General features: G+C 59.0%; 49 protein-coding genes and 1 pseudogene (2 of these 50 only partly in view). 35 read left to right on the top strand and 15 right to left on the bottom strand.

Features of this window, described 5'->3' with window-relative positions; translation table 11 throughout:
• From ACM6IR_RS21760 to ACM6IR_RS21790, 7 genes are all read right to left on the bottom strand, one after another.
• Nucleotides 1-423 carry the 5' portion of a molybdopterin-dependent oxidoreductase gene (locus ACM6IR_RS21760; protein ID WP_414909592.1) on the bottom strand. Its footprint begins 2295 nt before the window's first position, so 423 of the gene's 2718 nt are visible here — the first part of the coding sequence; it begins with the start codon at nucleotides 421-423; its stop codon lies beyond the left edge, outside the window.
• The gene (nirD, locus tag ACM6IR_RS21765; protein WP_414909593.1) at nucleotides 423-740 is read right to left on the bottom strand and encodes a nitrite reductase small subunit NirD; all 318 of its coding nucleotides are present in this window, start codon (nucleotides 738-740) and stop codon (nucleotides 423-425) included. The genes ACM6IR_RS21760 and nirD overlap by 1 nt, the downstream gene beginning before the upstream one ends.
• Nucleotides 737-3190, bottom strand: a complete 2454-nt coding sequence (nirB, locus tag ACM6IR_RS21770; RefSeq protein WP_414909594.1) for a nitrite reductase large subunit NirB — start codon at nucleotides 3188-3190, stop codon at nucleotides 737-739. Before nirB ends, nirD begins: the two co-directional genes overlap by 4 nt.
• 339 nt (nucleotides 3191-3529) lie before the next feature.
• Nucleotides 3530-5200, bottom strand: a complete 1671-nt coding sequence (locus ACM6IR_RS21775; RefSeq protein WP_414909595.1) for a protein kinase domain-containing protein — start codon at nucleotides 5198-5200, stop codon at nucleotides 3530-3532.
• Between the two features lie 7 nt (nucleotides 5201-5207).
• Nucleotides 5208-6419 carry a nitrate/nitrite transporter gene (locus tag ACM6IR_RS21780; protein ID WP_414909596.1) on the bottom strand — a complete coding sequence of 404 codons (1212 nt, stop codon included), beginning with the start codon at nucleotides 6417-6419 and terminating at the stop codon, nucleotides 5208-5210.
• Nucleotides 6420-6738: 319 nt separating this feature from the next.
• Nucleotides 6739-7314 carry an ANTAR domain-containing response regulator gene (locus ACM6IR_RS21785; protein ID WP_201113396.1) on the bottom strand — a complete coding sequence of 192 codons (576 nt, stop codon included), beginning with the start codon at nucleotides 7312-7314 and terminating at the stop codon, nucleotides 6739-6741.
• Between the two features lie 15 nt (nucleotides 7315-7329).
• Nucleotides 7330-8541, bottom strand: a complete 1212-nt coding sequence (locus ACM6IR_RS21790) for a CmpA/NrtA family ABC transporter substrate-binding protein (RefSeq protein ID WP_414909597.1) — start codon at nucleotides 8539-8541, stop codon at nucleotides 7330-7332.
• A gap of 98 nt (nucleotides 8542-8639) precedes the next feature.
• Between ACM6IR_RS21790 and ACM6IR_RS21795 the strand changes: the two genes are divergently transcribed.
• From ACM6IR_RS21795 to ACM6IR_RS21880, 18 genes and pseudogenes are all read left to right on the top strand, one after another.
• On the top strand, nucleotides 8640-9509 hold the full coding sequence (locus ACM6IR_RS21795) for a helix-turn-helix domain-containing protein (RefSeq protein ID WP_414909598.1): 870 nt from the start codon (nucleotides 8640-8642) through the stop codon (nucleotides 9507-9509).
• A gap of 40 nt (nucleotides 9510-9549) precedes the next feature.
• Nucleotides 9550-11169, top strand: a complete 1620-nt coding sequence (sctC, locus tag ACM6IR_RS21800) for a type III secretion system outer membrane ring subunit SctC (protein ID WP_414909646.1) — start codon at nucleotides 9550-9552, stop codon at nucleotides 11167-11169.
• Nucleotides 11166-12266, top strand: a complete 1101-nt coding sequence (gene sctW / locus ACM6IR_RS21805) for a type III secretion system gatekeeper subunit SctW (protein ID WP_414909599.1) — start codon at nucleotides 11166-11168, stop codon at nucleotides 12264-12266. Before sctC ends, sctW begins: the two co-directional genes overlap by 4 nt.
• A complete protein-coding gene (locus tag ACM6IR_RS21810) occupies nucleotides 12259-14313 on the top strand; it encodes an EscV/YscV/HrcV family type III secretion system export apparatus protein (RefSeq protein WP_414909600.1) in 2055 nt (684 codons plus the stop codon). Before sctW ends, ACM6IR_RS21810 begins: the two co-directional genes overlap by 8 nt.
• Before the next feature lie 12 nt (nucleotides 14314-14325).
• A complete protein-coding gene (locus ACM6IR_RS21815) occupies nucleotides 14326-14733 on the top strand; it encodes an Invasion protein B family (protein ID WP_414909601.1) in 408 nt (135 codons plus the stop codon).
• Entirely contained in the window at nucleotides 14730-16016 is a 1287-nt protein-coding gene (sctN, locus tag ACM6IR_RS21820; RefSeq protein ID WP_414909602.1) for a type III secretion system ATPase SctN, read from the top strand. The genes ACM6IR_RS21815 and sctN overlap by 4 nt, the downstream gene beginning before the upstream one ends.
• A complete protein-coding gene (locus tag ACM6IR_RS21825; RefSeq protein WP_414909603.1) occupies nucleotides 16000-16455 on the top strand; it encodes a type III secretion protein in 456 nt (151 codons plus the stop codon). Before sctN ends, ACM6IR_RS21825 begins: the two co-directional genes overlap by 17 nt.
• Nucleotides 16452-17327, top strand: a complete 876-nt coding sequence (locus ACM6IR_RS21830; protein ID WP_414909604.1) for an invasion protein — start codon at nucleotides 16452-16454, stop codon at nucleotides 17325-17327. The genes ACM6IR_RS21825 and ACM6IR_RS21830 overlap by 4 nt, the downstream gene beginning before the upstream one ends.
• A gap of 119 nt (nucleotides 17328-17446) precedes the next feature.
• Nucleotides 17447-18223: a FliM/FliN family flagellar motor switch protein gene (locus ACM6IR_RS21835; protein ID WP_414909605.1), complete on the top strand. Its 777-nt coding sequence runs from the start codon at nucleotides 17447-17449 to the stop codon at nucleotides 18221-18223.
• Nucleotides 18216-18875, top strand: coding sequence for an EscR/YscR/HrcR family type III secretion system export apparatus protein (locus ACM6IR_RS21840; RefSeq protein ID WP_414909606.1), 660 nt, complete (start codon nucleotides 18216-18218; stop codon nucleotides 18873-18875). The genes ACM6IR_RS21835 and ACM6IR_RS21840 overlap by 8 nt, the downstream gene beginning before the upstream one ends.
• A gap of 8 nt (nucleotides 18876-18883) precedes the next feature.
• Nucleotides 18884-19138 (top strand): EscS/YscS/HrcS family type III secretion system export apparatus protein, encoded by a 255-nt coding sequence (locus ACM6IR_RS21845; RefSeq protein ID WP_019689496.1) that lies wholly within the window; start codon nucleotides 18884-18886, stop codon nucleotides 19136-19138.
• A 4-nt stretch (nucleotides 19139-19142) separates the two neighbouring features.
• Nucleotides 19143-19940: a type III secretion system export apparatus subunit SctT gene (gene sctT, locus ACM6IR_RS21850; RefSeq protein ID WP_414909607.1), complete on the top strand. Its 798-nt coding sequence runs from the start codon at nucleotides 19143-19145 to the stop codon at nucleotides 19938-19940.
• A pseudogene (locus ACM6IR_RS21855) lies at nucleotides 19915-20949 on the top strand (EscU/YscU/HrcU family type III secretion system export apparatus switch protein). Before sctT ends, ACM6IR_RS21855 begins: the two are co-directional and overlap by 26 nt.
• A 158-nt stretch (nucleotides 20950-21107) precedes the next feature.
• Nucleotides 21108-21599: a type III secretion system translocator chaperone SicA gene (sicA, locus tag ACM6IR_RS21860; protein WP_414909608.1), complete on the top strand. Its 492-nt coding sequence runs from the start codon at nucleotides 21108-21110 to the stop codon at nucleotides 21597-21599.
• Nucleotides 21592-23352 carry a type III secretion system translocon subunit SctE gene (gene sctE, locus ACM6IR_RS21865; RefSeq protein WP_414909609.1) on the top strand — a complete coding sequence of 587 codons (1761 nt, stop codon included), beginning with the start codon at nucleotides 21592-21594 and terminating at the stop codon, nucleotides 23350-23352. The genes sicA and sctE overlap by 8 nt, the downstream gene beginning before the upstream one ends.
• Before the next feature lie 24 nt (nucleotides 23353-23376).
• Nucleotides 23377-24486, top strand: coding sequence for a cell invasion protein (locus ACM6IR_RS21870; protein WP_414909610.1), 1110 nt, complete (start codon nucleotides 23377-23379; stop codon nucleotides 24484-24486).
• Between the two features lie 12 nt (nucleotides 24487-24498).
• Entirely contained in the window at nucleotides 24499-25503 is a 1005-nt protein-coding gene (locus tag ACM6IR_RS21875; protein ID WP_414909611.1) for an IpaD/SipD/SspD family type III secretion system needle tip protein, read from the top strand.
• Nucleotides 25504-25754: 251 nt separating this feature from the next.
• A complete protein-coding gene (locus ACM6IR_RS21880; protein ID WP_414909612.1) occupies nucleotides 25755-26015 on the top strand; it encodes an acyl carrier protein in 261 nt (86 codons plus the stop codon).
• 149 nt (nucleotides 26016-26164) lie between these two features.
• Here ACM6IR_RS21880 and ACM6IR_RS21885 read toward each other — a convergent pair whose 3' ends face one another.
• Complete coding sequence (locus ACM6IR_RS21885; protein ID WP_414909613.1) at nucleotides 26165-27256, bottom strand: hypothetical protein; 1092 nt, start codon at nucleotides 27254-27256, stop codon at nucleotides 26165-26167.
• Nucleotides 27257-27767: 511 nt separating this feature from the next.
• Between ACM6IR_RS21885 and ACM6IR_RS21890 the strand changes: the two genes are divergently transcribed.
• From ACM6IR_RS21890 to ACM6IR_RS21940, 11 genes are all read left to right on the top strand, one after another.
• Nucleotides 27768-29333 (top strand): winged helix-turn-helix domain-containing protein, encoded by a 1566-nt coding sequence (locus tag ACM6IR_RS21890; RefSeq protein ID WP_414909614.1) that lies wholly within the window; start codon nucleotides 27768-27770, stop codon nucleotides 29331-29333.
• A complete protein-coding gene (locus tag ACM6IR_RS21895) occupies nucleotides 29330-29860 on the top strand; it encodes a transglycosylase SLT domain-containing protein (protein ID WP_414909615.1) in 531 nt (176 codons plus the stop codon). Before ACM6IR_RS21890 ends, ACM6IR_RS21895 begins: the two co-directional genes overlap by 4 nt.
• 43 nt (nucleotides 29861-29903) lie before the next feature.
• Nucleotides 29904-31076 (top strand): PrgH/EprH family type III secretion apparatus protein, encoded by a 1173-nt coding sequence (locus ACM6IR_RS21900; RefSeq protein ID WP_414909616.1) that lies wholly within the window; start codon nucleotides 29904-29906, stop codon nucleotides 31074-31076.
• Between the two features lie 10 nt (nucleotides 31077-31086).
• The gene (gene sctF, locus ACM6IR_RS21905; RefSeq protein ID WP_414909617.1) at nucleotides 31087-31356 is read left to right on the top strand and encodes a type III secretion system needle filament subunit SctF; all 270 of its coding nucleotides are present in this window, start codon (nucleotides 31087-31089) and stop codon (nucleotides 31354-31356) included.
• Between the two features lie 60 nt (nucleotides 31357-31416).
• Entirely contained in the window at nucleotides 31417-31725 is a 309-nt protein-coding gene (sctI, locus tag ACM6IR_RS21910) for a type III secretion system inner rod subunit SctI (RefSeq protein ID WP_414909618.1), read from the top strand.
• On the top strand, nucleotides 31722-32444 hold the full coding sequence (locus tag ACM6IR_RS21915) for an EscJ/YscJ/HrcJ family type III secretion inner membrane ring protein (RefSeq protein ID WP_414909619.1): 723 nt from the start codon (nucleotides 31722-31724) through the stop codon (nucleotides 32442-32444). Before sctI ends, ACM6IR_RS21915 begins: the two co-directional genes overlap by 4 nt.
• Nucleotides 32428-32997, top strand: a complete 570-nt coding sequence (locus ACM6IR_RS21920) for a secretion system protein (protein WP_414909620.1) — start codon at nucleotides 32428-32430, stop codon at nucleotides 32995-32997. The genes ACM6IR_RS21915 and ACM6IR_RS21920 overlap by 17 nt, the downstream gene beginning before the upstream one ends.
• Nucleotides 32969-33652 carry an oxygen-regulated invasion protein OrgB gene (locus tag ACM6IR_RS21925; protein WP_414909621.1) on the top strand — a complete coding sequence of 228 codons (684 nt, stop codon included), beginning with the start codon at nucleotides 32969-32971 and terminating at the stop codon, nucleotides 33650-33652. The genes ACM6IR_RS21920 and ACM6IR_RS21925 overlap by 29 nt, the downstream gene beginning before the upstream one ends.
• Nucleotides 33642-34073, top strand: a complete 432-nt coding sequence (locus ACM6IR_RS21930; RefSeq protein WP_414909622.1) for a hypothetical protein — start codon at nucleotides 33642-33644, stop codon at nucleotides 34071-34073. The genes ACM6IR_RS21925 and ACM6IR_RS21930 overlap by 11 nt, the downstream gene beginning before the upstream one ends.
• Nucleotides 34074-34125: 52 nt before the next feature.
• Nucleotides 34126-35514 (top strand): hypothetical protein, encoded by a 1389-nt coding sequence (locus ACM6IR_RS21935; protein ID WP_414909623.1) that lies wholly within the window; start codon nucleotides 34126-34128, stop codon nucleotides 35512-35514.
• Nucleotides 35515-35596: 82 nt separating this feature from the next.
• Nucleotides 35597-36616, top strand: coding sequence for a quinone-dependent dihydroorotate dehydrogenase (locus tag ACM6IR_RS21940; protein ID WP_414909624.1), 1020 nt, complete (start codon nucleotides 35597-35599; stop codon nucleotides 36614-36616).
• A 317-nt stretch (nucleotides 36617-36933) separates the two neighbouring features.
• Here ACM6IR_RS21940 and rmf read toward each other — a convergent pair whose 3' ends face one another.
• Entirely contained in the window at nucleotides 36934-37149 is a 216-nt protein-coding gene (rmf, locus tag ACM6IR_RS21945) for a ribosome modulation factor (protein WP_003223300.1), read from the bottom strand.
• A 531-nt stretch (nucleotides 37150-37680) separates the two neighbouring features.
• Between rmf and rlmKL the strand changes: the two genes are divergently transcribed.
• Together rlmKL and ACM6IR_RS21955 are read left to right on the top strand one after the other, a co-directional pair.
• A complete protein-coding gene (gene rlmKL, locus ACM6IR_RS21950) occupies nucleotides 37681-39957 on the top strand; it encodes a bifunctional 23S rRNA (guanine(2069)-N(7))-methyltransferase RlmK/23S rRNA (guanine(2445)-N(2))-methyltransferase RlmL (RefSeq protein WP_414909625.1) in 2277 nt (758 codons plus the stop codon).
• A 208-nt stretch (nucleotides 39958-40165) separates the two neighbouring features.
• Nucleotides 40166-42565, top strand: a complete 2400-nt coding sequence (locus ACM6IR_RS21955) for a diguanylate cyclase (protein WP_414909626.1) — start codon at nucleotides 40166-40168, stop codon at nucleotides 42563-42565.
• Between the two features lie 125 nt (nucleotides 42566-42690).
• On the opposite strand, the gene dacB is transcribed toward ACM6IR_RS21955, so the two are convergent.
• A complete protein-coding gene (gene dacB, locus ACM6IR_RS21960; protein ID WP_414909627.1) occupies nucleotides 42691-44151 on the bottom strand; it encodes a D-alanyl-D-alanine carboxypeptidase/D-alanyl-D-alanine-endopeptidase in 1461 nt (486 codons plus the stop codon).
• A gap of 232 nt (nucleotides 44152-44383) precedes the next feature.
• On the opposite strand from dacB, the gene ACM6IR_RS21965 reads away from it, so the two are divergent.
• A complete protein-coding gene (locus ACM6IR_RS21965) occupies nucleotides 44384-44728 on the top strand; it encodes a YggL family protein (protein ID WP_046047888.1) in 345 nt (114 codons plus the stop codon).
• Nucleotides 44729-44787: 59 nt separating this feature from the next.
• Here the strand turns inward: ACM6IR_RS21965 and ACM6IR_RS21970 are convergent, their stop codons facing one another.
• Nucleotides 44788-45978, bottom strand: coding sequence for a benzoate/H(+) symporter BenE family transporter (locus ACM6IR_RS21970; protein WP_414909628.1), 1191 nt, complete (start codon nucleotides 45976-45978; stop codon nucleotides 44788-44790).
• Nucleotides 45979-46322: 344 nt separating this feature from the next.
• Between ACM6IR_RS21970 and ACM6IR_RS21975 the strand changes: the two genes are divergently transcribed.
• A complete protein-coding gene (locus ACM6IR_RS21975) occupies nucleotides 46323-47087 on the top strand; it encodes a GntR family transcriptional regulator (protein ID WP_090182016.1) in 765 nt (254 codons plus the stop codon).
• Between the two features lie 183 nt (nucleotides 47088-47270).
• Here the strand turns inward: ACM6IR_RS21975 and guaD are convergent, their stop codons facing one another.
• The 4 genes from guaD to xdhA form a co-directional block, all read right to left on the bottom strand.
• Complete coding sequence (guaD, locus tag ACM6IR_RS21980; protein ID WP_414909629.1) at nucleotides 47271-48575, bottom strand: guanine deaminase; 1305 nt, start codon at nucleotides 48573-48575, stop codon at nucleotides 47271-47273.
• A 24-nt stretch (nucleotides 48576-48599) separates the two neighbouring features.
• Nucleotides 48600-49442: a xanthine dehydrogenase accessory protein XdhC gene (gene xdhC, locus ACM6IR_RS21985; protein WP_414909630.1), complete on the bottom strand. Its 843-nt coding sequence runs from the start codon at nucleotides 49440-49442 to the stop codon at nucleotides 48600-48602.
• A 116-nt stretch (nucleotides 49443-49558) separates the two neighbouring features.
• Nucleotides 49559-51958 carry a xanthine dehydrogenase molybdopterin binding subunit gene (gene xdhB, locus ACM6IR_RS21990; protein ID WP_414909631.1) on the bottom strand — a complete coding sequence of 800 codons (2400 nt, stop codon included), beginning with the start codon at nucleotides 51956-51958 and terminating at the stop codon, nucleotides 49559-49561.
• On the bottom strand, nucleotides 51951-53405 hold the full coding sequence (gene xdhA, locus ACM6IR_RS21995; RefSeq protein ID WP_414909632.1) for a xanthine dehydrogenase small subunit: 1455 nt from the start codon (nucleotides 53403-53405) through the stop codon (nucleotides 51951-51953). The genes xdhB and xdhA overlap by 8 nt, the downstream gene beginning before the upstream one ends.
• 267 nt (nucleotides 53406-53672) lie before the next feature.
• On the opposite strand from xdhA, the gene ACM6IR_RS22000 reads away from it, so the two are divergent.
• Nucleotides 53673-54332: a GntR family transcriptional regulator gene (locus tag ACM6IR_RS22000; protein ID WP_414909633.1), complete on the top strand. Its 660-nt coding sequence runs from the start codon at nucleotides 53673-53675 to the stop codon at nucleotides 54330-54332.
• A gap of 2 nt (nucleotides 54333-54334) precedes the next feature.
• Nucleotides 54335-57671, top strand: partial view of a chromosome segregation protein SMC gene (smc, locus tag ACM6IR_RS22005; protein WP_414909634.1) — the 5' portion only. Its footprint extends 152 nt past the window's final position; only the first 3337 of its 3489 coding nucleotides appear in the window; its start codon is at nucleotides 54335-54337; its stop codon lies beyond the right edge, outside the window.

A 57671-nucleotide genomic window follows, 5' to 3' on the forward strand; every position in this document is an offset into this window, starting at 1 on the left:
TGAAGACATGCACAGCCGTGAGTTGCTGTCGATGTTGTGGGTGCCCACCAGCGCTCGCGCCAGTTTGTTGAAGGCGTAGTAATCCTCGGTCAGCAACTGCCCGGAGATGTAGAACGCCACGCTGTCCGGACCGTGCTCGGCGATGGTTTGCGCAAATACATGGGCGGCGTGATCAAGTGCGGTGTCCCAATCCGTGCGGCTGCGCGCCAGGCCTTTGCCGAGGCGCAGTTCCGGGTACAGCGCTCGAGCGGCAAGGTCACCCGTCAGGTGCAAGGTCGATCCCTTGCTGCACAATTTGCCGAAGTTGGCAGGGTGGGCCGGATCGCCGCTGACGCCGAGGATTCGCTCGCCGTCATGTTCGATCAGCACGCCGCAGCCGACCCCGCAATAACAGCAGGTGGACGCAGTGATCTGGCGGTCCATCAGCCTGCGTCCCGCAGGGCAAGCATGACGCGACCATTTTCGACGCGCGCCGGATGGTGATGGGCGCAGCCGATGTCAGGGGCCTGGGCTTCGCCGGTTTGCAGGTCGATCTGCCAGTTGTGCAGCGGGCAGGCCACGCGTTTGCCGTAGATCAGGCCTTGGGACAAGGGGCCGCCTTTGTGCGGGCAGCGGTCGTCGAGGGCGAAAACCTCATCGTTGCTTGTACGAAAAATCGCAATGTCACCTTTCGGGCCCGCAATGATCCGCGAGCCCAGGGCATTGATCTCTTCCAGTGCGCAGATATCCAGCCAGTTCATGCCAGCACCTCCAGGTTCTTCACGGGAATGACGTCGAATTCTTTCTTGAGCAGCGGCTGTTCCAGGCGTTCTTTCCACGGATCCTGTTCGAACGACAGGGAGAATTGCAGGCGATCGTTGAGCGCCTTGCGTCGTTCAGGGTCTTCCAGCACGGCTTTCTTGATGTGTTCCATGCCGACCCGTTGCAGGTAGTGCACGGTGCGCTCGAGGTAAAAGGCTTCTTCGCGATACAGCTGCAGGAACGCGCCGTTGTATTCGCGCACTTCTTCGGCGGTTTTCAGCTTGACGAAGAATTCGGCGACTTCGGTTTTGATTCCGCCATTGCCGCCGATGTACATCTCCCAGCCAGAGTCGACGCCGATAATTCCCACGTCTTTGATGCCCGCTTCCGAACAATTACGCGGGCAACCGGAGACCGCCAGTTTCACCTTGTGCGGCGACCACATGTTGAACAGGTCATGCTCCAGCTCGATGCCCAGTTGCGTGGAATTCTGTGTGCCGAAGCGACAGAACTCGCTGCCGACGCAGGTTTTCACGGTGCGGATGGATTTGCCGTAGGCGTGGCCGGACGGCATGTCCAGGTCTTTCCAGACCCCCGGCAAGTCCTGCTTCTTGATCCCCAGCAAGTCGATGCGCTGGCCGCCGGTGACCTTGACCATCGGCACGTTGTACTTGTCGGCCACGTCGGCAATGCGCCGCAGTTCCGAAGGATTGGTCACACCGCCCCACATCCGTGGGACTACAGAGTAGGTGCCGTCTTTCTGGATGTTGGCGTGGGCGCGTTCGTTGATCAGGCGTGATTGCGGATCGTCTTTGGCCTCGCCCGGCCAGGTCGAAATCAGGTAGTAGTTGAGCGCTGGACGGCAAGTGGCGCAGCCATTCGGGGTGCGCCAGTTCAGGTAGCTCTGGGTATCGGCGATGGTCAGCAAATGCTGATCGCGGATGGCCTGGCGGATTTGCCCGTGGTTGAGGTCGCTACAGCCGCAGATGGCTTTTTCGCTTTTCGGTTTGACGTCCGCTGCACCGCCCACGGTGTTGATCAGGATCTGTTCTACCAATCCCGCGCAGGAGCCGCAGGAGCTGGCGGCCTTGGTGTGTTTCTTGACGTCGTCGACGCTAAACAGGCCATGCTCCTGAATGGCTTTGACGATGGTACCTTTGCATACGCCGTTGCAGCCGCAGACTTCGGCGGTGTCGGCCATGCTCATGGCTTTGTCCTGGCCCTGGTGTCCGACATCGCCTATGGCGTTTTCGCCGAACATCAGGTGATCGCGGATCTCGCCGATGGCGTGATTCTCACGAATCTGCCGGAAATACCAGCCACCGTCTGCCGTATCGCCGTACAGACAGGCCCCGACCAGCACGTCATCCTTGATCACCAGTTTTTTGTAGACCCCACCGATAGGGTCGGACAGGGTGATGGTCTCGGTCCCTTCGCCGCCCATAAAGTCGCCGGCGGAGAACAGGTCGATGCCGGTCACCTTCAATTTGGTCGACGTAATCGAACCTTTGTAGCTGGCGAACCCCAACTGGGCGAGGTGATTGGCGCAGACCTTGGCCTGTTCGAACAGCGGCGCCACCAGACCGTAAGCGATGCCGCGGTGGCTGGCGCATTCGCCGATGGCATAGATGCGCGGGTCGTAGGTTTGCATCGTGTCGTTGACCAGAATCCCGCGGTTGCACGGGATGCCGGATTTTTCCGCGAGTTCGGTGTTCGGGCGAATACCGGCGGCCATCACCACCAGGTCGGCGGGGATGATGTCGCCGTTGTTGAATTGCACCGAGCCGACCCGGCCATTGCCGGCATCGTGCAGCGCCTGGGTGTGTTCACTCAGGCGAAAATGCAGGCCACGGGTTTCGAGGGCGGTTTGCAGCAACTGGCCACTGGTTTTGTCCAGTTGTCGCTCCAGCAACCATTCGCCGAGGTGCACCACGGTGACATGCATGCCGCGCAGCATCAGGCCGTTGGCCGCTTCCAGGCCGAGCAAACCGCCACCGATGACCACCGCGTGTTTGTGGGTTTTCGCGGTGTTGATCATCGCCTGGGTGTCGGCGATGTCGCGGTAGCCGATCACGCCCTGCAAGGTATTGCCGGGGATCGGCAGGATGAACGGGGTCGAGCCCGTGGCGATCAATAGGCGATCGTACTCGGCCTCGGTGCCGTCTTCGGCGATGACCCGGCGCTTGACCCGGTCGATCTCCACCACTTTGCGGTTAAGCAGCAGCTTGATGTTGTTTTCCAGGTACCAGTCCAGGTCGTTGAGCACGATTTCTTCGAAGGTCTGTTCGCCGGCCAGTACCGGCGACAGCAGGATGCGGTTGTAGTTGGTGTGAGGTTCGGCGCCGAAGACCGTGATGTCGTACAGCTCGCTGCTCAGTTTCAGCAGTTCTTCCAGGGTGCGAACCCCGGCCATGCCGTTGCCGATCATCACCAGTTTTAGTTTTTTCATCAGATTCTCCGGGGAGCTTGGACCCGCCTCATCAGGGCTTTCAGGTCGTGCTCGACATATTTTGCGCAAACAAAAAAAGGCGTCCCGCTAGTTGCCTAGCGGGGACGCCTTTGTCCTTGTCCCGTTCTGTCGGGAAGCTCGCCCTTCGTCGTTGAAGGCCGGGCTTTATGTGTGGTGAGGGAGATAATGCAGTGGTTGTGCCAAGTCTTCAGAAACGTGGGTTTACTGGATTCCGGTCGCAGATATCGAGTTCGCTCCGAGTATTTTTGCACCGATGCAAGGCGCCCCGCACAAAATTGGCGCGGACTCTGTAGCAGCAGGCTGCTACAAGGGTCGATGTCAGCCATGGAATATCAGGAACAACACCACCAGATTCACCAACAACGACACCAACGCCAACGTCCGCCAAACCTTTAGCGGCTCGCGCTCCAGTAAAGGCCTGGGTCGCACGCTCACACTGCGCCGCTCCCCCTGTTCCAGCAGCAGCAACCATTCTTCCGCGGTTTCGAAGCGCTGACCCGGATCCACCGCCACCGCTCGCTCCAGGCTTTGCGCGAGCCATTCCGGCAGGTCCGGTCGATAGCGACTGGCGCTGACCGGCACACCAAACCGGGGCCGCTGGAACGCTTCGATTTCGCCGTAGGGATAATGCCCGGTGAGCAGAAAATACAGGGTCACACCGACCGCATACAGATCCTGTTGCGGTGTCGGAATCTCCCCGCGAAAAGCCTCCGGCGCAATATAACTGGGCGTTCCGGGCAGAGCTGCGGGTTGGTCCTCCGACAGGCCGGGGCAATATGCGAGGCCGAAGTCCAACAGGCGCAACTCGCCGTCGTCCCCCAACAGCAAGTTCTCCGGTTTGATGTCGCGATGGAAAATCTGTCGGCGATGCAGCGTGCCGACCGCGTGCAGCAGGCGTTCGGCCCAATCCAGCCATTGGGCCAGCGGCAGCGGTCCTGCCTGTTCATGCAGGTGCGCCAGGGTAGACCCGGAATATTCACGCATCACGTAGTACAAATGCTGACGCTGACTGGCGGCATGTACTTCAGGGAAATGCCGCCCGGCGACGCGTTTGAGAAACCATTCCTCGGACAATAACGCTTGCCCGGCCAGATGATCGTCGCGCAACGCACCGGGCAAGGTTTTCAGCAGCCAGGGTTGTTGTTGCCCATCGCGCACCCGATAGAGCAACGACTGCTGGCTCTGGCCAAGTATCCCTTCGACCTGCCAACCCTCGAATGCCTGACCCGGTTTCAGTGCAGGCGGCAACGGCCATTGCTGTAAATGAATCAGTGCATCACCAATGCTGGTTTCACCGAGGGCATCGACCCGCACCAGCAACGCGCTGGCATTGTCCTGGCTGCCCGCCAGATGCGCCGCACTCACCAAGGTCTGTGCAGCGCTGTGCAGATCGGGCTGATCGCGCAAAATTGCGGCAATGGCCGTGTCACCCAGTACGGCCCAGATGCCATCGCTGAGCAGCACGAAACTCTCGTCCAGGCGCAATTCGCCATCCAGGAAATCCAGCACCAGATGCTGATCCAGCCCCAACGCGCGTTTGAGCACATGCTGCATGCCTGGCTGGTCCCAGACGTGATCCTCGCTGACTCGCAGCAACTGACCGGCGTGCCAGCGATACACCCGGCAATCGCCGACATGGGCCAGAGTAAAACGCCTGCCACGCAGGACCAACGCGCTGACGGTGGTCAGTAGCGGTTGCCCACCGCCATTGGCCTGCAGCCAGCGATTCTGCGCCAGCAACAGGCGATCCAGTGCTTGAGCAACGCCCCAGGTTTCCGGCGTGGCGTAGTAGTCCAGTGCCAGGGCTTGCAAGGTCGAGCGGGCAGCGAGCCCGCCGTCGGCGCATTGACTGACGCCGTCGGCGATGGCGAACAGGTAACCCTTGCTCGCCGCCAGCGCCGGGGCCGGGGTGACCAGGCGCAAAGCGTCCTGATTCTCCTCGCGGGGACCGGTGGCGCTGGCTTCGGCGAAACTCAGTTGCAGGCTCATTGAGGCTTCAGACCCGTGCAGCGGTTACGGCGGCCGAGCCCCAAGTGGTTCTCCAGCGGCGTTTCACCCCGTGCAGGCCGAACCAGGCGAGGACGCCGAGGCTGGCAAACAACCACAAGGCCAGCTGATAGCTGCCGGTGCTTTGCTTGATCGCGCCCATGCCTGCCGCCAGGGCAAAACCGCCGATGCCACCCGCCATACCGATCAGGCCGGTCATTACGCCGATCTCCCGACGAAAACGCTGCGGTACCAGTTGGAAAACAGCACCGTTGCCTGCACCCAAACCGAGCATGGTGCAGACGAAAAGTGCCAGTGCCGCGTAGGAATTTGGCAAGTTGAAGCCCACGGCGGTGATGCAGATCGCCGCCACGGTGTACATCCCCAGCAATGTGCGGATCCCGCCGAAGCGGTCGGCCAGGGCACCGCCCAACGGACGCATCAGGCTGCCACCGAATACACAGGCAGCGGTGTAGTAACCGGCGGTCACCGGGCTCAGGCCATATTGGTCGTTGAAGTAGCCAGGCAGGGCACTGGCCAGGCCGATGAAGCCGCCAAATGTCACGCTGTAGAAAAACATGAACCACCAGCTGTCGCGGTCGCCCAAGGCCTTGAAGTAGTCGGCGACGGACTTGGCGTTTGGCCGTTGCGGGGCGTTTTTGGCCAACCAGGCGAAGACGGCCAGGCTCAGGATCAGCGGGATAAGGGCGAAACCGAACACGTTGCTCCAGCCGTAGGCGGCGGCCAGCACCGGGGCAATCAAGGCGGCGAGCACGGTGCCCGAGTTACCGGCACCGGCAATGCCCATGGCTTTGCCTTGATGCTGGGGCGGATACCATTGCGAGGCCAGAGGCAGCGCGACGGCGAACGACGCGCCGGCCATGCCCAGGAACAGGCCCAGTAGCAGCGCTTGTTCGTAGCTGTGAATGCCGAGTTTCCAGGCGCCGAACAAGGCGCAGATGACGATCGCCTGGCCAATCAGCCCGGCGGTTTTTGGTGACAGACGATCCGCCAGCATCCCCATGATAAAGCGCAGCACGGCACCGGCCAGAATCGGCGTCGCCACCACCATCCCGCGTTGCTGGGTGGTCAGGTGCAGGTCGGCGGCGATCTGCACCGCCAAAGGGCCGAGCAGGTACCAGACCATGAAGCTCAGGTCGAAATAGAGGAAGGCCGCGAACAATGTCGGGGTATGGCCGGATTTCCAGAAGCTTGAATTCATCGCGCACCTCAGCTGTTAGTCGTCTCGGAAGGAGTCATGAACTTGCAGGTGGGGCGCCGCAACGGCCGCACCACCGACCCCGGGCTGTGGGGCCAAAACAAAAAAACGCCGCCACCCGATTCGCCATGGGCAAATAAGGTGAGCGACGTCTTTGTCGTAGGTGGGGCAACCGCCGTTGGTTACCTGTAGCGATTACTTAGCGAGATTTGTGCCAACAGCTCAAACCGAGTCGCGGCCATTCGCGAGCAGGCTCGCTCCCACAAGGGGGAATGGCGTCAGGTACAAATCAACTGTGCGAGCCTGCTCGCGAAGGCGTCGGTCAGCCGAGCAATTCACTCATGGCAATGATCTGCTCCGCCACCTGAATCAGCTTCTGCTGTCGGCTCATGGCCTGACGGCGCATAAGGGTGTAGGCCTCTTCCTCGTTGCAGTGCTTCATTTTCATCAGCAGCCCTTTGGCCAGCTCGATGCGCTTGCGCTCGGCCAGTTGCTGGTCGCGGGCATGGAGTTGAGCACGCAGGGCCTGGTCGCTTTCGAAGCGCGCCATGGCCACGTCGAGAATCGGCTGCAAGCGTTGTGCGTGAATGCCTTCGACAATGTAGGCACTGACCCCGGACTTGATCGCCTGGCGCATCACGCCGGGGTCATGCTCGTCGGTAAACATCACGATCGGTCGTGGTTGGTCGCGAGTCACCAGCACCACTTGCTCCATGACATCGCGGCTCGGTGACTCGGTATCGATCAGAATCACGTCCGGATGCACCGATTCGACGCGCGCGGGCAGGTCGATGGTCAGGCCGGATTCGTCGATCACCTCGAACCCGGCTTCGGTCAACGCCGCTTTCAGGCGCCCGACTTTCTTCGCGGTGTCGTTGATCAGCAGGATACGCAACATGTTCGCAGGCTCCTGTCAGCGGCTGGCAAATCGGAGTGAGCTGTCGGTCAGGGCGTGCAGCTTGAAACTGCGCGCATACCCGGCCGGGTCCGAGCCGTCCCAGACCTTGCCGTCGATCAACTGACTGCTGCGCATTTCCTGACCCAAGGCCGCGACACCCACGGCGCTGGCGGCGTCGCGGTAGAGGTCGAGTTGCTGGACCTGACGAGCCACGCCGAGGTAATCCGGGTCTTCACGCACTAACCCCCAGCGGCGAAACTGGGTCATGAACCACATGCCGTCGGACAAGTAGGGGAAATTCACCTCGCCGTCGCCATGGAAGCGCAGCGCGTGCGGGTCTTGCCAGCGATGACCGAGACCGTCGGCATAGTCGCCCAGTAACCGCGGCTCGATGCAATCAAGCGGTGCATCGAGGTACTCCGGTGCACTCAAAAACTGCGCGGTGCTGCGGCGATTGTCGGTGCTTTCTTCGATAAAGCGGCTGGCTTGCAGAATCGCCATCACCAACGCCCGTGCGGTGTTGGGGTATTGCTCGACGAAGGCGCGGGTGCAGCCGAGGACTTTTTCCGGGTGATCGGGCCAGATCGTCTGGGTGGTCGCGAGGGTGAAGCCGAGGTTCTGTTTCACCGCGCTGGCGGACCAGGGTTCACCGACGCAGAAACCGTCGATGCGCCCCGCTTGCAGGTGCGCGACCATTTGCGGCGGCGGCACCACCACGCTGTCGACGTCCTGCAAGGGATGAATCCCTTGGCTCGCCAGCCAGTAATACAGCCACATGGCATGAGTGCCGGTGGGAAATGTCTGGGCGAAGGTCAGTTTTGGGCTACTTTGGTGCACGCGACGATCCAGCGCTTCAGGACTGGTCACGCCCAGGGCCTGCAAGCCGTGGGAGAGGTTGATGCTCTGGCCGTTCTGGTTCAGGCCCATGAGCACGGCCATGTCCGTCGAGGCCACGCCGCCGATCCCCAAGTGCACGGCGTAGATCAACCCGTACAGGCTATGGGCGGCATCGAGCTCGCCGCTGACCAATTTGTCCCGCAAGTTGGCCCAGGACGATTGGCGCTTGAGGTTTAGTGTCAGGCCATAGGGCTGGGCGAACCCCTGGGTGGCGGCGACCACCACCGAGGCGCAGTCGCTCAGGGCCATGAAGCCTACATTGATCGCGGACTTTTCCGGAGCGTCGCTGCCATTGACCCAGGCCAGTGGGCCGGCTGATGGTTCATTCATCGATTCTGCACCTTCAAAAAAAAGCGTCGCCCCAGTGTTCTTGCATGAGCAAGGTCAGGTGACGACGCCATTGTCCTTGCACTCATCCCGTCGTTGGCATGAGCGCTGATGACAAAGCCGGTGCAAGGCATATGCCAGTCCGGGTCCCATCAGCTTTCCATCAGGATTCAATGCGCCGCCTCTTTCATCCTGTCGTCCATTCCAACGCCAGGTTGCATAAGGAGGCCGGTGTGCAGATCGAACCACGTTGCGCCATGACATTTCCTGATGTTCGCCTCGACGAGCGGGTGCTGCACCTGCGTGTTGCCGAGCACCCCGTGCGGCTCTCTTCTGCGGATTCTGCGTCGTGTTGTTGGCTGCCTGGCGGATGGGAAGGGTTGATCGCGATGGCGAGCGTGCTTGAAGTGAGTGGTGGTCGCGTGCAGGCGCTGACGATGCCCGAAGCGCCTCTGATCAAGTTGCAGGTGTTCTTCGATATGAGCGAGGCGCTGAACGACGAAAAACCGCGCCTCGCGCCTTGGGCCACGCTGCCCGTGGCTTACGACACCCTCCAGTCCGGCAAGGCGCTCGAGCGCTGGTACATCGAGCAGGCATTGCGCGGCGATGTGGCCTATCGAGCCTTTGCCGGCCAGCTGCGCCACAACGAGAGTTATGGGCTGGTGCGATTTCTGTTGGAGCAGGGCACCCGCAGCGAAAAATTGTCGGCGTTGGCCCAGCGCTATGGCGTCTCGGTGTCGCACTTTCGCCGGTTGTGTCATCAGGCGCTGGGCAGCGCGGCCAAGCCTGCCTTGCGCGGCTGGCGGACAGCGCAGGCGTTATTGAACATGAGCCTGGAAGACAGCTCGCTGACGGACGTGGCGCTGGAGTTCGGCTTTGCCTCTTCTTCGCATTTCTCCAAGGAAATTCGTGAGCTGATGGGGTTCTCACCCAGCAGGCTCGCGGATATCACCTACCTATCAGGCAAGTGAGTCGATGAGTTTTCATTTTTTTGCGCGGCGTTGGGTACCGATGCTGATGAGCGCGGTGTTGGCCTCCGCATCTTTTTCCGTGCAGGCGCAAGTCGATGCTTATGTGGCACGCGAGCAGAGTGTGCGCACCTTCTTTACCGAGCTGTCGGGGCCACTGGGCAAACCGGTGATCGTCAGCAAAGCCGCGGCTGCCAAACGGATTTCCGGTGAGTTCGACCTGAGCTCGGCGCAAAAGACCTTTGAGCGGATCAGCACCCAGATGGGCTTGATCTGGTACAGCGATGGTCAGGCGATCTATCTGTATGACGCCTCTGAAATCAAAAGCTCAATGGCCACGCTACAGACGCTTACCGTGGCGAAGCTCAAGGCATTTCTGCAGCAGTCCGGGTTGCACGACGTCCGTTATCCATTGCGCAACGACGGCCTGCGCACCTTCCATATTGCCGGGCCGCCGATTTATGTCGACCTGGTGCTGCAAGCTGCCCAGTTGATGGATAACCAGCGCTCGGACTTGCTATTGGGCAAGCAGCAGATTGGCGTGATTCAGGTGCAGAACACCTTTGTGGGTGATCGCAGCTACGAGTTGCGCGATGACAAAGTGACCATCCCCGGAATGGCGACGGTGATCGAGCAGTTGCTGCGGGGCGAGAAGAGCGAAGTCGAACCCTGGGTGAAGCAGACAACGGCGCAGAAACCCCAGGGCATGATGCCGGCGTTTCCCCTGGAAGGTCTGGGCACCGAGCCTTCAGCTCAGGACCCGACAGCCCCGAAAATACTGGCGCGGGAAGTGGCCGCCGGGAATATTCGGGTGGTGGCGTATCCCGACACCAACAGCCTGCTGGTCAAGGGTTTACCGGAACAAGTGCGTTTTATCGAAAACCTGGTGGGTGCGCTGGATACGCCAAAACGGCATGTGGAGTTGTCGCTGTGGATCATTGATTTGCACAAGGACGAACTCAATCAGCTGGGCATCGAATGGCAGGGTTCGGTGAAAGTCGGCGGGCAGGCTTCAGCATCGCTGAATGGCGGCTCTGCAACCACGCTGGATGGCGCCTCGTTTGTCGCACGGATCATGGCGTTGGAGCGTACCAGCCGAGCGAACGTTGTCTCGCGACCGGTGATACTGACCCAGGAAAATGTGCCGGCGATCTTCGACAACAACCGAACGTTTTACGCCCCCTTGGTCGGGGAGCGCAGTGTCGATCTACAGCACGTGACCTATGGCACGCTGGTGAATGTGTTGCCGCGCTTCGCCCTGGCGGACGAGATTGAGATGTCGCTCAATATCGAGGACGGCAACGAAGTCGAAAGCCCTGGCGGTGGCGAGCGCCCGAACGCACTGCCCACGGTGGGCCGCACCCGGATCAGTACGGTGGCGCGTGTGCCTCAGGGCATGAGTCTGTTGGTCGGCGGGTTTACCCGTGATGACCATAGCGAGCAAATCGGACGGGTTCCGGTGCTGGGTTCGATTCCCTGGATCGGTCGACTGTTCAGCTACCGTCAGGTGCGCTCGGCGAATACGGTACGGGTGTTCTTGATCCAGCCCAAGGAAATTATCAGCGCCATGGTGCCCGAGCCCGTCGAGCCCGAAGCACGTTTGATGACGCCCGAGCAACATGAGCGCCTGCGACGGGCCTACTTCCGTGCGGTGAACAATTGATCCTGCCGACTGTTTCCAGTGGTGGTCGCGCAGCACAAGCGCGACTGAACGCAGAGAAGGCCGCCGAGCACCCGCAACCGCAAGTCAGTGCAGACGTCGATGTCGATGAAAGTGGCACGGCCGCCGCTGTGCAGCGCTTTGTGCAGATCAGCGATGAAATGTCCGCGGCGCTGGCTCAGTTTCGCGGACGGCGGCATTTCGAACTCAAGTCTGACGCCATGACTGAAAACTTCGAAAGGGTGCTTGAAGACGACACCGTGCCCAAGGCTCGGCAAGTGCTGAGCCTGGCACGCCTGGCAGACAAACCCGTCGTCTGGTTGCTGCAAATGGCCCGCAGTCTGTTCCCGGATGACAGTGACCTGGCGCTGGTGCTGCGAGAGTTGCTGCGCCGTAAAAAGCTCGACGCCGGTACGCGTCAACGGCTCGAAACCTTGTTGGAAACAGTGGTCGCGCAAAGCTCCCCCAAGCGCCTGAAAGCCGGGATAAACGCTGCTTTGAAAGCCCGGTTGTTCGGCGCGGCAATTGCGGTGCGGGCGGGACTGCTGAGAGAAACCTACCGTGATTTCCTGGAGTCCGACGACGGCCCGGTCAGTTGCTACCAGGACTGGATTGCCCTGTTCGGCGCGCCACAGCGCATAAATGTATTGGCCTTCATCGAGGCCGCGTTGCTGACCGACATCAGTGCCCAGGACCCCAGTTGTTCACGCCGCGAGTTTGGCCAGCTGCTGGCCAGGCTAACGGAGCTCAAGCGCCTGCGGTCAGCGGAGAACGTTTTCATCGAGCGCCTGCTCAGCGATGAGCTGATTGGCCGGCACAACGCTCTGGAGGCGGATTGGCTGGTGTTTCTCCTGGGGTTGCTGACTTACCCCGATGAACTCGACCAGTTGTTGCTCGGCGTGCTGGGCGAAAGCGTGTTGCTGAGCCTGCACCGTGACCGCTCGGCGCTGTTGCAGGTGGTGCGGCGGGTCAGTCTGCAACTGCCGCACGCGTTGTTTTGCGATGAAGAAGCGCCGCAACGCCTGGCGCAACAGTTCAGTCATCTGGCGGACATCGCCTTCGCTCATGAATGCATCGAAAGGCGATCAGACCATGCTTAATCGATTTTTACGCAACGTCAGCGCACGTCCGGAACTGCTGATCCTGACGCTGATGGTGATGATCATCGCCATGTTGATCATTCCCTTGCCCACGGTGCTGGTGGATTTTCTCATCGGCTTGAACATCGTCATTTCGCTGCTGATCTTCATGGGCTCGTTCTACATCGAACGCATCCTCAGCTATTCGACGTTCCCGGCCTTGCTGCTGTTGACCACGCTGTTTCGCCTGGCGCTGTCGATCAGTACCAGCCGACTGATCCTGAGTCAGGCCGATGCCGGGGACATCATTGCGTCCTTCGGCGAGTTCGTGATCGGTGAAAGCCTGGTGGTGGGCTTCGTGATTTTCTCCATCGTCACCATTGTCCAGTTCATCGTTATCACCAAGGGTTCGGAACGGGTGGCCGAAGTCGCGGCGCGTTTTTCCCTGGACGGGATGCCGGGCAAGCAAATGAGCATTGACGGCGACCTCAAGGCCGGCGCGATCACCGCCGAAGAGGCCAAGGAAAAACGCAGCGTGCTGGAGCGTGAAAGCCAGTTGTATGGCTCTTTCGACGGTGCGATGAAGTTCATCAAGGGCGATGCCATCGCCGGCATCATCATCATTTTCGTCAACTTCATCGGCGGCATGGCCATTGGTGTCGGGCAAATGGGCATGGACATGTCCACCGCGTTATCGACCTACACCTTGCTGACCATCGGCGATGGCCTGGTGGCACAGATTCCGGCGTTGTTGATTGCCATCGGCGCCGGTTTCATTGTCACCCGTGTCAACGGCGATGACAGCAACCTGGGCCGCAACATGCTCGCCCAAATGCTGGGTAACCCGTTCGTACTGGGCGTGACCGCATTGCTGGCGGTGGGCGTCGGTTTTCTGCCGGGTTTCCCATTGATGACCTTTCTGCCGATTGCCGGAGCGCTGGGGCTGGTGGTTTTTTTTCGCCATCGCAAAGCCGCCCGAGTGGCTGTCCAGCCCGGTGAAACGCGGCCGGCAGCATCAGCACCTGACGAGTCACCCACCGAACTGGGGTTGCTGGACGACGTCGACAGCATTGCCACCGAGACGATTGCCTTGATGCTGCTGGTGCCTACGGCACGGCTGAACGAGTTGAACAACGCCCGCCTGGTCGCGCGTTTTCGCAGTCAGTTTTTTGTCGATTACGGGTTGCGCATCCCCGAACCGCAGTTGCGCGGCAGCGAAGCCCTGCCGGCCCATCAGGTCGCCGTTTTGATCAACGAAGTGCGTGCCGATCAGTTCGATATCCATTTCGACCACTGGCGCCTGCTCAACTATTCGCCAGACCTGGACCCCCTGGGGTTTGCACTGGTGCGCGGCACCGACAGCAACCGGTTGGCGGGTGTCTGGGTCAATGCCGACGACAAGGACCGGGTGCAGCAATTGGGTTATCAGCTGCGACCGGCCTATGACGAGTGCTATCGCTGCCTGGTGACGTTGCTCGCGCGCAACATCCAGGAATTTTTCGGGGTGCAGGAAACCAAGCAGTTGCTCGACGAGATGGAAAGTCGCTACCCCGATCTGCTGAAGGAAGTGTACCGCCACGTCACGGTGCAGAAGATCGCCGAGGTCCTGCAACGGCTGATCGGCGAGCGGATTTCAGTACGCAACATGAAATTGATTCTGGAGTCGCTGGCCCATTGGGCGTCGCGGGAAAAGGACGTGCTGGCCCTGGTCGAACATGTCCGTGGTGCGATGGCCCGCTACATCAGCAACAAGTTCGCTCACGGTAATGACCTGCGGGTCCTGCTGCTGTCCGCGGAGTTCGAAGACGTGGTGCGCAAGGGCATCCGGCAGACCTCGGGCGGCAGTTTTATCAATCTGGACCCGGCTGAATCGGAAGAGTTGATGGACCGGTTGAGTGTTGGCCTGGACAGCGTGCACATCCCGCACAAGGACATGGTGGTGCTGTGTTCGGTCGATGTTCGGCGCTACATCAAAAAACTGATCGAGGGGCGATTCCGCGAACTGGACGTGATGTCGTTCGGCGAAATCTCCGAGACGATTTCAGTCAATGTCATCAAGACGCTTTAAGGAAAACGGTAAATGAGACAGATGGACATTGCCCGGTTGCTGCGCGAAGCGCTGCTGCACAGCGGTTGCACAGGCGCGCAACTGGGGCACTTCGACAGCCACAGCACCATTGAAATGCACATGAGGGATGTGCCCAATGTCTGCGTGGGTGACGTGGACGGTGAGGTGTGGGTCTGGGCGTCGATCACCGAAGCCAGGCCCCGTGCATTCGACCATTGCGCCGTCGATCTCTGGCAGTTTTTATTGCAGGGCAGCCCCTGGTCCCGCAGTGGGCAGTTGCACCTGTGCGAGGTTCAAGGCCAGCTCGAATTGCGCCTGATGTGCAATGAACAAGCCCTGTGCGATGCCCCTCATTTTGCACAAGCCCTCGACGCCTTTGTGGCCGCGATCGAAGAACTGTGCGGCATTCTGCGTCTATGAATACGCGGTTGGAACGACGTGCCGCACATCCCTTGCGCCTGAGTGGGCCATTGATCGAGGCGGCACTGGTCGATGTGGTCATCGGTGAGGTGTGCGAGGTACGTCAGCACTGGCGTTCGCCGCAGCTGGCGGCCAGGGCGCAAGTCATCGGGTTCAAACCCGGCGTGGTGCTGCTCAGTTTGCTGGGGGATGCCCGTGGGCTTTCCCGGGAGTCGCTGATCGTGCCGACGGGCTCGGTGCTGCGTCTGACGTGCAGTGATGCCCTGCTCGGCAGTGTGGTTGATCCACACGGCAACATCGTCGAGCGCCTGGCACCGTCGCCAGCCTTTCTTGAGCAGGATTATCCGGTGGACGCCAACCCTCCGGCGTACCACCAGCGTCGGCCGGTGGCAGCGCCATTGATGACGGGCATTCGCGCGATCGATGGTTTGTTGACCTGTGGCATCGGTCAGCGCATCGGCATTTTTGCGGCGGCCGGATCGGGTAAAACGTCGTTGATCAACATGCTGATCCAGCACACCGAGGCCGACGTTTTTGTCATTGGCTTGATCGGCGAGCGCGGTCGTGAAGTGACCGAGTTTGTCGAGCATCTGCGCCAATCGCAGAAGCGTTCGCGTTGCGTGGTGGTGTTCGCCACCTCCGATTTCTCGTCGGTGGATCGCTGCAATTCGGCCCTGCAGGCCACCGCTATCGCTGAGTATTTCCGTGACCAGGGGCAGCGTGTGGTGCTGTTGCTGGACTCGTTGACACGTTACGCCCGGGCGCGTCGCGACCTGGCGTTGGCGGCCGGCGAAGCACCGGCGCGTCGCGGCTACCCGGCCTCCGTATTCGATGCCTTGCCGCGCTTGCTCGAACGCCCCGGTGTGACGGCGAAAGGCAGCATTACGGCCTGGTACACGGTGCTGCTGGAAAGCGACGATGAGCCGGACCCGATGGCCGAGGAGATCCGGTCGATTCTCGACGGGCATATTTATCTCAGCCGCGATCTGGCGGCCAAGGGCCATTTTCCGGCGATCGATGTGTTGCGCAGCGTCAGTCGCGTGGCGACACAGGTGACGACTGCGCAGGTGCAGCAACTGGCGTCGTCAACCCGGGAAATCCTCGCGCGTCTTGAGCAGTTGCAGATATTCCTCGACCTGGGGGAGTACACCCCGGGTGCAAACGCGGCCAATGACCACGCCATGCAACGGCGTGAGGCCTTGACCGAGTGGTTGCGCCAGCCGACGAACGACTGCTCTCAGCCTGAAGAAACCCTGCGGAGTCTGCATGAACTCATTGCCTGACTGGCGTCGATTGCTGGCGTTCAGTGATACCCGTCAGCGACGTGGCGAACAGGCCGTTCTGCGCTCGCAACAACAATTGCTGCCACTGCGTCAGGAGCTGGCGGGTTTCGTTGAGCAGGAGGCGTCGTTGCTCGGCCTACTGACCAGCCATCGCGCGCAAGATTGCGTTTTGGATCACGGGCAATTGCTGGCGTTGCTGCGACGCCAGGCGGTCATCCGGCGGCAGATACACGTGTTGCATCTGGAACATGACCGCGTGGCCCTGCAATGCCAGCAAATCGATGAAGTGTTGCGCGAGCAACAGCAACAGCTGCGTGTTTTGCAGCGCAAGCACGGCCAATACGAACGGTCTGTCCAGCAGGTAGCGCGGGTGCAACGGCTTGAGCGTGTGCGCCAGGAAGAAAGGGAAATAGAAGACATGACCGGAGTACGGCGATGAAAGAGGTTTCTGCAGTCCCACGGTTACCGGTTCCAGAGGCCGAGCCTGGCCTTGATGGCTCTGTGGATGAACTTGAGGACAAGTTTGTACCGGCTGAAGAGGATGAGCTGCCGCAAGGTGTGCTGGATTTGCTTGCCACATTGACGGTGCGCCATGGGCCAAGGGCAGGAACCGCTAGCGGAACGGCACAGGCATCGATTCACTCGTCGCAGACTGAGGTTGTCGAGCGTCCTGCATTACTGACGCGCGTGGAGGGGGGCACTGTGCATCAACGACCCGTACCGAATCGTCTGGAACCCGCGGTTTCGGCCCTTGAACCGGTTGCTATGTCGACGTTGAGATCGACATCGACATCGACATCGATATCCACGTCAAAATTAAAATCCGAAGCGCCGTTGCCGCTGATTGAACCTCCATCGCGCCCGATTGATCCGTCATCGCCGTCCAGCGAACGGATCATCCCGAGCGACGATGTTGAATTCCCTGACGTCCTGCCAATCGCTCCTGACAATCGTCATGCGCCGTCGGTTGCACGGACCTTCAGCGCTTCGGCCCCGGCGATGCCGCCTGCGCCGCCGCTCGAGATTACCGTCGAAGAAGTCGTTAGCCCGAGTCGTGATTTTCTCCAGGTTCCGTTCAACAAAGGTGCCGCCAGCGGACAAGTAACGATCACTCGAACGCCTGGCGAGTCGGTGTCGAACCTGGTGCTCAGTCCAAGTAATGCTCAAGTCTTCGAGCACCTTAGAGAGCCTTTTGAACAGGTTCGGGATAGCCACTGGCGCCTCGCCGACACGGCGGATGAGCAACCGCATCACGGCTCGCATCAATCGTCGGACGATGAGCAGGAAGAACAAGAGGAACGTCCGGCATGACAGCGCTGGCGTTACGCGGCGTGAATGCGCTGGCACATACCCGTTCGCAGACAGTTCGGCGCTGGCAGCGGGGCGGTCATTGTGCCGGGGTAGGCAGGCCCGAAGGGGCTGGTGGTTTTTTGCGTTTTTCAGCACAGGGTGAGCAGGGTGCCTGGCAGGGTTTGATCATGGCCCGCGACTGGCTGCATCACTCGCTGCCGCAGTTGCCATTATTGCTGGCGGTTGAGTGTCCTGCGACCAGTATCGCCGGGTTGTTTCGTGCGGTACCGCGTCCTTTGGTGATCGAGGTGGACGAGCTGCACTACCAGCACCTGTCTGACGTCGAGTTGATTGAACCCTCGTGTTTGCCTGCGCAGGAGTTGCCATGGCTCGACACCTCTCGGGGTCGACTGTGGTTCACGTTGCTGCCGCCTGAATGCCCTGCGAGCGGGGCGCAGGAATCCTGGCTGACCGATTTGCCGATGCACCTGGAATTGCGACTGGGCGTCAGTGACCTCAGTTGCTCAAGCCACTTGCGGCTCGGGGTTGGCGATGTACTGCGGATCACCCGGCTGACGCACCAGTGTCTGCTGGCAGATTGCGCAATCGGCGTTTTCACGTTCACTGAAGAGGGATTACACATGGAACTGACTGTCGCCGATTCGAGCGAGCAGGACGTTGTCGAGCTTGATCATTTACCGGTTCGTCTGGAGTTCGTTCTGGCGACCCATGCCATCGAGTTGGGCGCGCTGAAAAACATCATCGCCGGCCAACTCATTCCCCTGGCCGCCGACGTGGCGCAGCACATTGAAGTGCGTGCCAATGGCAAGCGGGTGGCGCGTGGGGAATTGGTTCAACTGGACGAGCGTCTGGGCGTCGAGTTGCTTGAGGTCTATCGGAATACCGGCGATGAATGATGTGTCGCTGATTGCGCTGCTGGCGTTTGCTTCATTGCTGCCGTTTCTAGTGGCAGCCGGCACCTGCTATATCAAATTCTCCATCGTATTTGTCATCGTGCGCAATGCGCTGGGGTTGCAGCAGGTGCCGTCGAACATGGCGCTCAATGCGATTGCACTGATGCTGGCGATTTTCGTGATGACGCCGGTCATGAAGCAGGGGTACGGCTATTACAAGGAAGAGCAGGTGGCCTTTACCGACGTTGAATCGGTGGTGAGTTTTGCCGAGAACGGTTTGGGTGGCTACAAGGACTACCTGCGCAAATACACCGATCCGGAATTGGCGCAGTTCTTTGAGCGCGCACAAGCGGCACAGGGCGGAAACGAGACCGGCCTGCCCGACGAAGAAGTGCTTGAACCCTCGCTGTTTTCGTTATTGCCGGCTTATGCGCTGAGTGAAATCAAGAGCGCGTTCAAGATCGGTTTCTATCTGTACCTGCCGTTCGTGATCGTCGATCTGGTGATCTCCAGCATCTTGCTGGCACTGGGCATGATGATGATGAGCCCGGTGATCATTTCGGTGCCGATCAAACTGGTGTTGTTTGTGGCACTGGATGGGTGGGCGCTGCTGTCTACCGGTTTGGTCAAGCAATACCTGACCTTACTGGTTTAGGGGGCTCGATGAACGATCTGGTGTATGCCGGCAACAAAACCCTGTACCTGATTCTGCTGATGGTGGCGTGGCCGATCATTGTCGCGACCGTGGTCGGCCTGGTAGTCGGTCTGGTTCAGACCGTGACCCAGTTGCAGGAGCAGACGCTGCCGTTCGGTTTCAAATTGATGTCGGTCGCGGCCTGCCTGTTTTTGCTCTCGGGCTGGTACGGCGAAACGTTGCTTGATTTCAGTCGCGAAGTCATGCGCCTGGCCTTGAGTTAGGCCGATGACGGTTTCGCTGTTTTTCGATCTGTACGCCTTGCTCGCCGCCGCCGCCCTCGGATTCGCCCGGCTGGCGCCGATATTTTTCATGCTGCCGTTTTTAAACAGCGGGGTGCTGACCGGGGTTCCACGTCAGGCCGTGATCATTCTGGTCGCCTTGGGGTTTTGGGCCTCTGTCGGCGAGCCGCTGCCCCGGCTTGACGGGTTGGCCTTTTTTGGTTTGCTGATGCGCGAGGCCGGTATCGGCGCATTGCTCGGGTTGCTGCTGTGCTGGCCGTTCTGGGTACTGCACGCCATGGGCAATCTCATCGACAACCAGCGCGGTGCAATGCTCAGCAGCACCGTGGACCCGGCCAATGGCGTAGATACTTCGGAGCTGGCGAACTTTCTGCAGTTGTTCGCCGCGGCGGTGTACCTCGAAGGGGGCGGCATGCTGTTGATGCTGGAAACCGTCGGCCACAGTTATCGCATTTGCGCGCCGGCCAGCTGTGAGATGCAACTGCAACCGATCCTCAGCCTGCTCGATGCGCTGGTCAGCAAGACGCTGGTGATCAGCGCACCGGTGGTGGCCACGTTGTTGATCAGCGAGGCACTGCTGGGTCTGCTCTCGCGCTATGCGCCGCAGATGAATGCGTTCTCGGTATCGCTGACAATCAAGAGCCTGGTCGCGCTGGTGGTGTTGATGCTGTATTTCGGCGTGCACCTGCCGGATGAAGTCCTGCGTATGGGGACGAAATCCCAGACGCTGGAGCATTATCTGGACGGGGAGGGTGGACATGTCCTCCAGCGCCTCAAAGACTGAGAAACCTACCGCCAAGCGTCTGCGCGATGCGTCACGCAAAGGGCAGACATTCAAGGCCAAAGACCTGGTGATCACCTGCCTGACGTTGTGCGGCATCACCTACATGGTGTTCAACAGCTCGCTGCTGGACGTCATGGAGGTCTACCGACGCATCATCGCCAGTGACTTTGACGCCGACCTGCAAAAGTATTCGGCGATGTTGGTGGTGATCGGGCTCAAGGCGCTGCTGCCGCTATTGCTGGTATGCGTCTTGACCAGCGCGTTGCCCGCGTTGCTGCAAAGTGGTTTTGCGTTGGCCAGTGAAGCCCTGAAGCTGAATCTGGGCGCCTTGAACCCGATCAATGGCTTCAAAAAACTGTTCAGCATGCGCACGGTCAAGGACACGGTCAAAGCGCTGCTCTATCTGGGCAGCTTTGCCCTGGCGTTGTAGATTGTCTGGGTCACCCAGCGCCAATTGTTGTTTGCCCAGCTGTTTGCCCAGGCGCCGGATTTGTTCGCGATCTGGGGCCATTTGCTGCTGGTGTTGGTGCTGGCGTTTCTGGGGTGCGTGCTGTTCATCGTCGTGCTCGATGCGCTGTGCGAATACTGGTTGTTCATGAAAGATCAAATGATGGACAAGGATTCAGTCAAGCGCGAACACAAGGAGCAGGACGGCAATCCGCAGATCAAGGGTCGCCGCCGCGACTTGCACATGGAGTTGCTGTCGGAGCAGGTCAAGTCCGACGTGCGCAGTTCGCGGATGATTATTGCCAACCCGACCCACATCGCGATCGGTGTGTATTTCCGTCCGGAAATTACCCTGTTGCCGTTCATCTCGTTGATGGAAACCAATCAGCGTGCGCTCGCCGTCCGGGCTTATGCCGCCGAGGTCGGTGTGCCGGTGATCAACGACATCGCCCTGGCACGGCGAATCTTCAAGACCCATCAGCGCTACAGCTTCCTGCAGGTGCAGGAGGTCGAAGAAGTCCTGCGCCTGTTGATCTGGCTCGAGCAGGTCGAGCAGGCCTGATCCCTTATGCCCCTGCAGGAGCGAGCTTGCTCCTACAGAAACGCAGCTTTCTTTATCCATCCAGAGGTTGGCATGAGCGCAATTTGGCAGCGTGGCTGCCAGCGCTTTGGCTCAATGCATGCGTCAGCGATGCTGGCGTTTTTTCAGGAGTGTGGCTGATGAGTCGCAACAATCAACAAGATGAACAGGTCGCTCTGGCTGTCGTCGATGCGGTGCTCGCGGGAGCGCCATTAAAGGATGTGCAGGGCATCAGCGACGAGCACATGGACGGGTTGTATGCCTTCGCCTTTCAGTTCTATGAACAGGGAAGGCTGGACGATGCCGAGAAGTTCTTCCACTTCCTGTGCATCTACGACTTTTACAACAGCCATTACTGGATGGGACTGGCCGCCGTACACCAGCTCAAACAGAACCACCAGAAAGCGATCGACCTGTATGCCATCGCTTTTGCCCAAGGCAATAACGACTACCGACCGATGTTCTACACCGGCCAGTGTCAGCTCGCCCTGGGCAAGATCGGCAAGGCCAGGTTGTGTTTCGAATACGTGATCGAGCAGGCCACGGAAGAGGATCTGCGCACACAAGCCCAGGTGTATCTCGACACCTTGGAACACATGGAAAGTACTGTCAGGAGCAATGAACATGAGTGAAATCAGAAGCACATCGAATACGGTTTTTCAGAGCCGGTCCGAAGCGTTTGAAACCTATGGCAAGGCCGCGAGCCAGGCTGCCCGCACGGTGGATTATCAGAAGGCAGGTCAGGCCGCATTGGCCGGTTTAATGACGGTGAGTTACGACAGTGACTCCGGTAAAGCCACGGCGGGTGCGGGGCGTCCGCAACTGCATGCGCCGCCACCGCGTGCGGATGGCAACAAGCCGGAAAGCAACGCTGATTTGTTCACGCTGTTGATGGCAATGATCTGCGAAATGCTTGGCGAAGTAGACCAGAACAAGCTGAAAAATCGCCTGGCCATGCTGCAATCCATGGCCGGCGCCAAACAGCAGGGTTATGAAAAACTGGCCGCTGAGTACGCCGAAGCTGTTGACGCACTGGAGGCAGCCGAAGGTGCCGTTGGCGGCAGTCAGGAACAGCTCGAGGCATTGCGCGAGCGGGTCCTGCATTTCCAGGGCTTGCTGGATGAAAGCGAGGCCCGTCTGGCCGGACTGGATCCCGATTCAGCGGAATATGCAAGTGAACTGGCGCGGCGCGATCAGCTTAAAGGCGAACTGGCGGCTCATACCCAGACCTTTCAAAAAGCCACCGATGCACATCTCAAACTGATCAATGTCGCCAATGCCGCCGCCAAAACCCTGGCTGGCGTGGCCGCAAAAGTGCAGGAGGCGGGGCTCGGTGGGCCGCAGGTCAAAGAGTCGCAGGAGAAGGCGCTGAGCAGTAGCGCACTGGCGCTGCTGAACCGATTGAAAATCATTGAGTTGCTGGGCGAGTCGGCGCAGAACAAGGAGGAACTCAATCAGGAGCTGTTTCTGGAGCTGCAGGCCAAGCTTCAGGAAAAGATGCAGCTTGAATCGGATAAGTACCTGGAAGAAGTGCGCAAGGCCGAGGCTTTGCAGAAGACCATGGGTTGCATTGGTGCGATCGTTGGCGCGCTGTTGACCGTCGCCACCATTGCTATCGGTGTTCTGACCGTCAATCCAGTGCTCATCGCGGTGGGCGTGATTGGCGCGGCGGTGATGATTTCGGATGCGGTGATCAAGGAAACGACAGGGGTGTCGTTCATGGCTGAGGCCATGAAGCCACTGATGACGTTGATGCAGGAAGCCATCAAGCTGTTTACCGATATCTACACCAAGTTGCTGATCGCGTTTGGCGTCGATCCGGAGACCGCAAAGGACATCGCGCAAATCGCCGGCATGATCCAGGGCATCGTATCAACCCTTGCAGCCATTGCATTGGCGGTTATTGTCGGGGTTCAGGTGATCGGACCGGTCGTCTCCGCGGTTGCTTCGAAACTGGCCTCCGTGATTGCTCAGGCGGCCCCTGCGGCCGTGCAGGCCATCAAGCAAGTGGCGTCGTCGGTGGGTAACACGCTGACCCAGATGCTGACGCAGTTGCGCAGCTTCATCACCAACGGTGCCGATCCCGCCTCCCTGGCCCGCTACGCGGCCAATCTCGAAATCGCTCAAGCCGTCACTGAGTTCGGCAACGTAGCGGCGCAGGGCGGGTTACAAATCAGAAGCGGCCAGCATCAGGCCCAGGCTGCCGTGCACCTGGCTGACGTGCGGGTGCGCATGGCGGTCAGCGAAGAAATCACCTCCTACCTTACTCGCCTGGTCGAAGACTACGGTCAAGCGATGCGGGACCGAACCCGACAGGTCGAACAGGTTTTTGCCGATATGCAACGCAGCCATTCGGTCAGCTCGTACATGGTCCGACTTGTTTGAACTCATCCATAAAAGGTATTCGTCATGACCGCGATTAATAGCACGGGCGTATTTGCTTCACGCTCGATGATTGAGGCGCAAGCGTCCGCAGCGACCGAAAAACTGTTTCGCTCGCCCAATGGCCCTGCGCTGAGCCACAAGATAAATCAACAGGTCCTCAATAATATCTCCCCTTCTGCGGCGGAACTCGAAAGCGCCATCGACGCCTATCAGCCCAGTGAGTCCGACCGACAAGACTACGTTGCCGTCTCGAAGATGCTCGAGGATGAAGTGCTTAAGATGCTCGAGGATGAAGTGCTTAAGATGCTCGAGGATGAAGTGCTTAAAGAGCCGGTGTTCGACCCGGGCGCCTGGGAAAAACACGCCAACGTCCTGGTCGCCGCGATCATTGCCTTGAACGTCGCACGGGTCTCCAACGCCATCCTGCGAGGGCATTTCAGCGTCATGGCCGCCGAGGCCGGCAAGGCCCAGGGCGCTGCCATCATGGAGTCAGGCAAGGCCGCGTTGTACAGCGCCATCACGGCCGCGGTGGTTTCCGGTGCGATAGCCGGATTTGCCCTGGCCAAAACCTTCCAGGGCCAGGGCCTGAAACATGCCGATATCAATGTGAATAAACGCAATTCTCTCGATGCCGGCAACCTCGAGCGGGACTTGACGCGTGATCGCGCACGCGATGACTGGAGTCCTGACACGACTTACAAAGTCAAAGTGTTCGATGATTTTGGCCGGTCGAAGACCGTGGACTTCAAACCTCAGGGCACCGTGCTGACGCCGAAGGAACAAGCGTGGTTTGACGCTGAAATCCTCAAGGCCCAGAAGGTGGGCCAGACATCGGACTGGCTGAGCCAAATGAGCGGCAAGGGGTTCGAGAAGAAACTGGAAATAGGTCGTGCGCTCAATGCAATGTCCATGAGTCTCAGTCAGGTGGTGGCCAACATGGTCAGAATTACCGAGCATGCCGCCCGCGAAAGAGAAGTGCTGCAGCAAAGTGCGCAGAACACTCAGAAAAGCTTGAGTGACGAGATCGGACAGAAAGACGCGGCGGACGCGGCGTTGCTACAAAAGTTGATGGAGATGGTGATGCAACTTTTCCAGTCGCGCATTGAAGTTATCGGCGCGCTGACCCGCGGCTAACAGGAGGATCAAATGAGAATACCTGGCTTTACACCTCCACCTGGCAGAGCACCGGCGGACTTCAACGTTGAGAAGCACGCACCTGTGCCACCAGAGAGGCCCCCCGAGGCGGGGGCCACGTTCACACCGGGTGAGTTGCTGGACCGTGCTATCAAAAAGTTGAATAGAAACCAACAGACTATGTTGAAGAGTCAGTCAGGCGCGTCTGAGAGTCGGTCGCAAATGTGGCCTCAGCAGCTACGCCAATGTGGTTCGGTGATGACATATTGCCTGCAAACGCTGCCCATGGAGCAACGTCAGCAACTTTTACACGAGCAGAGCCTTGTCTTGAGCGAGCTGAGCAAGGCGTGCAAGTCACCTGAAATTACCGATGCGTTCGACGTTGGCGTGAAATCATCGAATGACTTCTTCGACAAACTGCTCGAATTGATCGACCTGATCAAGAACGGTTATCTGGCGGGCTACGAACATATCATCGCGGCCTATTCGGACTTCTTTGCAGATTTCAATAAAGAAATAACGGCAAAGATGAAGGATTGGATTGAGGGCGCGAATGACGGTAAAGAGGTCCAGTTGAATGCACGCGCGATCAGGCTAGCGTTACAGGGTCTGATTGAAAAATACTCCAAAGCACCTGCAGGGGTATTGTTTCCGGCCCCAGGAATGGAGGGCGCCAGCAAGGAAGAAGCCGAAAAATGGCGCTTGGCATTAGGCCTGCCTGCAAGCTGCTTGAAAGACAATGGTGATGGCACCTTTAGCGTGATGATGGACCTCGGACCGCTGATAATTATGAGTAATAGCCTGCCGTGGTTCAGTGATTGGGTTACTTGGGATACATCAAAATTCCAGGCCTGGCAAACCGGCTTCAATGCCCAGGAAGAACGCCTGAAGAACATGTTGCAATCCTTCACCCAGAAGTATTCGAACGCTAATTCGTATCACGACAACTTCAATAAAACCTTGTCTTCGCATCTTAATCAGTATTCGGACATGCTTAAGGCTATGTTGAATTTCTGATGCGGGTAGCGTTCGCGTAAGTCGCGGATTTTAATATTAAGAAGATGCGCAGTTCCTAATCCCCTGTAGGAGCGAGCTTGCTCGCGATGGACTTAAGAACGGCGCGTTTATTCAGAAAACTCGCGTTATCGTTAACGTTCATCGCGAGCAAGCTCGCTCCTACAGGGGTTAATTGACTGGCACTACTCGCAGTTCAGTTCGTTCGAATCGGATGTCTGTTATTTGTGTAATAGGTAAAGGAATCGCGAAGTATGCAAAATGTTGATCTTGAGATTGAGCGGCAGGTAATTAAAGTATTGTCAGATTACTTTTCTGTGGGGCGTCGAAAAATTGAAAGTAGTTCGCGGCTGGTGGAGGATTTGTACATGGACTCCATGAGCGTTGTGGAAATTGTCATGGCGTTGAATGAAGCGTTTGGCGTTGAGTTGCCTGCAGAAGAGGTAGCGGGGTGGAGAACAGTTGCTGATATTTGTTATTTGGTGGGGAGCTGTCGGGTTAAATATTTAAATTGATAGGTGGTGGAGAGAGTCTGTATTTATTCATGCTGTAAGGAGTTGTGTTTTTTAAGTGTTGTTGTAGTCGATGTGGTGTTTTTTTGCGTCAATAGCCGTTGAGGATGACCACCAGATAAGTGGTGGTCATTTTTCAGTGCGGAAATTTATCAGTGAGTTGTAGGTGTTCGCCTGGCGCGATTCTCTAGTTGTTTTGCCAGTTCAAAGTTGTCGATCTCAATAGTTAATTGCTTGTCGAAAAGGTCATTTTGGTTGCTGGAAATTAATGTGTCTAGTGATTGGCTGTCTATTTCTGAAAGTTCGCTATCGATGAATTCTGCGGTATCTATAGAGAATTCGTTGTGTTCAATTTCGTTAAGTGATTCCATTTGATAAATAGCAAGCGCTGGAAGCAACGAGGTTTCTACATAATTTGGTTCTTTGTAGTCAGTTAGATGTTTCTGCTCTCCAGTTGTCAGTGGAGTGCCTAGTTCGAATTTTGAAATTAACAAGGTATTAAGTTTGTCGCTCAGTACGAGTACCTGTAGATGCGTTATCTGATCCTGGAGCATAGTCATGAAAGCTTCATTGCTTTCGATTTTTGTTTGTGGGATTGCTTCGGTGTTATTGGTTTTTAGGAATGTAATTGACGTGTTGGAGAAAGCTTCGCTTGTATGGGCAAGTGTCATTGTCGTTCCCATGATCGCTGGGTGAGTCTCCACGCTGTGCGGTTTAGCTATAGGGAAGTGATTCAGGTCACCTCTTGCGTACAAGTTTCTCTCTGTGGGTTTCATCTCGGATTCTGAAATGTATTTTACATTGCGTGCATCACCGTTTTCAGATTTTGATGAGCCTAATTCATACTTTAAATAAGAGTCTTTTTCCGAGGTTGATTCTGTTTTTGGACCTTCCTGATAATTAACGTTGATATAGCCTCCAGACAGAACTTTTGACGCCAATGTCCAACGATGGTAGTGGGGGCTATCCTCTTCTCCGAGTCCGCTGCCTCTGACATTAAAGGAATGAAGCCGCAGATTCCAGCCCTGATCCGCGTTAGACATTATGTAGAACTTATTGAAAAAGGGAGCTTTGGCTGAATTTTTTTTACAGCTTTCAAATAAGGTGTCGTCGGTCTTGATGTGTTTCAGTATGGAAATAAGATCCTGTTTTGAAATGGGTTCGATGTCCGCGGTGACTCCAGGACTCTGCTGAAAACCGAGTTCGGTATCTGGACGGAAATCCCTATAACGTTCACTGATCATGGTAAACACGTTTTGATAGGTTTTTTCGTTGTGTTGTGTTGTTGAGCTGGATTCATTAACGGAGCTATTAGGCGAGCTTTCGCTTGTCAGTGGTCTTACTGTAAGTGGAGTAGAAATGCTTGATATGGTCATGGTTGTATGTTTTTGGATTGGGGGGCGGCACGATATATTTTTGTGTGGTGATTTTCTTATATAAAAAGCTCGCGATCATGTTTGCTCACCATTCGAGATGCTGGTTTTCGATAAAGGCTATGGATAATAGATCCGGAGAATATTCCTACAGTCCGTGTTGCAATTTCGTAGGTCTATAAGTTCCTTGCCCTACGGAATAGTCCTGCCCAACTTTCTATAGTCGCGCAGCTTGTCATCTTTAAGCCGTTCCAATCACGGCCTAATCGCGTTTCAGTACCTTTCTATAGAGATATGCCCGTATATGGACAGTGCAACTGATCAACCACCATTCAGGTCATTCGTTTTTGACCAATGGCTACTGCAAAGCGATGGAACGCTGATGCGAGACGGTAAAGGATCACACGTCCCCCCCAAAGAGTTACACGTATTGCGCCTGCTGCTCAGTTCAGCGGGTACTGTGATCAGCAAAGACCACCTGCTGGACAACGTGTGGCCCGACACCGATGCTGCCGAGGAATCGTTGACCCGATGCATCTACGCACTGCGCAAGCTGCTCAAGGAAAACAAGGGCTTCATTGCCACGGTGTACGGTCAGGGTTATCGGTTTACCTGCCCGGCGGTGGCGCTCGATGCTCCGTGCGAGGAGCCCGTCGCCGTGCCATCGTTGGCCGTTCTGCCTTTTCGTGGCACGAGTGAAGCGGAGGCGCTGGATCTGCAGGACTCAATGATTCGCCAGTTGACGACAGCCTTCGGCGAGTCGGTACGTTTCGTCCCCTGTGGGCTGATGGCGGCCTTTGACCTTCCGGTCGATGCTCGGCTTTTGGTGGAAAGGCTGGCGCCGGATTATTACGTGAGCGGTCGTTTTGTTGGTCAAGGTGAGCAACAGCAATGGTCGATCGAGCTGATTCGTGGCCGTGATCACGCACTGATTCATGGGCAAATGCTGGATGGCAGTGCGCTGGATCAGTCGCTCGCCGAGTTGGCCTGCCTGATCGCTCAACGTCTTCCCGGGTTTCGTCCCACGGGTAATTCCTGTTCTTCCTACCCGGCGGCGGTGGCTTACCTCAACGGGGTGTGCAGTTTGCAGCGGCATACGCCGCAAAGCCTGCGTGACGCGCGGGTGCAATTTCGACAATGCCAGCAACTCGCGAGCGGCTACTCACCGTCATGGTGTGGCTTGGCGGATGCCTGGCTGGGACAGGCGATGCTTGGGTTATGTGAGCAGGCTCGTGCGATCAATGAGGCCGATGCCGCCATCTCCAAGGCATTGTTACTGGACCCCTGCAACACCTTGGCGCTGACACGTCTGGCGTTGCTTACCAGTCTGCGAGGTTGTGAGGACGCCGCGCAGGCGCTGTTTCGACGATGCCTGTTGGCGTCCGATCAGGCCGACGTCCATTACTTCCATGCCTGGCATCACTGGTTTTGGCGGCGCAACGAACAAGCGGCCCACAGCATCGACACCTGTTTGCGTCATGACCCGGATTGTGTGCGGGCGCAGATCTTGCGCGTGCGCATCACGCTGACCGCAAACCCCCAGGATGCCGCGTTGATGGCTCGTCAAACCTTGCAGCAAGGTGCATCGGGGCACCCGCTGTTAGTGATTTTGCATGCCGTGGTGTTGGCCTACTTTGGCCAGCACGCGGCAGCCTGGCATGAACTTGAGCAAGCCGGCCTGAGTGACAGTGCTGCCGGTGAGCAAGGTCTGGCGGCCTGGAACGTACTGTTCGGGGTCAATCCGCTGATCGCCCGTAACCAGTATGCAAACTGGCTACGTTCGGCGCGGTCTCGATCCCTTGCTGAAGTGCCGTCGCCACTGTGGTCCGGGGTGACGGACGGGCCCATGGTTTCTCCGCTGTGGAGGTCTATGCCGCGTCAAACACCCCAGCGGGATTGGCGGGGGCTCAGCGTGCCGCCGTTCCACAACGGGCGGCGATTGGCATGACCAAGGTTCCGTGGTTATTGCTGTTTGCCTGTCTTGGCGCCGGGCAGGCGCACGCTTTTTGCTGGGCGCGGGCAGGGCAATTGCACGCGCTCGAACCCGAACTCCTGCAGGCCATTGCCGACGTGGAATCGGCACAGCGGCCGGACGCGATCAACTACAACACCAATGGTTCTCGCGATATCGGGCTGATGCAGATCAACAGCATTCATTTGCCCCGTTTGCGTGCTCAGGGCATTACCGAGCAGCGGCTGTTGGATGAGCCTTGTCTGTCGGTTGAAGTTGGCGCTTCGGTGCTGGCCGGATTTGTTGCCCTTTATGGCTATAACTGGACCGCCGTCGGGGCCTACAACGCCGGGAATGCGCCTGATCGGCAAACGGCCCGTCTTCGCTATGCGCGCAAGGTCTGGAAGCGTTACCAGACGTTGACCCGCCGTGCCGTCGCAGAGTCGCCATTACAGGGCATCAGGATAGATTCTGATCGCACTCGTGCAGGTTCGGCAGAATTCGATCAGGAACATCCAGGGTGATGTTTTTAGCATGGGCGCTCATTCACTGCCTGGAGCGTGATCGGTGACAGACCTGTCGGCCCCACCTCTACAACCCTGTGTTCTGCGGATCCTTAATGGCCCGCTGCAAGGTTGCGAGTTCCCTCTCACTGAGCCCCGAACGTTGTTCATCGTGGCGCCCGTAGACCTGCTGGGGAAATCGACGTGCCCGGTCAGTGTGCCTCCGGAGGCGATCTTCGTTCCGCTGGATCACGGCGGATGCAATTTCGAGGTGTTGCTCGAAGAGGCCGTGCCGGGTGGCGTGACACTGCGGCTCCTGGACGCGCAAGCCGAGACTCGCCATTGCCTGTTTCAGCGCAGCGAGCACGTGGGCGGTTTGCAGATTGCCGTGCGGTTGCCTGATCAGGATTGGGCACCGCAAAGCCTGGGTCTGCAGCCCCCACCTGCACTTCAGGCAGGCACTCGGCCATGGCAGCGAAACACCCTCGTCAAATGGCTCGGTGGCGGATTGACGCTGGCGCTGTTGATGGCGTCGATCGGCCTCTGGTCGGTGCCCGAACCGACTCCGGAAACCGATGTACGTACCTTGATCACCGGCGTCAGCGCCGAGGTTGAGGTGGTGAATGGCCGAGACCAGACGATCTATGTGTTTGTGACGTCCGAGCGGGATGCCGGCTGGAGCCGACAGGTGTTGATGCGCAACAACCTGCTGTCCGGCAAGGTTCTGGTGAGGAATCAGGAACGTCGTCGGCTGGAGCAACTGTTGGTCGACCATGACCCGCAACTGGCCTGGCATTCACTGGATCTCAAAGATCCCTCGGTGCCACGGCTGTTGATCAGCGCCCAGCGCAATGTGCTCACACCGCCCATGCAAACGAGGCTGGTCAACGCCTTGCTCGAGGCGGCGCCCTATGCCCGTGAAGTGTCGGTGCAGGTGCAGGACGACACACTGCTGGCCAATCTGGCTCAGGACGCGTTGCAACGACTGTCGCTGGTGTTCAACCGGATCGAACACGGTGACAGCGTCACGTTTGCCGTTGAAGGCAACGTGCAGGATTCCGAGTTGGCAGCGGTTCGTCACGTTGTCGACGGTTTTTACCGGCAGTGGGGTGATCGTTACGTGCACTTCGCCATCGACCTCAAGGACGACGGGCTCAAGGGCAAGTCGTTTCAAACCGGCCCGCTGGGCTACATAAAAATGACCTCGTCGTCTTGGCATTTTCCAACAAAACTATAGAAGGTGATTTATGGCTAATCCTGGAATTCCCCCCTTTCCGATCCTCTTCCCGGATGATTTCCTCGGGCGTCAAGCCGAGGCGTTCGAAAACGGTGCCACAACGCTCAAGAGTGCGCTGGATAAGGCGCTGGAGGACTTAAAGGTAGACGCGTCGGACCCGGGGAAATTAGCTGCTTATCAGACCGCGTTCTCGTCCTACACGGTATTCCGAAACGCCCAGACCAACACGATCAAGGGCTTCAAGGACATCGACATGGCGATCATCCAGGCCGCTCGCTGATTCTTTCCTTTTCGACCGGCCATCGTTGCCTGACGGTGGCCATTTCCATGAGTGCACCGCATGTCTATCCCAAACATTGCCCTTTCGATGATCGAGCGCACAGGCTTCACACCGTTGCGCGGCCCACAGGAAGGCCCGACCGTTTCTCTTGAAAGCCGGTTGATCGAAGCCTTCGCCGGTTCAGCGGTTAACAGCGGGCAAGAGGTTTCGACGATCAATCAACTGTTGCAGAGCCCCGATATCACCAGCCCTGAAGTATTGACCCAATTGCAGGAGCGGGTCGGGCAGTACAACGTGGATATAAACCTGCTTAACGTGTTGGTGCGTAAAGCCGTGGGCACCGCCGAAACCTTGCTGCGTGCTTCATGAAGACCAGCGCGCTGCTTATGTTTCTGTGCGTGGCGCTGTTGGGCTGCCGTCAGCCCAGTCTGCTCGAAGGGCTGGATCAGCAACAGGCCAACGAGGTGCTCTCGGTACTGCTGCGAAACAATATTACGGCGACAAAAGTGGATGCCGGCAAAACCGGCTATTCGGTGAAAATCAATCAGATCGATTTTTCAGCGGCCGTCGATTTGCTCAATCTCTATTCGTTGCCCTCCAGGCCACGGTTGCAAGTGGCCGAGATGTTTCCCAGCGATACGCTGGTGGCCTCGCCCAGAGCCGAAAAGGCCCGGCTTTACTCGGCGCTGGAGCAGCGGATCGAACAGTCGTTGGGCGTGATGGAAGGGGTGGTGTCGGCGCGGGTGCATGTCAGTTATGACCTGGATGCCGGTGAAGGTGGACGCAAGTCGGCGCCCATTCACCTGTCGGCCCTGGCGATTCATGAGCGGGACGTCGAGCCACAATTGCTGATCACCGACATCAAGCGTTTTCTCAAGAACAGCTTTGCGGCGGTCGAGTACGAAAATATCTCGGTGGTCCTGTCACGACGATCGCCCACGCAACATGTCGCGCCATCGGCAGTGGCGGTGCATAGCCCTTCCAATGGGTGGTGGGCGTTGGGCTCGTTCACGGTATTGCTGTTGGCGGGTGGCGCAGCCTTTGGGTATCGACAGTGGGGCGGGGTGCAACGTGACAGCGTGCGCTGAGCGCCTGCGGTGGATTCTCGCCGAGCCGGTGGATTATGTGCACGCTGAGCGTCTGCACATACCGACAGGTTTCGAGGGGCCTGATGCACGACGCGCGCTCAATCAGATCGTGCTCGACGGTCTGGAGCTGCAAGGCCCATGGCCGGCGGTGCCGTTGACCGCCGTGGCCCATCTGTGGATTAGGCAGTGGCACCAATTGCCCTACATCGCCTCGTTGTTGGGTGCCTGGCGGCTTTTTCCCCATCTGGCGCGGGGCGGGGCGTTGCAGCAATTGCCACTGTCCTTATGCCGGTTCGCCAGTTACCGGGTCGGCGCTCGCGCTTGCCTGCCGGTCGACCTGGCATCGCAACCGATGCAGCAGGTCGAAGCGGCCGGTTTCAACTCACTGTGTGGCTGGTCCGAATACATACCGACGCTGTTGCTCGAGCGGCTGTCATTGCAATTCTCTCCACGGGTCGTCGACCTGCACCGACAGTGGCCGGTGGCGGAGCCCGATAAAGCCCTTTTCTTTTTGGCGGTGCAGCATGCTCGACTCCATCCGAACCCTGACTGACTTGCCCGCGTCGAGTCATGCGCGCATCACCCGCGAGGACATCGTCGCCGCGCGTCAGCGGCATTCATTGCAGCATCAAGCTCAGCGGTTGGCCCGTGACTGTGTCGGCCAGGCTCAACGTGACGCCGAGGCCATCCGCGCCAAGGCTTTTCAAGAGGGGTATGCCGAGGGCGTGGTGCGAGCGGCTGAACATCTGGCGAGCGGGTTACTTGAGTCGCAGGCGTTGGGACAGCAATTGCGCAGAGACCTCGCACAGGCCGCTCGACAATTGCTGGGCGACTTGCTGAGTCGCAGCGAATGGCTGGACGAGATGCTCGAGCGCTGGCTGGCTGAGCAACCCGGTCACACTGAAACGGTGTTGCAGGTGCTGTTGCCGTTGCGTTGCAAGGCACAGGGCAAGGACCTGCGGCAACGCTTGCAGGCGCTCTGGCCCGGCACCCTGGCGCTCGATTATCAACCGCAGGAACGTTACGTGTTTCGCTTGGCCGACCAAGTGCTGGAGTTCGATACCGGCACCACCCGCCAGCGCCTGGAGCCGAAATTGTTGACTTGCCTGGCGAACTTGCCCGAGGCGGTTCGAACGCTCGATCAGGTATCGATGCAGCGGCTCAGTGATCTGTGTTCGAGCTTTGGTGAGGTACGCCATGAAGATTGAAACCATGGCGGGCGCACACAAACCTGAGAACACGCCAGCGGTCCAGTCACTGGAGTCTCGTCTGTTACGGGCCAGTCAGGAGCTGCCCGACAGCAAGCGTCCGAATCCTGAGTTCGATTGGCTCTACCAACAACTGTTGTCCATGGAGGGGCGGGGCGAAAAGGACATCTACGCATTTATCCGCGCGCAGCGCAGTGCGGATGGCGTTACCCCGGCGTATCCGTCTGCCAAGGCGTTGATGGCCGTGACACTGCAGGTGTTGGTGCGTTTGAAAGACGAGAAGCTGCAGGATTCGCTGCTGTTTAAGGAAGTCAGGGGCGCCAATGGTCTGGCGTTCAGCATGGACGTTTTCGTCAAGGGCTTTATGCGCGATGTGTTCGCGACGATGGATGACGATGCCTGGGAAAAGAGCGAGTGGTGAGGTGAACTGAAAAAGACTGGCGGACGTTTAATAAGAATAAGGAGAAATACGCATGGTTTTACCCATTGCAGGATCGGGTGGCGCGGGCAGTAGAGTTCTGGAGAATCCTATTTCAGCTTCAAGTAACAGCACTCACCGCAGTGCGTCGGTGGTGCTTGATTCATCAAAACTTGAAGTCGCGTCGGACTTTCAGGTGGGGCAGTTGGGTTCGCCCAAGCACATCAAAACGAGTATGGAGGTGATGGATCGCGCCGTAAAAATAGAGATGGAGGTGTTCCATGAGGCGCTCGGCGAGACAGATCAACGCGTAATGGCGCAGGTTGTACGCTATGTAGACCATGGGCGTTTCCCCGACAATCCCCCTGACAACTCGCCGTTTGCTGGAATAGCCGGGCTCCATGCAGCAGATCCCGAGCAAACCCGTGAAAGCCGAATGCGCACCATGCTCGAGGCGGGCATGGATTGGCTTGAGGGTGCCAAAGGGCCTGGGCTCAACCTGCTGAATGTCGCCGGACGTACGGGGTTGATCGTTGCGTTGACTGTGGTGCTGCGCCAGATCGTCGCTTACAACGTCGAGCAAGCTCTGCGCGAAGGCGATTCACCTGAGGCCGCCCGCGCCTGGGCAGTGGTCGCTATATCAATGATCGGCCCGGCGCTAACCTTGGCAGGGGCCATTCGAAATGAGTGTGACGGGACGGCCAGTCCCGCATCGCGTCTGGGGCGTGTTTGCATGGCCAGCATTACGATGGGGTCACTGATTGCGGCGCATCTCACTGGCGCGTCTGAAAGGTTACTACCGGCGGTGGTCGGCGGGTCGATTTATACGCTGGCCAGAGGCTTGGCCAACGTCTTCATTCCATTACATGACAATGCGAATCCCGCCACCGCAGCGACCACGGGAGTAGCGACCGCTGCCTATGGTGCGGCTCAGTTTTTACTGGCGGAACTGGGACAACTGACACCGTTGAGTGGCCCGGCCCGAGCAGCCGCAGAGCTCGGTTACAGTATGGGCGCTGACGCAATCCAGGGGTTACTGAATGGCTTTGGCGTTGTCGTGGACGATATCGTCGGAATTGTTTGCAAGAGTTGGCATGTGCTATCTCCAACTCCGACGCAGGACTCGCCACTTTTTGATCTGGAAGCTTTGCCGGAAAAAATTTTGGAAGTGCGCGCCGGTGTTCAGCGACCGACCCGAACACAGCTGGCGGATGCGCTGCTCAATGTCGGGGCAATGCGTCTTTCGGTGGGGCACTCCTTCGCGTTGGTGATGGGCGCGGTAGCGACATTGCTGAGTAATTCCGAGATCGAAGAAGGTTATCAGGGCCATGTCATGAGCGGTTGTCTGGCCCTGATGGCGATGATTATTTACTTTCCACTCGTTTTTGGCAGTGTCAAACGCACCGATAACCTCTATGAGCTGCAGGAAACTGTGATTCCTTGAGTCAAGGCAAAGAGGTCGCCTGTCTCTGTCAACCCCGGCTATAATCGCCGCCACTTTTCGTAGCCCAGAGTCAAACCCGCCCATGTACACCCTGGCCCGTCAGCTGTTGTTCAAACTTTCCCCGGAAACCTCCCATGATCTGTCCCTGGACCTGATCGGCGCGGGCGGGCGTTTGGGCCTTAACGGCTTGCTGTGCAAGGCGCCGGCGAAGATGCCGGTGAACGTCATGGGCCTCGACTTCCCGAATCCGGTGGGTCTGGCGGCGGGCCTGGACAAGAACGGCGCGGCCATCGACGGCTTTGCCCAACTGGGTTTTGGTTTTGTCGAAATCGGCACCATTACCCCGCGCCCGCAGCCAGGCAACCCCAAGCCACGGATTTTTCGTCTGCCGGAAGCCGAGGCGATCATCAACCGCATGGGTTTCAACAACCTCGGTGTCGATCACCTGCTGGCCCGCGTAGCCGCGGCCAAGTACAAGGGCGTGCTGGGCATCAACATCGGCAAGAATTTCGATACGCCGGTTGAGCGTGCGGTCGACGACTACCTGATTTGCCTGGACAAGGTTTACGCCCACGCCAGCTACGTGACGGTGAACGTCAGCTCGCCGAACACCCCGGGCCTGCGCAGCCTGCAATTTGGTGATTCCTTGAAACAGCTGCTCGCTGATCTGGCCACGCGCCGGGCGGAACTCGCGCTGCGTCATGGCAAACACGTGCCGCTGGCGATCAAGATCGCACCGGACATGACCGACGAAGAAACTGCTCAGGTCGCACAAGCGCTGATCGACACCGGGATGGACGCCGTGATTGCCACCAACACCACCCTCAGCCGTGTCGGCGTCGAAGGCATGGAGCACGGTGACGAGGCGGGCGGTCTGTCCGGCGCTCCGGTTCGTGACAAGAGCACCCACACCGTTAAGGTGCTGGCCTCGGAACTGGCCGGTCGTTTGCCCATCATCGCCGTGGGCGGCATCACCGAAGGCAAGCACGCAGCTGAGAAAATCGCTGCCGGTGCGAGCCTGGTGCAGATCTATTCCGGCTTTATCTACAAAGGCCCGGCGTTGATTCGTGAATCCGTGGATGCCATCGCAGCACTGCGCTGATTGTGTACCATCGCCGCCCTGCGCTGATTGTGTAGCAGCTGCCGAGCCTGCGAGGCTGCGTCCGGCTGCGCAGCAGTCGTGAAATCAGACGCCGCGGTCTTGCAGATACACCGTACGTGCAGGTTTACGACTGCTTCGCAGCCGGACGCAGCCTCGCAGGCTCGGCAGCTGCTACAAAGGGGATTTCGGCGAAATGCTGGCATAAAAAAGGGCTCCTTGAAGGAGCCCCTGGGCCGGAGCCCGCCGTCCGGATGGGACGTGCGTGGTTAATTCATTCGATCATCAGATTGTCGTGTCGGAGTGAATAAGCCCTGTAATTAGCCGACGGCGTGAAGTTCGTTGAGTCTATGGATTCCCGCAGTGCCGGTCATACCGTCCCAGTTGTCGCCGCGTCCTTCTCGCCAGCCGTTAATCCAGGCTTGGCGTACCGACGGTAGAGTAAATGGGCAAAGCTCACGGGATTTGCCACCAACGCCATATTGATATCCGCGCAAAAATGCTCTTTCCAACGGATCACGCTTAAGTCTTCTCATAGGGTGTTGCCCTCACTTGTTGACTGTATTTATCGCGACGACCTCAATCGAGGTCTGGCAGAAAGATTCTGCCGTTGGTGGCTCGCTGCCGGCGTCGCGAGCCAAGGTGTTGGCGTCATTGCGGCGCCAACCTGTATTGAGTTCTAACCAATGCGTCACATCGAGGGAATGATCGTTTTGTCATAAGAACGTAACCATTTAGGTGGTATGGCCATAAGTAACGCGATGTTTGTCGCATATTTATTGACCAAACCCCGGTATGATCGGCCCCCCCCGCTGGCTGGTGGGGCTATTCCTTCAGTGAGGAGGGGCCTGTAGCGCCGGGGGACTATTCGACGAAGGGTCGACTTGTGACATTTTGTTGCATCAACTTTTTTATCTGTCCTTGCATCTAAGCTCATTTAACCCGAGCAGCAGGGGTGGAACGGCACACCTTCGTGCCACGCGGGCGCTCTTCGAGAAAAGCGCCTGATTGAAAACCGGACCGGCAATGCGTTGCCCGTTCACTCAGCTAAAGGTTCTGGAATTCCCATGTCCGATCGTTTCGAACTCTTCCTCACATGCCCCAAAGGCCTTGAAGGCCTGCTCATCGAGGAAGCCGTCGGGCTTGGCCTTGAAGACGCGCGTGAACACACCTCTGCCGTGCGCGGCATGGCCACCATGGAAACCGCTTATCGCCTGTGCCTGTGGTCGCGTCTGGCGAACCGGGTGCTGCTGGTGCTCAAGCGTTTCCCGATGAAGGACGCCGAAGACCTGTACCACGGCGTGCTCGATATCGAGTGGCAAGACCACATGCTCAACGATGGCACCCTGGCCGTCGAGTTCAGCGGTCACGGCTCGGGCATCGACAACACCCACTTCGGCGCCTTGAAAGTCAAAGACGCAATCGTCGATAAACTGCGCACGCCGCAGGGCGACCGTCCGTCGATCGACAAACTCAACCCGGACCTGCGCATTCACCTGCGTCTGGACCGTGGCGAAGCGATTCTCTCCCTCGACCTCTCCGGCCATAGCCTGCACCAGCGTGGTTATCGCCTGCAGCAGGGCGCGGCGCCGCTGAAGGAAAACCTCGCGGCGGCCATCCTGATCCGTTCCGGCTGGCCGCGTATTGCGGCCGATGGCGGCGCGCTGGCTGACCCAATGTGCGGTGTGGGTACGTTCCTCGTCGAAGCGGCGATGATCGCCGCCGATATGGCGCCGAACCTGCGCCGTGAGCAATGGGGCTTTACCGCCTGGCTTGGCCACGTGCCGGCGCTGTGGAAAAAGCTCCATGAAGAAGCCTCCGAACGCGCTGCTGTCGGCCTGGCCAAGCCACCGCTGTGGATTCGCGGTTACGAAGCTGACCCGCGCCTGATTCAACCGGGCCGTAACAACGTTGAACGTGCCGGCCTGAGCGAGTGGATCAAGATCTACCAGGGCGAAGTCGGGACGTTCGAACCACGTCCGGACCAGAACCAGAAAGGCCTGGTGATCTGCAACCCTCCATATGGCGAGCGTCTGGGCGATGAGGCGAGCCTGCTCTATCTCTACCAGAACCTCGGTGAGCGTCTGCGTCAGGCCTGCCTGAACTGGGAAGCCGCTGTATTCACCGGCGCCCCGGACCTGGGCAAGCGCATGGGTATCCGCAGCCACAAACAGTATTCGTTCTGGAACGGTGCCTTGCCGTGCAAGTTGCTGCTGATCAAGGTCACCCCGGATCAGTTCGTCACTGGCGAGCGTCGCACCCCGGAACAACGTCAGGTCGAGCGTGAGCAAGCTCAAGCGGAAGTCGACGTCGTCGAGAACGATGTGGCGCCGGGCAAATACGAGAAGTACAACAAGAACGGCAACCCGATCAAACCGGCTCCGGTGGTAATCGAGCAGCCGCGCTTGAGCGAAGGCGGGCAGATGTTTGCCAACCGTCTGCAAAAAAACCTCAAGGCGTTGGGCAAATGGGTCAAGCGTGAAGGCATCGACTGCTATCGCGTGTATGACGCTGACATGCCGGAATACTCCATGGCCATCGACCTGTATCACGACTGGGTCCACGTCCAGGAATATGTCGCGCCCAAATCCATCGATCCGGAAAAGGCCTCGGCCCGCATGTTCGATGCCCTGGCCGCCATTCCGCAGGCGTTGAACATCGACAAGAGCCGCGTGGTGGTCAAGCGTCGCGAACGTCAGAGCGGCACCAAGCAATACGAGCGCCAGGCGGCACAAGGCAAATTCGTCGAGGTGAATGAAGGTGGCGTGAAGCTGCTGGTGAACCTTACCGACTACCTCGACACCGGGCTGTTCCTTGATCACCGGCCAATGCGCATGCGGATTCAGAAAGAGGCGGCCGGCAAACGCTTCCTCAATTTGTACTGCTACACCGCGACCGCCAGTGTTCACGCGGCCAAGGGCGGCGCGCGCAGCACCACCAGTGTCGACTTGTCGAAAACCTATCTGGACTGGGCTCGTCGCAATCTGTCGCTGAACGGTTTCTCGGACAAGAACCGTCTGGAGCAGGGCGACGTGATGGCCTGGCTCGATGCCTGCCGTGAAGAGTACGACCTGATTTTCATCGACCCGCCGACGTTCTCCAACTCCAAGCGCATGGAAGGGATCTTCGACGTGCAGCGCGACCAGGTGCAATTGATCGACCTGGCGATGGCGCGTCTGGCACCGGGTGGGGTGTTGTACTTCTCCAACAACTTCCGCAAATTCGAGCTGGAGCTAAACCTCGCCGAGCGTTACGCGGTCGAGGAAATCACCGCGCAGACCATTGACCCGGACTTTTCCCGTAACGGCAAAATCCACCGTGCCTGGAAAATCATGGCGCGTTGACGGATAGCTGTAGGAGCCAGGCTTGCCGGCGAACCAGACGCTGCGGTGTATTTGCTGCACCGCGTTATCGTTCTTCGCGGGCAAGTCGGGTCGCCGCACCGCTCGCTCCTACAGGCTCCTTTCAGTGCTGGTCAAATTAGTGGCTAATAGCTATAACTCAACGCATGGCCAAAGGGCTTTCCCGCACCTGGCGATTTGAGTTGCGTTTATGTCGTTGCGCGCCGTGCGCCCGAAGATCCTGGGTTTCATCAGCGAAGATGTCTCGGCCTGGCTGGTCGCGCTCCTGGTATTGCTCGTTGGCGGGATTCTCACGGGGTTACTCACCTGGTCGACGCTGAATCTGTTTCACCATCAATTGCGGCAACGTTTCCAACTGCTGGCCAGTGAACGTTATAGCCGTATCGAAGAACGTTTCGAAGATCAGGAACAGCGCCTCGATGGCCTGCGCCGGTTCTTTGTCAATTCCGAGTCGGTGTCCCGGGCGGAATTCGACGGCTACACCCAACCGCTGTTGCACCGGACTCAGGCGTACTCGTTTGCTGAGCGGGTCAGCGGTGCCGAACGCGGGACTTTCGAGCGCCGGGTGCGGGATGAGGGGATGAGTGATTTCACCTTTCGTGAGCTCAATGCCCACGGCCAACTGCAACTGGCGGCCGAGCGGGATGAGTATGTGGTGGTGCTGTATAGCCAGACACAAAGCAAACTTGGCGCGCCGCTGGGCTACGACTTGCTGGCCCAACCCCTGCGTCGGTCTACCCTTGAGCGGGCCGACCAGCATGGCGGCATGGCAGTATCCCAACCAATGAATCTGGTCAGTATCGATCCCGCTTATGCCCGGGGTGTGCTACTCGTCGCGCCGGTCATACCTCGCAATAACCCTGAACCGACGACGAAGAAACCGTTCGGTTACGTGATGGCGGTCATCAGCATGCGTCAGTTGCTGGCAGATGGATTGCCAGAGGCGGGCCGTGACTATCTATCGGTGCGTATTCTCGATTTATCCACAGACGATCAGCACGAAGTGCTGTATCAATCCCCAAACACACCGGCCGTCAGTGAGTTGGCTGCGACCCGGCTGCTGCGCCTGGCTGATCACGACTACCAGGTCGAGATTCAACCCAGCGAGGCCTTTGTGCAAGCCAACCATTCTTCGGTGAGCAGCCTGGTGGTATTGGGCGGTTTGCTCAGCCTCTTGCTCAGTGCCTTGCTGTATGTGCTGGTCAGCCAGCGGCAACGGGCGCTGAAGATGGTCGAACAGCGGACCCGGGAACTGCGTGCCCGTGAACAGGAGTTGCGTGGCACCCATGGCCAGTTACGCGGCGTGCTGAATGCCGCGACTCAAGTGGCGATCATCGCCACCGACCTGCGGGGGGTCATCAGCACCTTCAACGCCGGAGCCGAGCAAATGCTCGGTCACACCAGCGTTGAGGTAGTGGGCCACATGACCCTGGAACACCTGCACCTGCCCCGAGAGCTGGTCGCACGTTCGGTGGAGTTGAGCGCTCGTTATGGAAAACCGGTGCCGACGTGCCAGGCGATGCTGGTCGAGGGCGGCGAGAAGGGGGGGCACGAAGCGCGGGAGTGGACGCTGGTGCGCAGCGATGGCAGCCACCTGGCGGTGAACATGCTGGCGACCCCGGTCCTCGATGAGCAAGGCCTGTGGGTCGGACACCTGGCGATCTGTATCGATATCACCGAACGCAAGCGGGTCTACGAGGCATTGGCGGCACGGGACTTGTTGTTGAAGAAACTCAGCGCCCATGTGCCTGGCGGGATCTACCAGTTCAAGATGGAATTCGATGGTCGTTTCAGTGTGATCTACGCCAGTGATGGCATTCGCGAGATCTACGAACTCGAGCCCGACGTACTGCTGCTGCATGCCGAAGCGATTTTTACCCGGATTCATCCCCAGGACGCCACCCGGGTCCGCGCCTCGCTCCGGGCCTCGGCGGACACCCTCAGCCCGTGGCGTGAGGAATATCGTGTGCAGCTGCCTCAGCGAGGGTTGCGTTGGGTCCGGGGTGAGGCAACCCCGGAGGAATTACCCGGTGGCGGTGTGCTGTGGCATGGCTATATCTCGGACATCTCCGACCTGAAGCGCGTGGAAGAAGAGTTGCGAGCGCTGTCGGTCACCGACGCTCTGACCGGCATCTATAATCGCCGCTATTTCCAGGAACGGCTGACCATCGAAATGGCCCGTGTCGAGCGCGGCAGTGGCGAGTTGTCGGTGATCATGCTCGATATCGATCACTTCAAACGAATCAATGACCAGCACGGGCACGCGGTGGGTGATCGGGTGCTGCAAGCAGTGTGTGAGCGCATTGGTCATCGGCTGAGGCGCACCGATGTGTTCTGTCGTCTGGGTGGCGAAGAGTTCATGGTGCTTTGCCCGGATATCGACGGCAAGCACGCGCATGTCCTGGCTTTGCAACTGTGGCAAGGCTTGCGCAGCTCACCCATCGACGGCGTCGGGACGGTGACCGCGAGTTTCGGGATAGCCAGTTGGCGCGTTGGCGAGGGCGCGGATGCGCTGTTGTTGCGGGCGGATTCGGGGGTGTATGCGGCGAAGCAGGCGGGACGGGACCGGGTTGAGGAGGCGTTGAACTAGGGCGGCATGCTGACCCTTTGTGGGAGCGAGCCTGCTCGCGAAGACGGCGGCACATCCAGCATTGATGTGGCTGAAAGACCGCTTTCGCGAGCAGGCTCGCTCCCACACTGGGGATCGGTGGTGCTTTACAGGGCCGACGCCGTGGTCGGCAGTTTTGGCTGGCGATACAGGTCCAGCAGCACCTGATCCAGCACCGAAGACGCGCCAAACGGTGCCTTATCGTTGAGGATCGCTACCACCGCCCAGGTATTGCCGTTGACGTCGCGACTGAAGCCGGAAATCGCGCGCACGGTGTTCAGGGTGCCGGTCTTGACGTGGGCTTCACCGCGCATCGCAGTGGTCTTCAGGCGCTTGCGCATGGTGCCGTCGGTACCGGCAATTGGCAGTGAACTGATGAACTCGGCGGCGTACGGGCTGCGCCATGCGGCTTGCAGCATTGCGGCCATTTCCCGTGCACTCACACGTTCGGCACGGGAAAGGCCAGAGCCGTTCTCCATCACCAGATGCGGTGCGGTGATGCCTTTCTTCGCCAGCCACTGACGTACAACACGCTGCGCTGCTTTGGCGTCGTCGGCGTCGGCGTCGGTGCGGAATTTCTGGCCCAGGCTCAGGAACAGCTGCTGAGCCATGGTGTTGTTGCTGTATTTGTTGATGTCACGAATGATTTCCGCGAGGTCAGGCGAGAAGGCCCGAGCCAGGACCTTGGCGTTGTCTGGCGTCGGTGCCAGACGATCCTTGCCCTGAATGCTGCCACCCAGTTCCTTCCAGATCGCCCGCACGGCACCGGCGGTGTAGGTCGCGTGGTCGAGCAGCGACAGGTAAGTCTGGGAGCTGCAGCCATCGCCCAACTGACCGCCAACCGTCACGGTCACACTGCCATCGGCCTGGGGCACCGGGTTGTACCGTACGCCACCGGTGCATTGCTTGGAGTTGAGCGCCTTGACTTGATTGTCGATGCGAATGGTCGCAATCGGCGGTTCCACCGACACCAGCACCCGGCCACTGTCGTTGCGTGCGACAAAGCGCAGGGCCTTGAGGTTAACCATCAGTGAGTCCGGCTTGACCAGGAACGGCTTGTTCTCGTCATTGCCATCATCGTTGAACTCGGGCAATTGCGGCTGTACGAAGAAACTGCGGTCCAGCACCAGGTCGCCGGTGATTTGCGTCACGCCATTGGCGCGCAGGTCGCGCATCAGCAGCCAGAGTTTTTCCATGTTCAGCTTCGGATCGCCACCCCCCTTGAGGTAGAGGTTACCGTTGAGGATGCCGCCGCTCAGGGTGCCGTCGGTGTAAAACTCGGTTTTCCACTGGTGATTCGGACCGAGCATTTCCAGCGCCGCGTAAGTCGTGACCAACTTCATGGTCGAGGCCGGGTTGACCGAGACGTCCGCGTTGAAAATGGTCGGGGTGCCAGGACCGGTGAGCGGGATCATCACCAGCGACAGGGCGTTGTCCTGCAGTTTGCTGGCCTTGAGGGCTTTCTCGACATTGGGCGACAGGGCAGTGTTGATGGTTTCAGCGGAGACGCAGAGGGCCAGTGGGAGAAGAAAACCGGCCAGCAACAATGGACGCAAAGATTTGATCATCTGAAATAAAACCCTACAGCCGAGGGGAAAAAGACGAGGGCATGAAGATAATTTCCCTCAGTGGTCACGAAAGTGTCGGCATTATGCCCCAAGGTGTAGTGACTTGTGCCGTGACCTGGCCCTCTAATGCGCTATTTTTTACAGATGGTAGGCCCGCAAGCCCAGAGATTCGGGCAATTGGCGGCTTAAACTGCTAAAGTGCCGCCCGTTATTACTTATGAGGATTGTTCCAATGGCGACTAACCGTTCCCAGCGTCTGCGCAAAAAACTGTGCGTCGATGAATTTCAAGAGCTGGGTTTCGAACTGAACCTGGATTTCAAAGAAGATTTGGCTGATGAAGCCATTGATGCTTTCCTCGACGCGTTCCTGAAAGAAGCCATGGAAGCCAATGGTCTGGGCTATGTCGGCGGCGACGACTTCGGTCTGGTTTGCCTGCAGAAGCGTGGCTCGGTTTCCGAAGAGCAACGTGTCGCTGTTGAAGCCTGGCTCAAAGGCCGCAGCGAACTGACCGAAGCAACCGTCAGCCCGCTGATCGACGTCTGGTACCCGGAAAAGCCGATCAATCCGGTAGCTTGATGTTCTAAAAAACGGCGGCCCAAGGGTCGCCGTTTTTTTTGCCCGATTTTTGTAGGGTTTCAGGATTTACGCCAGTTCAAAATCACCAGCGTCAACACCCCCGCGACAATCCCCCAGAACGCCGAACCGATGGAAAACAGCGTCAGCCCCGACGCCGTGACCATGAACGTGATCAGCGCCGCCTCGCGTTCCTTCACTTCGCTCATGGCGATGCTCAAGCCATTGATGATCGAGCCGAACAACGCCAGCGCTGCAATCGACAGCACCAGTTCTTTGGGCAACGCGGCAAACAACGCTGCCAACGTCGCGCCGAATACCCCGGCGATCCCATAGAAAATCCCGCACCACACGGCCGCCGTGTAGCGCTTGTTGCGATCCTCATGGGCGTGCGGCCCGGTGCAGATGGCCGCGCTGATGGCCGCCAGGTTGATCCCGTGGGAACCGAACGGCGCCAGCAGCAGCGAGGCGATGCCGGTGGTGGTGATCAGCGGCGAGGCCGGCACCGTGTAACCGTCGGCCCGCAATACGGCAATGCCCGGCATGTTTTGCGAAGTCATCGCCACCACGAACAGCGGAATGCCAATGCTGATGGTCGCCGCCAGGGAAAAATGCGGGGTGGTCCAGACCGGCGTCGCCACTTCCAGGTGGAAGCTGCTGAAGTCCAGCAAACCCATGAACCCCGACAGCACGGTGCCGATCAGCAGCGCGCCGAGTACCGCATAACGCGGCGACAGGCGTTTGATCACCAGGTAAGTGAAGAACATCCCCAGCACCAGCTCTGTGCGGTGCTGAGCGGCGACAAAAATCTCGCTGCCGATCCTGAACAAAATTCCCGCCAGTAAAGCGGCGGCCAATGAAGCCGGAATTTTTTTCATCAGCCGTTCGAAACTGCCGGTCAGACCACAAAGGGTCACCAGCAATGCACACGTCATATAGGCGCCGATGGCTTCGCCGTACGTCACGCCGCCCAGGCTGGTGATCAGCAGCGCGGCGCCGGGGGTCGACCAGGCAATAGTGATCGGTGTGCGATAGCGCAGGGACAGGCCGATCGAACACACCGCCATGCCAATCGAAATGGCCCAGATCCACGACGAAATCTGCCCGCTGGTCAGGCCTGCTGCTTGCCCGGCCTGGAACATCAGCACCAGTGAACTGGTGTAGCCGGTCATCATCGCGATGAACCCGGCGACGATGGCCGAAGGTGACGTGTCGGCCAATGGGCGCAGTTGCGTGTGCGTGGCGTCATTCATGACGGCGGTGTTCCTTGCTCAGATAAAGATGTCCTGTAGGAGCGAGGCTTGCCCGCGAAGGCGTCGTGTCATTCAACATTGAGACGACTGACACGACGCCTTCGCGGGCAAGCCTCGCTCCTACAGGAGGGGGGCGCGTTCTAGCTGCGGATTCTGGGTTAAAGCCTAAACTCAAAAGTAACCCGTCGTTGCAGTACAGCGGAGGCAACAAACAGCCGTACAGTCGTGTTGCCACCATCCATTGTGTACAATCGCAGTGTTTTTTACGCGATACTTGCCAGTGACCCACTGTGCCGTATTACAGTCACGGTCAATTCGCCGCAGTTCTCCCGACTCGAGTGCCCATGAACGAACAGTTGCAACCCCTAAAGAAACAGCCACGCGCAGGCAAAGCCGGCCGCAGTGGTACCCAGGACGATATTGTCTACGCGCATATCTTCGAGGCCATCCTCGAACAGCGTCTGGCGCCCGGCACCAAGTTGAGCGAAGAAGCGCTGGGGGAAATTTTCGGGGTCAGCCGCACCATCATTCGCCGCGCGTTGTCGCGTTTGGCCCATGAAGGCGTAGTGCTGCTGCGACCGAATCGTGGCGCTGTCGTCGCCAGCCCGAGCGTCGAGGAAGCCCGTCAGGTATTCCTCGCTCGGCGTCTGGTGGAGCGAGCAATAACCGAGTTGGCGGTGCAGCACGCTACCGCCGAGCAGATTGCCGAGTTGCGCCAAATGGTCAACGACGAGCGGGACAGCTTCTCCCGTGGCGATCGCGGTGCCGGCATCCGTCTGTCGGGCGAATTCCACCTGAAACTGGCCGAAGCGGCGAAGAATGCCCCGCTGATCAGCTTCCAGCGCAGCCTCGTCTCCCAGACCTCGTTGATCATTGCCCAGTACGAAAGCGGCAACCGTTCGCATTGCTCTTACGATGAGCACACCCAACTGATCGACGCGATCGAAGCGCGCAACGGTGAGTTGGCGGTGAACCTGATGATGCATCACATGGATCATATCGACAGCAAACTCAACCTCGACGAAGAAAGCGCGTCAGATGATTTGCATGCGGTGTTCTCGCATTTGTTGCAAACCAAGAAACCCGGGCGGCCAGCGGCCAAACTCTGATACACCGCGGTGCGGCCTTCGCGAGCAGGCTCGCTCCCACAGGGTTCTGCGTTGAATGCAAATTCTGTGTCCACCAGATATCAACTGTGGGAGCGAGCCTGCTCGCGAAGGCGGCCTCACAGACACAAAAAAATCCCCCGCAACCAACGATTGCGGGGGATTTTTTTATGCCCGGAAAAAACCCTAGCGCTGATGCACCTGATTCCCCGCCGCATATGTCTGCAACACCGTCCGGTCATCCCCCAGCGTCATCAATACAAACAACGTCTCGGCAATGTTTTTCGCCTGCTTCAAGCGATAGCTCAGCAGCGGCGTGGCGTTGTAGTCGAGCACCAGGAAGTCGGCGTCGGTGCCCGGTTGCAGGGTGCCGATCTTGTCTTCCAGTCGCAGCGCCCGTGCGCCGCCGAGGGTGGCCAGGTACAACGATTTGAACGGGCTCAGTCGCGCACCTTGAAGTTGCATGACTTTGTACGCTTCATTCAGCGTTTGCAGGAGCGAGAAACTGGTGCCGCCGCCAACGTCAGTGCCCAAGCCGACATTCAATTTGTGCTTCTCGGCCATCGGCAAGTTGAACAAGCCGCTGCCAAGGAAGAAGTTGGATGTCGGGCAGAAGGCAATCGCCGAGCCGGTTTGCGCGAGGCGCGCGCATTCGTCATCGCACAGGTGCACGCCGTGGGCGAACACAGAGCGCTCGCCCAGCAGTTGGTAGTGGTCATACACGTCCAGATAGCCTTTACGCTCCGGGAACAGCGCCTTGACCCACTCGACTTCCTTGAGGTTTTCGCTGATGTGGGTCTGCATGTACAGGCCTGGGAATTCGCTGAGCAACTGGCCGGCGAGGGCCAGTTGTTCCGGGGTGCTGGTCGGCGCGAATCGCGGGGTGACGGCGTAGTGCAGCCGGCCTTTGCCGTGCCAGCGTTCGATCAGCGCCTTGCTTTCCACGTAGCTGGATTCGGCGGTATCGGTCAGGTAGTCCGGCGCGTTGCGGTCCATCATCACCTTGCCGGCGATCATCCGCAGGTCCAGCTGTTCGGCGGCCTCGAAGAACGAGTTCACCGATTGCGGATGCACACTGCCGAACACCAGCGCGGTGGTGGTGCCATTGCGCAGCAGTTCCTTGATGAAAATGTCGGCGACTTCGTCGGCGTGAGCCTTGTCGGCGAACTGGCTTTCGCAGGGGAAGGTGTAGGTGTTGAGCCAGTCCAGCAGTTGCTCGCCATAGGCGCCGACCATGCCGGTTTGCGGCAAGTGGATGTGAGTGTCGATGAAGCCAGGCGTAATCAGGGCGTCTTGATAATGAGTGATTTCGATATTGGCGGCCAGGGTCGGCAGCAAGTCGCTGGCATGGCCAAGTGCGCTGATCTGGCCGTTATCAATCACCAGCAAGCCGTCCTCGAAATACTCGAAAGAGGCCTCGATGCCCACCTCGGCGGGGTCGGCGATGCTGTGCAGGATGGCGGCGCGGTAAGCTTTGCGAGTCAAAGACATGGGAGCTCTCAGTGGTCAGGCTTGTCAGTTCGAGGCTTGGCTGCGACGTGAAGCAGGCAGCAGTTTGGCAATCGATCCGGCGCTGGCAGTGTGCTGGCCGAAATTGGCGTTATAGGTGGCGATGATTTCGCCGGCGATGGAGACGGCGATTTCCACAGGCAACTTGCCTTTGACTTCGCCCAGGCCCATCGGGCAGCGCATGCGTTGCAGCACGCTGCTGTCAAAACCGCGGTCGCGCAGGCGATGTTCGAATTTCACCCGTTTGGTCTTCGAACCGATCAGGCCGAAATAGGCAAAGTCGTTGCGCTTGAGGATCGCGGCGGTGAGTTCGAGGTCGAGCTGGTGGTTGTGGGTCATGACGATGCAGTAGCTGCCGGCGGGCAGGTCGTCGACTTCGTCCACGGGTTCTTCGGTGACAATTTTGCGTACGCCGTGGGGGATCTGTTGCGGAAATTCCGCGTCCCGCGAGTCGATCCAGCGCACCCGGCAGGGCAGGCTGGCGAGCAGCGGCACCAAGGCCCGACCAACATGGCCGGCGCCGAACACGGCAATTTGCGCCTGGACCTGGCCCATTGGTTCGAACAGCAACACGGTCACGCCGCCGCAGCACTGGCCCAGACTGGCACCCAGGCTGAAACGCTCCAGATGCGTGTCCTGCTTACCGCTGGCAAGCATCTCCCGGCCGATCTGCATGGCCTTGTATTCCAGATGCCCGCCACCAATGGTGTCGTACGTCTGGTTAGCGCTGATGACCATCTTCGAGCCGGCATTGCGCGGCGTCGAGCCGAGCTCTTCGATGATGGTGACCAACACGCAGGGTTCACCCTGCGATTGCAGGTCGGCAAGGGCGTCGATCCAGTTGTACATATTCACCTCGACATCTGTGTTGTCTGTTCGGGCCTCTTCGCGAGCAGGCTCGCTCCCACATTTGGAATGCATTCCCCTGTGGGAGCGAGCCTGCTCGCGAAGGCCGCGCCTCGGTATTAGAGCGAAGCTAACTCCGACTCAGCCTCGGGGGCTTTCGCCACCTTCAACTGCCGCATCTGTTCACAACCCCACAACACCCGCTCCGGGGTCGCCGGTGCGTCGATTTTCGGTTGATGCTTGTAGTCACCCAAACTCGCCACGGCATCCTTGATCGCACACCACGAGGCGATGCCGAGCATGAACGGCGGCTCACCCACGGCCTTGGAATGGAACACCGTGTCTTCCGGGTTCTTGCGGTTTTCCACCAGCTTCACCCGCAGGTCCAGCGGCATGTCGGCAACCGCTGGAATCTTGTAGCTCGCCGGGCCGTTGGTCATCAGTTTGCCTTTGTTGTTCCACACCAGTTCTTCCATGGTCAGCCAGCCCATGCCCTGGATGAAACCACCCTCGACCTGGCCAATGTCGATGGCCGGGTTCAGCGAGTCGCCGACGTCGTGGAGGATGTCGGTGCGCAGCATCTTGTACTCGCCGGTCAGGGTGTCGACGATCACTTCGCAGCACGCCGCGCCAAAGGCGTAGTAGTAGAACGGCCGGCCACGGGCCTGGCTGCGGTCGTAGAAGATTTTCGGGGTTTTGTAGAACCCGGTGCTCGACAGCGACACCTGAGCAAAATACGCCTGCTGGATCAGTGATTCGAACGTCAGGATGTGATCGCGAACGCGCACGTGGCCGTTGTGGAATTCGACGTCTTCTTCGCTGACCTTGTACTGCCGCGCGGCGAACTCGACCAGGCGTTTCTTGATGATCTCTGCCGCGTTCTGCGCCGCTTTGCCGTTCAGGTCGGCGCCGCTGGAGGCCGCGGTTGGCGAGGTGTTTGGTACTTTGTCGGTGTTGGTCGCGGTGATCTGCACGCGGTCCATTTCCACTTGGAACACTTGCGCCACGACTTGCGCAACCTTGGTGTTCAAGCCCTGGCCCATTTCGGTGCCGCCATGGTTCAGGTGAATGCTGCCGTCGGTGTAAATGTGGATCAGCGCACCGGCCTGATTGAGGAAGCTGGCGGTGAAGGAGATACCGAATTTCACCGGGGTCAACGCCAGGCCTTTTTTCAGGATCGGACTGTTGGCGTTGTAGCGACGGATCGCTTCGCGGCGCTCGGCGTACTGGCTGCTTTCTTCCAGCTCGGCAGTCATTTCCTCGAGCATGTTGTGCTCGACGGTCTGGTAATAGTGGGTGACGTTGCGCTCGGTCTTGCCGTAGTAGTTGGCCTTGCGCACCGCCAGCGGATCAAGGGCCAGATGACGGGCAATCGCGTCCATCACTTCCTCGATGGCGACCATGCCTTGCGGGCCGCCGAAACCCCGGTAAGCAGTATTCGACGCGGTATTGGTCTTACAGCGATGACCGTTGATGGTCGCATCGCCCAGGTAGTACGAGTTGTCGGCGTGGAACATTGCACGATCGACAATCGAGGCCGACAAGTCCGGCGAGCAACCGCAGTTCCCGGCCAGTTCCAGGGCAATGCCGTGCAAGCGACCGGTGCTGTCGAAGCCCACGTCATACTCGACGTAGAACGGGTGACGCTTGCCAGTCATCAGCATGTCTTCGACCCGTGGCAGGCGCATTTTGGTCGGCTGGCCGGTCAGGTGGGCGATGACGGCGCAGAGGCACGCTGGGCTTGCGGCCTGCGTTTCCTTACCGCCAAAACCACCGCCCATGCGACGCATGTCGACGACGACTTTGTTCATCGACACGTCCAGCACTTCCGCCACCAGCTTCTGCACTTCGGTGGGGTTTTGCGTCGAGCAGTAGACGATCATCCCGCCATCTTCCGTCGGCATCACCGAAGAGATTTGGGTTTCGAGGTAGAAGTGTTCCTGGCCGCCAATGTGCAGCGTGCCCTGAATTCGATGTTCTGCGGTTGCCAGCGCAGTGGCCGAATCCCCCCGCTGATGTGTGTGGCTGTCGAGCACGAAGTGGCGTTTGCGCAGGGCTTCGACGACGTCCAGCACCGGTTCCAGATCTTCGTATTCGATGATCGCGGCCATCGCTGCCCGGCGTGCGGTTTCCAGGTCCTTCGCCGCGACCGCGAGCACCACCTGACCGACGAATTGCACGTCGTCGATGGCCAGCAACGGGTCGCCCGGCATCAGTGGGCCGATGTCTTTCAAGCCCGGAACATCTTTGTGGGTGATGGCGATGCGCACGCCTTCAAAGGCGTAACACGGCTGGGTGTCGATGCTGATTATTTTCGCGTGGGCTCGGTCCGACAGTCGCGCATAAACATGCAGCTGATTCGGAAATTCCAGGCGATCGTCGATGTACTGCGCTTCGCCGGACACATGCTTGGCGGCGCTGTCGTGCTTGACGCTGCGGCCGACACCGGTGGTCAGGTCTTTGGCGAACAGTTCAGCCAATTCGGCCTGGGTCTTCTCTACGGCGTGATGATTAGACATAAGCGGTCACCCGAGTCTCGATGTGCGGCGTTTGCAGTTCGATGAAGTATTTGCGCAGCAGGTTCTGCGCGCTGAGCAGGCGATATTCCTTGCTGGCGCGGAAGTCCGAGAGCGGCGTGAAATCTTCGGCCAGTGCGGCACAGGCGCGCTCGACGGTGGCGTTGTTCCACTGGGCGCCGAGCAGCACGGCTTCGCAGCTCTTGGCGCGTTTGGGTGTGGCCGCCATGCCACCGAAGGCGACGCGGGCGTCCGCGATCACGCCGTTGTCGATGCGCAGGTTGAACGCCGCGCAGACGGCGGAAATATCATCATCGAGTCGTTTGGACACCTTGTAGGCTCGGAACAGTTGTTCGGCGCTGGCGCGGGGCACAATGATCTTTTCGATGAACTCGCTTTCCTGACGCGCGGTCACCCGGTAATCGATGAAGTAATCCTCAAGCGCCATCGTGCGGCGGGTTTCGCCTTTGCACAGGACGATCTGTGCGCCCAACGCAATCAATAGCGGTGGCGAGTCGCCAATGGGCGAGGCGTTGCCGATGTTGCCGCCGAGGGTGCCCTGGTTACGGATTTGCAAGGACGCAAAGCGTTGCAACAGCTCGCCGAAGTCCGGGTACTCGGTTTTCAAGGCTTCGTAGCAATCGGAGAGGGCGGTCGCGGCGCCGATCTCCAGTCGATCGTCGAAGCACTCGATGCGCTTCATTTCAGCGACGTTGCCGACGTAGATCATCACCGGCAGGGTGCGGTGGAATTGCGTGACTTCCAGCGCCAGATCGGTACCGCCGGCCAGCAGGCGGGCCTGTGGATAAGCATCGTAGAGGTCGGCCAGATCGGACACGGTCAGCGGCACCAGGCAGCGTTTGTCGCCGCTGTTGAGTTCGCCGATGTCGGAGGGGGCAATGGCCTTCAGGCGGGCAATGGTCTCGGCTTCACGAGCGTCGAACTGGTCCGGCTGCTTGCCGCAGCAGGATTGCTCGGCGGCGGCGAGGATAGGGCGATAGCCGGTGCAACGGCAGAGGTTGCCGGCCAACGCTTCGTGGGCTTTATGCAGGTCCGGTTGATCGCTGTTCTTTTGCAGCGCGAACAGCGACATGACAAAGCCGGGGGTGCAGAAGCCGCACTGCGAGCCGTGGCACTCGACCATGGCTTTTTGCACGCTGTGCAGCTCGCCCTGGTGCTTGAGGTCTTCGACGCTGATCAGTTGTTTGCCGTGCAATGACGAAACGAACGTCAGGCACGAGTTGAGGCTGCGATAGCGCATGTGTTCGCGGCCATCGTCATCCGTTTGCAACTCGCCGACCACCACCGTGCAGGCACCGCAGTCACCGCTGGCGCAGCCTTCTTTGGTGCCGGATTTGCCCACGTGGTCGCGCAGATAATTGAGCACGGTCAGGTTTGGGTCCAGGGCATGCTCACTACGGAGTTCCTGGTTAAGTAAAAACTGGATCACGGAAGGCCTCGCAGACTCATTATTGTTGTTAACCGCTTTGAGCCGAATTTATCAGGTCTGACTTTTCGGTCAATGATTTTCTGACTTAAAGGTCAGGAAATCGTGTTTTGGCGATCAACAGTACGTTCCATCAGTATTGACCCTCACGGGATAGCCTGCCTTTTTGCTTGAATCATGCCAAAAACCGCCGAGTGGGCACTCGGCCATGGCGTATCAATTGCGCTACACTGCGCCGCCTGTGCAGATCGAAGAGTTTGAAGGACAACCATGACGTTCAAGGCGCCGGACAGCCTCGCCGAGCAAATCGCTCACCACCTCGCCGAACGCATCATTCGCGGCGAAATGAAGCCCGGGGAGCGCATCCAGGAACAGAAGGTCACGCTGGCCCTCAACGTCAGCCGCGGTTCGGTCCGTGAAGCCTTGCTGATTCTCGAGCGCCGCCACTTGATCGCGATCCTGCCGCGACGTGGCGCCCATGTGACCGAACTCACCGCCCACAAGGTGCAGAGCCTGTGCACGCTAATGAGCGAGCTCTATATCTTGCTCGGTAACGCCGTGGCCACCGGCTGGCAAGCCCAGACCGACCTGGCGCCGTTCGTGCAGATTCAGCAGCGCCTGAGCGCCAGCTACGAGCGCCAGGATATCCGGACCTTCGTCGACGACAGCTTCAACGTGATGCGCGCCGCATACCCGTTCGCCAACAACCCTTACTTGCAGGAGACCGTCGAGAATCTGCAGCCCGCCATGAGCCGCGCGTATTTTCTCGCCCTGGATCAGCGCAAGGCCTCGATGAGCGAGTTCCTGGCGTTGTTCGAACGCTTGCTGGCCGCTGTGATCGCCCGTGATTTTCCGCAGATTCGTGTGGTGCTGACGGCTTACGCCCAGCGCAGTTGCGATCTGGTGGTTTCCGCCCTGACGGACGCTTAAGCGTGCGGCTCAAGTGCATCAAACTGGCGGGGTTCAAATCCTTCGTCGACCCGACCACGGTGAATTTCCCCAGTAACATGGCGGCAGTGGTCGGGCCCAATGGTTGCGGCAAGTCGAACATCATCGACGCCGTCCGTTGGGTGATGGGCGAGAGCTCGGCCAAGAACTTGCGCGGCGAGTCGATGACCGACGTCATCTTCAATGGCTCCACCAGCCGCAAACCGGTGAGCCAGGCGAGCATCGAGCTGGTGTTCGATAACTCCGACGGCACGTTGATCGGCGAGTACGCCGCTTATGCGGAAATCTCCATTCGTCGCAAAGTGACCCGCGACAGTCAGACCACCTACTACCTCAACGGCACCAAATGCCGCCGCCGCGACATCACCGACATCTTCCTTGGCACCGGCCTTGGCCCGCGCAGCTACTCAATCATCGAGCAGGGGATGATCTCCAAGCTGATCGAGTCCAAGCCCGAAGAACTGCGCAATTTCATCGAAGAAGCGGCAGGCATCTCCAAGTACAAGGAGCGCCGGCGCGAGACCGAGAACCGCATCCGCCGCACGCACGAAAACCTGGCCCGCCTGACCGACTTGCGCGAAGAGCTTGAGCGTCAGCTTGAACGCTTGCACCGCCAGGCCGAGGCGGCGAAGAAGTATCAGGAATACAAAGGCGAAGAGCGTCAGCTCAAGGCCCAGCTGTCGGCCTTGCGTTGGCAGGCGTTGAACGAACAGGTCGGTCAGCGTGAAGCGATCATCGGCACTCAGGAAATCACCTTCGAAGCGCTGGTCGCCGAGCAGCGCAACGCAGACGCGAGCATCGAACGCTTTCGTGACGGGCATCACGACCTTTCAGAACGCTTCAATCTGGTGCAAGGACGCTTCTATTCGGTCGGTGGCGACATCGCCCGGGTCGAGCAGAGCATCCAGCACGGTCAGCAGCGTCTGCGTCAATTGCAGGATGATTTGAAGGAAGCCGAGCGCGCGCGACTGGAAACCGAGTCTCACCTGGGCCATGACCGCACCTTGCTGCTGACCCTCGGCGAAGAGCTCGACCAGCTCACGCCGGAACAGGAAGTCACCAGTGCCGCCGCCGAAGAAGCCGCTGCGGCGCTGGAAGAGTCTGAAACCACCATGCACGGCTGGCAGGAGCAGTGGGACACGTTCAACCTCACTGCCGCCGAGCCCCGACGTCAATCCGAGGTTCAGCAGTCGAGGATCCAGCAGCTGGAAACCAGCATGGAGCGCTTGGCTGATCGCCAGAAACGCCTCGGCGAAGAGCGCGCCTTGCTCGCGGCGGACCCGGAAGACGCAGCGATCATGGAGCTCAACGAGCAGCTGGCGGCCAGCGAAGCGACGCTCGAAGATTTACAGGCCAGCGAAGAAGCACAGGTTGAACGCCTGGAGCAATTGCGTCAGGAATTGCAATTGGCCCTGCAAAATCAGCAACAGGCGCAGGGCGATTTGCAGCGCCTCAACGGTCGACTCGCATCGCTTGAAGCGCTGCAGCAGGCCGCCCTCGATCCGGGCACCGGCACCGCTGAATGGCTGCGCGAGCAGCATCTGGCGGACCGCCCGCGTCTGGCGGAAGGCCTGAAAGTTGAAGCGGGTTGGGAGCTGGCGGTGGAAACCGTGCTCGGCGCCGATCTGCAAGCGGTACTGGTGGACGATTTCGGTGACTTCGATCTGGCCGGGTTTGCCCAGGGCGATCTGCGATTGGTGAGCCCCGCCAGTGATGGCGTGCGTATGCCGGGCAGCTTGCTCGATAAAGTGGACGCACCAATCGATCTGTCGCCGTGGCTGGGCCAGGTGAAACCGGTCGACAGCCTTGAGCAGGCCTTGGCCCTGCGCGGTCAACTGACTACCGACCAAAGCCTGATCAGCCGCGACGGTTACTGGGTCGGGCGGCACTTTTTGCGCGTGCGCCGCGCCAGCGAAGCGGAAAGCGGTGTGCTGGCCCGTGGTCAGGAAATCCAGCGTCTGGGCCTGGAGCGTGAAGAGCGCGAAGCCACGGTCGAAACGCTGGAGACCACGTTGCAAAACCTGCGGGCGCAGCAGCGTCAGCAGGAAAACGGTCGCGAACATTTGCGTCGCTTGCTGCAGGATGAAGCCCGTCAGCAAGGTGAATTGAAAGCTCAACTGTCCGCCGGCAAAGCCAAGGCTGAACAATTGACCCTGCGCCGCACACGCCTCGACGAAGAGCTCACCGAGTTGGGCGAGCAGCGCGCGCTGGAGCACGAACAGATCGGCGAAGCGCGCCTGCAATTGCAGGAAGCGCTGGATGCCATGGCGCTGGACACCGAGCAGCGAGAGTTGCTCCTGGCTCAGCGCGACAGCCTTCGCGAGCGACTTGATCGCGTGCGTCAGGAAGCCCGTCAACACAAGGATCACGCGCATCAACTGGCGGTGCGCCTGGGTTCGCTCAAGGCGCAGCATGATTCGACGCGTCAGGCGCTGGAACGGCTGGAGATGCAGTCCGAGCGGCTGACCGAAAAGCGTGAACAACTCAGCCTCAATCTGGAAGAGGGCGAGGCCCCGCTGGAAGAGCTGCGCCTCAAACTTGAAGAGTTGCTCGACAAGCGCATGACCGTCGACGAAGAACTCAAGTCTGCGCAGATCGCCCTGGAAGACGCCGACCGCGAACTGCGCGAGGCCGAGAAGCGCCGCAATCAGGCCGAACAGCAATCCCAGTTGATCCGTAGCCAGCTCGAACACCAGCGCATGGAATGGCAAGCCCTGACCGTGCGCCGCAAGACCCTCGAAGATCAGTTGCTCGAAGACGGCTACGACCTTCACGGCGTGCTCGCCACGCTGACGGCCGAGGCGAACGAAAAGGACGCCGAGGAAGAACTCGAACGCATTGCCGCACGGATTCAACGTCTGGGTGCGATCAACCTGGCGGCCATCGACGAATACCAGCAACAATCCGAGCGTAAACGTTATCTGGATGCACAAAACGACGATCTGGTGGAAGCGCTGGACACGCTCGAGAACGTGATTCGCAAGATCGACAAGGAAACGCGAAACCGCTTCAAAGATACCTTTGATCAGATCAATGCCGGTTTACAGGCACTTTTCCCAAAAGTTTTCGGTGGTGGCAGCGCGTATTTGGAACTGACGGGCGAAGATTTACTCGATACAGGGGTGACGATCATGGCGCGGCCGCCAGGAAAGAAGAACAGCACCATCCATTTGCTCTCCGGTGGCGAAAAAGCCCTGACCGCATTGGCCCTGGTTTTTGCCATCTTCAAGTTGAACCCGGCGCCGTTCTGCATGCTCGATGAAGTTGACGCGCCACTGGATGACGCTAACGTTGGACGCTACGCACGACTGGTCAAGGAAA

The organism is Pseudomonas sp. IT-P253, from assembly GCF_949768125.1.
Lineage (GTDB): Bacteria > Pseudomonadota > Gammaproteobacteria > Pseudomonadales > Pseudomonadaceae > Aquipseudomonas.

Excerpts from the sequence above, each read along its gene's own strand:
- nirD (WP_414909593.1), bottom strand. The coding sequence starts at position 740 with ATGAACTGGCTGGATATCTGCGCACTGGAAGAGATCAATGCCCTGGGC.
- nirB (WP_414909594.1), bottom strand. The coding sequence starts at position 3,190 with ATGAAAAAACTAAAACTGGTGATGATCGGCAACGGCATGGCCGGGGTT.
- ACM6IR_RS21775 (WP_414909595.1), bottom strand. The coding sequence starts at position 5,200 with ATGAGCCTGCAACTGAGTTTCGCCGAAGCCAGCGCCACCGGTCCCCGC.
- ACM6IR_RS21780 (WP_414909596.1), bottom strand. The coding sequence starts at position 6,419 with ATGAATTCAAGCTTCTGGAAATCCGGCCATACCCCGACATTGTTCGCG.
- ACM6IR_RS21785 (WP_201113396.1), bottom strand. The coding sequence starts at position 7,314 with ATGTTGCGTATCCTGCTGATCAACGACACCGCGAAGAAAGTCGGGCGC.
- ACM6IR_RS21790 (WP_414909597.1), bottom strand. The coding sequence starts at position 8,541 with ATGAATGAACCATCAGCCGGCCCACTGGCCTGGGTCAATGGCAGCGAC.
- ACM6IR_RS21795 (WP_414909598.1), top strand. The coding sequence starts at position 8,640 with ATGAGCGCTGATGACAAAGCCGGTGCAAGGCATATGCCAGTCCGGGTC.
- sctC (WP_414909646.1), top strand. The coding sequence starts at position 9,550 with ATGCTGATGAGCGCGGTGTTGGCCTCCGCATCTTTTTCCGTGCAGGCG.
- ACM6IR_RS21810 (WP_414909600.1), top strand. The coding sequence starts at position 12,259 with ATGCTTAATCGATTTTTACGCAACGTCAGCGCACGTCCGGAACTGCTG.
- ACM6IR_RS21815 (WP_414909601.1), top strand. The coding sequence starts at position 14,326 with ATGAGACAGATGGACATTGCCCGGTTGCTGCGCGAAGCGCTGCTGCAC.
- sctN (WP_414909602.1), top strand. The coding sequence starts at position 14,730 with ATGAATACGCGGTTGGAACGACGTGCCGCACATCCCTTGCGCCTGAGT.
- ACM6IR_RS21825 (WP_414909603.1), top strand. The coding sequence starts at position 16,000 with ATGAACTCATTGCCTGACTGGCGTCGATTGCTGGCGTTCAGTGATACC.
- ACM6IR_RS21830 (WP_414909604.1), top strand. The coding sequence starts at position 16,452 with ATGAAAGAGGTTTCTGCAGTCCCACGGTTACCGGTTCCAGAGGCCGAG.
- ACM6IR_RS21840 (WP_414909606.1), top strand. The coding sequence starts at position 18,216 with ATGAATGATGTGTCGCTGATTGCGCTGCTGGCGTTTGCTTCATTGCTG.
- ACM6IR_RS21845 (WP_019689496.1), top strand. The coding sequence starts at position 18,884 with ATGAACGATCTGGTGTATGCCGGCAACAAAACCCTGTACCTGATTCTG.
- sctT (WP_414909607.1), top strand. The coding sequence starts at position 19,143 with ATGACGGTTTCGCTGTTTTTCGATCTGTACGCCTTGCTCGCCGCCGCC.
- sicA (WP_414909608.1), top strand. The coding sequence starts at position 21,108 with ATGAGTCGCAACAATCAACAAGATGAACAGGTCGCTCTGGCTGTCGTC.
- sctE (WP_414909609.1), top strand. The coding sequence starts at position 21,592 with ATGAGTGAAATCAGAAGCACATCGAATACGGTTTTTCAGAGCCGGTCC.
- ACM6IR_RS21870 (WP_414909610.1), top strand. The coding sequence starts at position 23,377 with ATGACCGCGATTAATAGCACGGGCGTATTTGCTTCACGCTCGATGATT.
- ACM6IR_RS21875 (WP_414909611.1), top strand. The coding sequence starts at position 24,499 with ATGAGAATACCTGGCTTTACACCTCCACCTGGCAGAGCACCGGCGGAC.
- ACM6IR_RS21880 (WP_414909612.1), top strand. The coding sequence starts at position 25,755 with ATGCAAAATGTTGATCTTGAGATTGAGCGGCAGGTAATTAAAGTATTG.
- ACM6IR_RS21885 (WP_414909613.1), bottom strand. The coding sequence starts at position 27,256 with ATGATCAGTGAACGTTATAGGGATTTCCGTCCAGATACCGAACTCGGT.
- ACM6IR_RS21890 (WP_414909614.1), top strand. The coding sequence starts at position 27,768 with ATGCGAGACGGTAAAGGATCACACGTCCCCCCCAAAGAGTTACACGTA.
- ACM6IR_RS21895 (WP_414909615.1), top strand. The coding sequence starts at position 29,330 with ATGACCAAGGTTCCGTGGTTATTGCTGTTTGCCTGTCTTGGCGCCGGG.
- sctF (WP_414909617.1), top strand. The coding sequence starts at position 31,087 with ATGGCTAATCCTGGAATTCCCCCCTTTCCGATCCTCTTCCCGGATGAT.
- sctI (WP_414909618.1), top strand. The coding sequence starts at position 31,417 with ATGTCTATCCCAAACATTGCCCTTTCGATGATCGAGCGCACAGGCTTC.
- ACM6IR_RS21915 (WP_414909619.1), top strand. The coding sequence starts at position 31,722 with ATGAAGACCAGCGCGCTGCTTATGTTTCTGTGCGTGGCGCTGTTGGGC.
- ACM6IR_RS21925 (WP_414909621.1), top strand. The coding sequence starts at position 32,969 with ATGCTCGACTCCATCCGAACCCTGACTGACTTGCCCGCGTCGAGTCAT.
- ACM6IR_RS21930 (WP_414909622.1), top strand. The coding sequence starts at position 33,642 with ATGAAGATTGAAACCATGGCGGGCGCACACAAACCTGAGAACACGCCA.
- ACM6IR_RS21935 (WP_414909623.1), top strand. The coding sequence starts at position 34,126 with ATGGTTTTACCCATTGCAGGATCGGGTGGCGCGGGCAGTAGAGTTCTG.
- ACM6IR_RS21940 (WP_414909624.1), top strand. The coding sequence starts at position 35,597 with ATGTACACCCTGGCCCGTCAGCTGTTGTTCAAACTTTCCCCGGAAACC.
- rmf (WP_003223300.1), bottom strand. The coding sequence starts at position 37,149 with ATGAGAAGACTTAAGCGTGATCCGTTGGAAAGAGCATTTTTGCGCGGA.
- rlmKL (WP_414909625.1), top strand. The coding sequence starts at position 37,681 with ATGTCCGATCGTTTCGAACTCTTCCTCACATGCCCCAAAGGCCTTGAA.
- ACM6IR_RS21955 (WP_414909626.1), top strand. The coding sequence starts at position 40,166 with ATGTCGTTGCGCGCCGTGCGCCCGAAGATCCTGGGTTTCATCAGCGAA.
- dacB (WP_414909627.1), bottom strand. The coding sequence starts at position 44,151 with ATGATCAAATCTTTGCGTCCATTGTTGCTGGCCGGTTTTCTTCTCCCA.
- ACM6IR_RS21965 (WP_046047888.1), top strand. The coding sequence starts at position 44,384 with ATGGCGACTAACCGTTCCCAGCGTCTGCGCAAAAAACTGTGCGTCGAT.
- ACM6IR_RS21970 (WP_414909628.1), bottom strand. The coding sequence starts at position 45,978 with ATGAATGACGCCACGCACACGCAACTGCGCCCATTGGCCGACACGTCA.
- ACM6IR_RS21975 (WP_090182016.1), top strand. The coding sequence starts at position 46,323 with ATGAACGAACAGTTGCAACCCCTAAAGAAACAGCCACGCGCAGGCAAA.
- guaD (WP_414909629.1), bottom strand. The coding sequence starts at position 48,575 with ATGTCTTTGACTCGCAAAGCTTACCGCGCCGCCATCCTGCACAGCATC.
- xdhC (WP_414909630.1), bottom strand. The coding sequence starts at position 49,442 with ATGTACAACTGGATCGACGCCCTTGCCGACCTGCAATCGCAGGGTGAA.
- xdhB (WP_414909631.1), bottom strand. The coding sequence starts at position 51,958 with ATGTCTAATCATCACGCCGTAGAGAAGACCCAGGCCGAATTGGCTGAA.
- ACM6IR_RS22000 (WP_414909633.1), top strand. The coding sequence starts at position 53,673 with ATGACGTTCAAGGCGCCGGACAGCCTCGCCGAGCAAATCGCTCACCAC.